General features: G+C 72.3%; 51 protein-coding genes (2 of these 51 only partly in view). 28 read left to right on the forward strand and 23 right to left on the reverse strand.

Annotated elements, in window-relative coordinates:
- Nucleotides 1–475 carry the end of a DUF2207 family protein gene (locus QLQ12_RS15860; protein ID WP_282760670.1) on the forward strand. 983 nt of this gene lie to the left of the window's left edge, so the window shows 475 of its 1,458 coding nt (coding positions 984–1,458); its start codon lies beyond the left edge, outside the window; its stop codon occupies nucleotides 473–475.
- Nucleotides 476–496: 21 nt separating this feature from the next.
- Here the strand turns inward: QLQ12_RS15860 and QLQ12_RS15865 are convergent, their stop codons facing one another.
- The 4 genes from QLQ12_RS15865 to QLQ12_RS15880 are packed head-to-tail and all read right to left on the reverse strand — an operon-like array spanning nucleotide 497 to nucleotide 4,415.
- Nucleotides 497–1,915 (reverse strand): HAMP domain-containing sensor histidine kinase, encoded by a 1,419-nt coding sequence (locus tag QLQ12_RS15865; RefSeq protein ID WP_282760672.1) that lies wholly within the window; start codon nucleotides 1,913–1,915, stop codon nucleotides 497–499.
- On the reverse strand, nucleotides 1,912–2,610 hold the full coding sequence (locus QLQ12_RS15870) for a response regulator transcription factor (RefSeq protein WP_282760673.1): 699 nt from the start codon (nucleotides 2,608–2,610) through the stop codon (nucleotides 1,912–1,914). The genes QLQ12_RS15865 and QLQ12_RS15870 overlap by 4 nt, the downstream gene beginning before the upstream one ends.
- An 8-nt stretch (nucleotides 2,611–2,618) precedes the next feature.
- The gene (locus QLQ12_RS15875; protein ID WP_282760675.1) at nucleotides 2,619–3,029 is read right to left on the reverse strand and encodes an FMN-binding protein; all 411 of its coding nucleotides are present in this window, start codon (nucleotides 3,027–3,029) and stop codon (nucleotides 2,619–2,621) included.
- A 9-nt stretch (nucleotides 3,030–3,038) separates the two neighbouring features.
- Entirely contained in the window at nucleotides 3,039–4,415 is a 1,377-nt protein-coding gene (locus tag QLQ12_RS15880; RefSeq protein WP_282760677.1) for a ferredoxin reductase family protein, read from the reverse strand.
- Nucleotides 4,416–4,637: 222 nt separating this feature from the next.
- Here QLQ12_RS15880 and QLQ12_RS15885 point away from each other — a divergent pair, with 222 nt between their 5' ends.
- The 10 genes from QLQ12_RS15885 (at nucleotide 4,638) to QLQ12_RS15930 (ending at nucleotide 17,849) form a co-directional block, all read left to right on the forward strand.
- A complete protein-coding gene (locus tag QLQ12_RS15885; RefSeq protein WP_282760678.1) occupies nucleotides 4,638–5,237 on the forward strand; it encodes a DUF4956 domain-containing protein in 600 nt (199 codons plus the stop codon).
- Nucleotides 5,234–6,016 (forward strand): polyphosphate polymerase domain-containing protein, encoded by a 783-nt coding sequence (locus tag QLQ12_RS15890; protein WP_282760679.1) that lies wholly within the window; start codon nucleotides 5,234–5,236, stop codon nucleotides 6,014–6,016. The genes QLQ12_RS15885 and QLQ12_RS15890 overlap by 4 nt, the downstream gene beginning before the upstream one ends.
- The gene (locus QLQ12_RS15895) at nucleotides 6,016–7,809 is read left to right on the forward strand and encodes a carbohydrate-binding domain-containing protein (RefSeq protein WP_282760680.1); all 1,794 of its coding nucleotides are present in this window, start codon (nucleotides 6,016–6,018) and stop codon (nucleotides 7,807–7,809) included. The genes QLQ12_RS15890 and QLQ12_RS15895 overlap by 1 nt, the downstream gene beginning before the upstream one ends.
- Before the next feature lie 239 nt (nucleotides 7,810–8,048).
- Nucleotides 8,049–8,945, forward strand: a complete 897-nt coding sequence (locus QLQ12_RS15900; protein ID WP_282760682.1) for a helix-turn-helix domain-containing protein — start codon at nucleotides 8,049–8,051, stop codon at nucleotides 8,943–8,945.
- Between the two features lie 56 nt (nucleotides 8,946–9,001).
- Nucleotides 9,002–9,955 carry a phosphodiester glycosidase family protein gene (locus tag QLQ12_RS15905; protein ID WP_282760683.1) on the forward strand — a complete coding sequence of 318 codons (954 nt, stop codon included), beginning with the start codon at nucleotides 9,002–9,004 and terminating at the stop codon, nucleotides 9,953–9,955.
- A gap of 11 nt (nucleotides 9,956–9,966) precedes the next feature.
- On the forward strand, nucleotides 9,967–11,019 hold the full coding sequence (locus tag QLQ12_RS15910; protein WP_282760685.1) for a bifunctional glycosyltransferase family 2/GtrA family protein: 1,053 nt from the start codon (nucleotides 9,967–9,969) through the stop codon (nucleotides 11,017–11,019).
- A 102-nt stretch (nucleotides 11,020–11,121) separates the two neighbouring features.
- Nucleotides 11,122–14,424, forward strand: coding sequence for an ATP-binding protein (locus QLQ12_RS15915; RefSeq protein ID WP_282760686.1), 3,303 nt, complete (start codon nucleotides 11,122–11,124; stop codon nucleotides 14,422–14,424).
- A 463-nt stretch (nucleotides 14,425–14,887) separates the two neighbouring features.
- Nucleotides 14,888–16,009 (forward strand): ATP-binding cassette domain-containing protein, encoded by a 1,122-nt coding sequence (locus QLQ12_RS15920; RefSeq protein ID WP_282760688.1) that lies wholly within the window; start codon nucleotides 14,888–14,890, stop codon nucleotides 16,007–16,009.
- Nucleotides 16,006–16,791, forward strand: coding sequence for an ABC transporter permease (locus QLQ12_RS15925; RefSeq protein ID WP_282760689.1), 786 nt, complete (start codon nucleotides 16,006–16,008; stop codon nucleotides 16,789–16,791). The genes QLQ12_RS15920 and QLQ12_RS15925 overlap by 4 nt, the downstream gene beginning before the upstream one ends.
- Before the next feature lie 605 nt (nucleotides 16,792–17,396).
- Nucleotides 17,397–17,849 (forward strand): peptidase associated/transthyretin-like domain-containing protein, encoded by a 453-nt coding sequence (locus QLQ12_RS15930; protein ID WP_282760690.1) that lies wholly within the window; start codon nucleotides 17,397–17,399, stop codon nucleotides 17,847–17,849.
- Between the two features lie 67 nt (nucleotides 17,850–17,916).
- Here the strand turns inward: QLQ12_RS15930 and QLQ12_RS15935 are convergent, their stop codons facing one another.
- Together QLQ12_RS15935 and QLQ12_RS15940 are read right to left on the reverse strand one after the other, a co-directional pair.
- Nucleotides 17,917–18,567: a response regulator transcription factor gene (locus QLQ12_RS15935; RefSeq protein ID WP_282760691.1), complete on the reverse strand. Its 651-nt coding sequence runs from the start codon at nucleotides 18,565–18,567 to the stop codon at nucleotides 17,917–17,919.
- Nucleotides 18,564–19,793 (reverse strand): sensor histidine kinase, encoded by a 1,230-nt coding sequence (locus QLQ12_RS15940; protein ID WP_282760692.1) that lies wholly within the window; start codon nucleotides 19,791–19,793, stop codon nucleotides 18,564–18,566. Before QLQ12_RS15940 ends, QLQ12_RS15935 begins: the two co-directional genes overlap by 4 nt.
- 110 nt (nucleotides 19,794–19,903) lie before the next feature.
- Between QLQ12_RS15940 and QLQ12_RS15945 the strand changes: the two genes are divergently transcribed.
- Together QLQ12_RS15945 and QLQ12_RS15950 are read left to right on the forward strand one after the other, a co-directional pair.
- Nucleotides 19,904–20,653, forward strand: coding sequence for an ABC transporter ATP-binding protein (locus QLQ12_RS15945; RefSeq protein ID WP_282760693.1), 750 nt, complete (start codon nucleotides 19,904–19,906; stop codon nucleotides 20,651–20,653).
- Complete coding sequence (locus QLQ12_RS15950; protein ID WP_282760695.1) at nucleotides 20,650–23,202, forward strand: ABC transporter permease; 2,553 nt, start codon at nucleotides 20,650–20,652, stop codon at nucleotides 23,200–23,202. The genes QLQ12_RS15945 and QLQ12_RS15950 overlap by 4 nt, the downstream gene beginning before the upstream one ends.
- A 403-nt stretch (nucleotides 23,203–23,605) precedes the next feature.
- Here the strand turns inward: QLQ12_RS15950 and QLQ12_RS15955 are convergent, their stop codons facing one another.
- Nucleotides 23,606–24,838: an EAL and HDOD domain-containing protein gene (locus tag QLQ12_RS15955; protein ID WP_282760697.1), complete on the reverse strand. Its 1,233-nt coding sequence runs from the start codon at nucleotides 24,836–24,838 to the stop codon at nucleotides 23,606–23,608.
- A gap of 168 nt (nucleotides 24,839–25,006) precedes the next feature.
- Here QLQ12_RS15955 and QLQ12_RS15960 point away from each other — a divergent pair, with 168 nt between their 5' ends.
- The 8 genes from QLQ12_RS15960 to QLQ12_RS15995 all read left to right on the forward strand — a co-directional run bounded on the left by QLQ12_RS15960 (nucleotide 25,007) and on the right by QLQ12_RS15995 (nucleotide 35,555).
- Entirely contained in the window at nucleotides 25,007–26,554 is a 1,548-nt protein-coding gene (locus QLQ12_RS15960; protein WP_282760698.1) for a long-chain-fatty-acid--CoA ligase, read from the forward strand.
- A gap of 145 nt (nucleotides 26,555–26,699) precedes the next feature.
- Nucleotides 26,700–27,977 (forward strand): hypothetical protein, encoded by a 1,278-nt coding sequence (locus tag QLQ12_RS15965; RefSeq protein WP_282760700.1) that lies wholly within the window; start codon nucleotides 26,700–26,702, stop codon nucleotides 27,975–27,977.
- Complete coding sequence (locus QLQ12_RS15970) at nucleotides 27,977–28,921, forward strand: glutamate ABC transporter substrate-binding protein (RefSeq protein WP_282760701.1); 945 nt, start codon at nucleotides 27,977–27,979, stop codon at nucleotides 28,919–28,921. The genes QLQ12_RS15965 and QLQ12_RS15970 overlap by 1 nt, the downstream gene beginning before the upstream one ends.
- Complete coding sequence (locus QLQ12_RS15975) at nucleotides 28,918–30,126, forward strand: hypothetical protein (protein WP_282760702.1); 1,209 nt, start codon at nucleotides 28,918–28,920, stop codon at nucleotides 30,124–30,126. Before QLQ12_RS15970 ends, QLQ12_RS15975 begins: the two co-directional genes overlap by 4 nt.
- Nucleotides 30,123–32,483, forward strand: a complete 2,361-nt coding sequence (locus QLQ12_RS15980) for a serine/threonine-protein kinase (protein WP_282760703.1) — start codon at nucleotides 30,123–30,125, stop codon at nucleotides 32,481–32,483. The genes QLQ12_RS15975 and QLQ12_RS15980 overlap by 4 nt, the downstream gene beginning before the upstream one ends.
- A 187-nt stretch (nucleotides 32,484–32,670) precedes the next feature.
- Nucleotides 32,671–33,633 (forward strand): PP2C family protein-serine/threonine phosphatase, encoded by a 963-nt coding sequence (locus QLQ12_RS15985; protein WP_282760704.1) that lies wholly within the window; start codon nucleotides 32,671–32,673, stop codon nucleotides 33,631–33,633.
- Nucleotides 33,634–33,642: 9 nt separating this feature from the next.
- On the forward strand, nucleotides 33,643–34,908 hold the full coding sequence (locus tag QLQ12_RS15990; protein ID WP_282760705.1) for a vWA domain-containing protein: 1,266 nt from the start codon (nucleotides 33,643–33,645) through the stop codon (nucleotides 34,906–34,908).
- Nucleotides 34,905–35,555 carry an FHA domain-containing protein gene (locus tag QLQ12_RS15995; RefSeq protein WP_282760706.1) on the forward strand — a complete coding sequence of 217 codons (651 nt, stop codon included), beginning with the start codon at nucleotides 34,905–34,907 and terminating at the stop codon, nucleotides 35,553–35,555. The genes QLQ12_RS15990 and QLQ12_RS15995 overlap by 4 nt, the downstream gene beginning before the upstream one ends.
- 49 nt (nucleotides 35,556–35,604) lie before the next feature.
- Here QLQ12_RS15995 and QLQ12_RS16000 read toward each other — a convergent pair whose 3' ends face one another.
- Nucleotides 35,605–36,402, reverse strand: a complete 798-nt coding sequence (locus tag QLQ12_RS16000; protein WP_282760707.1) for an inositol monophosphatase family protein — start codon at nucleotides 36,400–36,402, stop codon at nucleotides 35,605–35,607.
- Nucleotides 36,403–36,475: 73 nt separating this feature from the next.
- On the opposite strand from QLQ12_RS16000, the gene QLQ12_RS16005 reads away from it, so the two are divergent.
- Genes QLQ12_RS16005 through QLQ12_RS16025 form a run of 5 tightly spaced genes read left to right on the forward strand, consistent with a single transcriptional unit; the run spans nucleotide 36,476 to nucleotide 40,825 of the window.
- A complete protein-coding gene (locus tag QLQ12_RS16005; RefSeq protein WP_282760708.1) occupies nucleotides 36,476–37,162 on the forward strand; it encodes a TetR/AcrR family transcriptional regulator in 687 nt (228 codons plus the stop codon).
- Nucleotides 37,159–38,880 (forward strand): AMP-dependent synthetase/ligase, encoded by a 1,722-nt coding sequence (locus QLQ12_RS16010; RefSeq protein WP_328518281.1) that lies wholly within the window; start codon nucleotides 37,159–37,161, stop codon nucleotides 38,878–38,880. Before QLQ12_RS16005 ends, QLQ12_RS16010 begins: the two co-directional genes overlap by 4 nt.
- 10 nt (nucleotides 38,881–38,890) lie before the next feature.
- Nucleotides 38,891–39,274 carry a VOC family protein gene (locus QLQ12_RS16015; RefSeq protein ID WP_282760710.1) on the forward strand — a complete coding sequence of 128 codons (384 nt, stop codon included), beginning with the start codon at nucleotides 38,891–38,893 and terminating at the stop codon, nucleotides 39,272–39,274.
- 31 nt (nucleotides 39,275–39,305) lie between these two features.
- The gene (locus QLQ12_RS16020; protein WP_282760712.1) at nucleotides 39,306–40,130 is read left to right on the forward strand and encodes a hypothetical protein; all 825 of its coding nucleotides are present in this window, start codon (nucleotides 39,306–39,308) and stop codon (nucleotides 40,128–40,130) included.
- Nucleotides 40,127–40,825, forward strand: a complete 699-nt coding sequence (locus QLQ12_RS16025; RefSeq protein WP_282760713.1) for a hypothetical protein — start codon at nucleotides 40,127–40,129, stop codon at nucleotides 40,823–40,825. Before QLQ12_RS16020 ends, QLQ12_RS16025 begins: the two co-directional genes overlap by 4 nt.
- On the opposite strand, the gene QLQ12_RS16030 is transcribed toward QLQ12_RS16025, so the two are convergent.
- From QLQ12_RS16030 to QLQ12_RS16045, 4 genes are all read right to left on the reverse strand, one after another.
- Nucleotides 40,812–42,758 (reverse strand): alpha amylase C-terminal domain-containing protein, encoded by a 1,947-nt coding sequence (locus QLQ12_RS16030; protein ID WP_282760714.1) that lies wholly within the window; start codon nucleotides 42,756–42,758, stop codon nucleotides 40,812–40,814. The genes QLQ12_RS16025 and QLQ12_RS16030 overlap by 14 nt on opposite strands.
- A gap of 47 nt (nucleotides 42,759–42,805) precedes the next feature.
- Entirely contained in the window at nucleotides 42,806–43,150 is a 345-nt protein-coding gene (locus QLQ12_RS16035) for an STAS domain-containing protein (protein ID WP_282760715.1), read from the reverse strand.
- A gap of 17 nt (nucleotides 43,151–43,167) precedes the next feature.
- A complete protein-coding gene (locus QLQ12_RS16040) occupies nucleotides 43,168–43,998 on the reverse strand; it encodes an ATP-binding protein (protein WP_282760716.1) in 831 nt (276 codons plus the stop codon).
- Between the two features lie 377 nt (nucleotides 43,999–44,375).
- Nucleotides 44,376–47,132 carry a DEAD/DEAH box helicase gene (locus tag QLQ12_RS16045; protein WP_282760718.1) on the reverse strand — a complete coding sequence of 919 codons (2,757 nt, stop codon included), beginning with the start codon at nucleotides 47,130–47,132 and terminating at the stop codon, nucleotides 44,376–44,378.
- A gap of 99 nt (nucleotides 47,133–47,231) precedes the next feature.
- Between QLQ12_RS16045 and QLQ12_RS16050 the strand changes: the two genes are divergently transcribed.
- On the forward strand, nucleotides 47,232–47,963 hold the full coding sequence (locus tag QLQ12_RS16050; protein WP_282760818.1) for an HAD family hydrolase: 732 nt from the start codon (nucleotides 47,232–47,234) through the stop codon (nucleotides 47,961–47,963).
- 9 nt (nucleotides 47,964–47,972) lie between these two features.
- On the opposite strand, the gene QLQ12_RS16055 is transcribed toward QLQ12_RS16050, so the two are convergent.
- From QLQ12_RS16055 to QLQ12_RS16085, 7 genes are all read right to left on the reverse strand, one after another.
- Nucleotides 47,973–48,176, reverse strand: coding sequence for a hypothetical protein (locus QLQ12_RS16055; protein WP_282760719.1), 204 nt, complete (start codon nucleotides 48,174–48,176; stop codon nucleotides 47,973–47,975).
- Nucleotides 48,177–48,218: 42 nt separating this feature from the next.
- On the reverse strand, nucleotides 48,219–48,347 hold the full coding sequence (locus QLQ12_RS16060) for a hypothetical protein (RefSeq protein ID WP_282760721.1): 129 nt from the start codon (nucleotides 48,345–48,347) through the stop codon (nucleotides 48,219–48,221).
- Between the two features lie 179 nt (nucleotides 48,348–48,526).
- Entirely contained in the window at nucleotides 48,527–49,492 is a 966-nt protein-coding gene (tatC, locus tag QLQ12_RS16065; protein ID WP_282760722.1) for a twin-arginine translocase subunit TatC, read from the reverse strand.
- A gap of 9 nt (nucleotides 49,493–49,501) precedes the next feature.
- Nucleotides 49,502–49,861: a Sec-independent protein translocase subunit TatA gene (gene tatA / locus QLQ12_RS16070; protein ID WP_282760724.1), complete on the reverse strand. Its 360-nt coding sequence runs from the start codon at nucleotides 49,859–49,861 to the stop codon at nucleotides 49,502–49,504.
- Nucleotides 49,862–49,994: 133 nt separating this feature from the next.
- A complete protein-coding gene (locus QLQ12_RS16075) occupies nucleotides 49,995–50,237 on the reverse strand; it encodes a hypothetical protein (RefSeq protein WP_282760820.1) in 243 nt (80 codons plus the stop codon).
- Nucleotides 50,238–50,326: 89 nt separating this feature from the next.
- The gene (locus tag QLQ12_RS16080; protein ID WP_282760726.1) at nucleotides 50,327–51,292 is read right to left on the reverse strand and encodes a helix-turn-helix transcriptional regulator; all 966 of its coding nucleotides are present in this window, start codon (nucleotides 51,290–51,292) and stop codon (nucleotides 50,327–50,329) included.
- Between the two features lie 55 nt (nucleotides 51,293–51,347).
- Nucleotides 51,348–52,337, reverse strand: a complete 990-nt coding sequence (locus QLQ12_RS16085; protein ID WP_282760727.1) for a helix-turn-helix transcriptional regulator — start codon at nucleotides 52,335–52,337, stop codon at nucleotides 51,348–51,350.
- Between the two features lie 169 nt (nucleotides 52,338–52,506).
- Between QLQ12_RS16085 and QLQ12_RS16090 the strand changes: the two genes are divergently transcribed.
- Complete coding sequence (locus QLQ12_RS16090) at nucleotides 52,507–53,589, forward strand: DUF3866 family protein (RefSeq protein WP_282760729.1); 1,083 nt, start codon at nucleotides 52,507–52,509, stop codon at nucleotides 53,587–53,589.
- Between the two features lie 51 nt (nucleotides 53,590–53,640).
- On the opposite strand, the gene QLQ12_RS16095 is transcribed toward QLQ12_RS16090, so the two are convergent.
- The 4 genes from QLQ12_RS16095 to pafA form a co-directional block, all read right to left on the reverse strand.
- Nucleotides 53,641–54,288, reverse strand: a complete 648-nt coding sequence (locus QLQ12_RS16095) for an O-methyltransferase (RefSeq protein WP_282760731.1) — start codon at nucleotides 54,286–54,288, stop codon at nucleotides 53,641–53,643.
- Between the two features lie 64 nt (nucleotides 54,289–54,352).
- Nucleotides 54,353–54,562 carry a hypothetical protein gene (locus tag QLQ12_RS16100; RefSeq protein ID WP_282760733.1) on the reverse strand — a complete coding sequence of 70 codons (210 nt, stop codon included), beginning with the start codon at nucleotides 54,560–54,562 and terminating at the stop codon, nucleotides 54,353–54,355.
- A 54-nt stretch (nucleotides 54,563–54,616) separates the two neighbouring features.
- Nucleotides 54,617–56,092 (reverse strand): GGDEF domain-containing protein, encoded by a 1,476-nt coding sequence (locus QLQ12_RS16105; RefSeq protein WP_282760735.1) that lies wholly within the window; start codon nucleotides 56,090–56,092, stop codon nucleotides 54,617–54,619.
- A gap of 78 nt (nucleotides 56,093–56,170) precedes the next feature.
- On the reverse strand, nucleotides 56,171–56,996 hold the 3' portion of the coding sequence (gene pafA, locus QLQ12_RS16110) for a Pup--protein ligase (RefSeq protein WP_282760737.1). 533 nt of this gene lie beyond the right edge of the window; the window shows 826 of its 1,359 coding nt (coding positions 534–1,359); the start codon falls outside the window, past its right edge; it ends in the stop codon at nucleotides 56,171–56,173.

Below are 56,996 nucleotides of genomic sequence, written 5' to 3' on the forward strand. Positions count from 1 at the left end.
CGCTCTGATCGGGATCGCCCTGGCCGCCGCCGTCGCCCTGGCCGCCGCCACGCGGGAACCACCCGGCTGGGCGGCCACGTCAGCCGTCGCGGTCGCCGTGCTCCTGTCGCTGCGCTGGGTGTACCGGATCGTGCGGGGCCTCACCGATCTGCTGCGCCCGGCCTCGGTCAGCGGCCGGGTCCTGCGGATCGTGCCGTTCGGCACCTTCGGCGACGCCGAGACCACCCCCCTGCTCACCAGCCTCTACCAGAGCCCACTTCTGTCGTGGCTGACGCGGCGAGTCGGCGCGCCCACCGTGACCTCTGACGGAACCGGGCTGTCACCCGGATTCTTCGTCGTCCTGGACGACGGAACGTCAGCGGTGGCACAGGCGTGGCTGGCGACTCCCCGCCGCGCGGGCCGCCTCCGGCTCGGCGACGACGTCACCGCCCGGGTCCAGCCGTGGACGAGACACCTGATCAGCTCGTCGCCGTGAACCTGGAGCGTGCGCCGGAGTTCAGCTCAGGCCTCCGCAGGGCAGCGTGATCGTCACGACCGTGCCGTGCGGATGGTTCGGGCCGGCGGTCACCGTACCGCCGTGCTGCGCGGCGGTCTGCGCGACGATCGCCAGACCCAGCCCGGAACCCGGCATGGCCCGGGCGGCGGGCGCGCGGTAGAAGCGGTCGAAGACGTGCGGCAGGTCCTCGGGCGCGATGCCCGGCCCGTTGTCGACGACGGTCAGCACCCGGGCCGGGGTCAGCCGGGTGCTGACCGTCCCGCCGGGCGGGCTCCACTTGGCGGCGTTGTCGAGCACGTTGACCACCATCCGCTCCAGCTCGCCGGGCCGGCCCAGCACGGTCACCGGGGCCAGTTCGGTGTCGAAGGTCAGGTCCGGCGCCCGGATCCGGACCCGGTTGATCGCGGCGGTCACCACCTCGGCGTACTCCATCTGCTCGATCGTCTCGCGGCTGCCCTCCTCCCGGGACAGCTCGACGAGCTCGGTGGTGAGCGTGGCCAGTTCGCGCACCTGGGCGTCCAGGTCGTCGAGCAGCTTGACGCGTTCCTCCGGCGGCAGCCGGTGCGCCAGCTCCGGCCGGCGCTCGACCGCGATCAACAGCTCCACATTGGTCCGGATGCTGGTCAGCGGGGTACGCAGCTCGTGGCCGGCGTCCTCGACGAGGGCCCGCTGGGAGCGGCGGGAGGCGTCGATGGCGGCCAGCATGGCGTTGACCGACCGGCCCAGCCGGGCGATCTCGTCGTCGCCGGAGACGTCGACCGGCCGGGTCAGGTCCATGGTCACCGCGACGTCCTCGACGGCCTCGGTCAGGCGGTCCACCGGGGCCAGCCCGGCCCGGGCGACGGCACGCCCGAGCAGCGCCGCGCCGGCGATCCCGGCCGCGCAGCCCACCGCGAGCAGGAGCGCGAACAGGGCCAGGACCCGCTCGTCGGGGTGCGGGTCGACGCCCACCTGGACCGCTCCCCCGCCGTCGATCGGCACGGTGAGCATCAGGTACTCCCCGGGGCCGATGATGATCTTCTCCTGTCGCTCCGGGTGCCCCACGGTGGCGATCTTCACGGCCGTCTCGGTGACCGGCAGCCGGGTGGCGCTGCCGCCGACCACCGCGCCGGTCGCGTCGAGGACCTGCCAGCAGGGCCCGATCTCCTTGCTGTCCGGCCCGGGGCGGGCGCCCTGCGCGTCCAGCCACTGCCACGGGCGCTCGGCGATGGTCCGGGCGTCGGACACCAGCCCGGCGGAGATCTTGTCCTTCTGGATCTCGCTCACCGCGAGCCAGGCGCCGGCCGACACGGCCAGCACGGCGGCCGCCACCGCACCGGCGACCAGCAGCGAGAGCCGGTCGTGCAGGGTGCGGTTGCTCCACCAGCGGGCCGGGCCGCCGGCGACCGTGCCGGGCGTCCGCTCCCCCAGGGCGGTCACAGCGGGTCCTCGCGCAGCACGAACCCGACACCGCGGACGGTGTGCAGCAGCCGCGTCCCGCCCTCGGCCTCCAGCTTGCGCCGCAGGTAGCCGAGGTAGACGTGCAGGCTGTTCGAGGCCTCGCCGAAGTCGTAGCCCCAGACCTGTTCGAAGAGCGCCGCCCGGGACAGCACCTGGCGCGGGTGGCGCAGGAACGCCTCCAGGATGCCGAACTCGGTGCGGGTCAGCCGCAGGGCGTGGTCGCCGCGCCACACCTCGCGGGTGGCCGGGCTCATCCGCACGTCGGCGAAGGTGAGCAGGTCCTCGCCGTGCGCCCCGGGCGGGAAGGCGCCCAGCGCGGACCGGCGCAGCAGGGCCCGGATCCGGGCCAGCAGCTCCTGCAGGGCGAACGGTTTGACCAGGTAGTCGTCGGCGCCGGCGTCGAGCCCGGCGACCCGGTCGCCGACGCTGTCGCGGGCGGTGAGCATCAGCACCGGCACCACCACCCCGTCGGCGCGCAGCCGCCGGCACGCCTCCAGGCCGTCGAGCCGGGGCATGCTGACGTCGAGGATCAGGGCGTCCGGCTCGACGGCCCGCACCGCGTCGAGGGCGGCCAGGCCGTCACCGGCGACGTCGACCTGATAACCCTCGAAACGCAGGGTGCGGGCCAGCGAGTCCCGGACCGCCGCGTCGTCCTCCACCACCAGGATGTGCATGGTGCCCATTAAAGCCGGGCCGCGTCGATCGCCGACTGGAGTGACTCCCGGTAACCGCCGCTGGTGTAGGTGGCGCCGGAGACCGCGTCGATGTCCGCGCTCTGCTCCGCCAGGGTCGCCTCGACGAGCTCGGGCAGGGCCCGGGCGCTGATCTGGTCGTGCTTCTGGCTGCCGGTCGGGTACACCGGCACGCTGACCTGGGTGATCCTCCCCGCCACGACGGTGATCACCACCTGGACGTCGCCCTCCTGGGTCCGCACGGTGTCACCGGTGTAGGCCTGCCCTCCGGCGGCCGTGCCGGACGGCGTCACCGCCACCGTCCCGGCGGCCGTCGCGCTCTGCCCGGTGCTGGTCCGGTAGCCGAACAGCAGCACCAGTGCCGCCACGGTGGAGAGCATCCACAGACTGATCCGTCGCATCGTGATCTCCTACCAGGCGAAGAGTTCGGTGTGGACACGGTCCGGGCGGACGCCCGCCGCGATCGCCGCGGCCCGGGCCGCGCGGGCCCACTCCTCGGGGCCGCAGATGTAGACCCTGGAGGCGGCGATCCGCGGCGCCGCCTGCCGCAGCGCCTCGGCATCGCCGGTCGCGGCGAGGCCGCCCGGCAACCAGGAGGCGGCGCGGGCACGCGGGCCGGTCAGATGCACGACGCGGACCCCGCGCCGTGCCGCGAACCACTCCAGTTCGCCGCGAAACACGCCCTCGGCGTCGGTGCGGGCGCGGTGGACCAGGGTCGCCTCGCCGTCTCGGTAGGGCAGCTCGCCGAGCAGCGACAGCAGCGGGGTGATGCCGACGCCGCAGGCCAGCATCACGACCGGCTCCCCCGCATAGCTCTCGCCGGTCAGCTTGCCGTAGGGGCCCTCGATCAGGACGCGGGTGCCGGGCTTCAGCGCGGCCATCCGGGAGCTGCCGTCGCCCTGGTTCTTCACGGTGATCCGCAGCGCGTCGCCCCGCGGGGTCGCGGACAGGGAGAACGGGTTCGCCCGGGTCCAGCCGGGCCCGTCCAGGAACCGCCACTGGAAGAACTGCCCGGCCCGCACCGGCAGCTCGGCGAGCCGCTCACCGGTCAGGTACACCGAGGTCAGACCGGGCCCTTCGGCGACCACGCGGCTCACCGTCAGCCGGTGCTTGCGGTTGCGCCAGACCGGCAGACCGATGCGGTACGCGAGAACCGCCCCGGCCGCGGCCAGATACAACGTCCACCAGTACGCGCGGGCCCAGGCCGTGCCGGTGAAGTCCGAACCGGTCCAGATCTGGTGCGGCAGCGCCAGGCCGGCGCCGAGGTAGGCGTAGAGGTGCAGCAGGTGCCACGACTCGTAGCGCAGTTTCCGGCGGGCCGCCCGCATCGACGTCGCCACGACCGTCAGCAGCGCGAGCGTGCCGGCCGCCGCGAGCAGCATGCCGGGGTACGTCCAGACCAGCTCCCACAGTTCGGTGACGACGTTCGCGCCGGCCGCGTACCCCGCCGTGATCGTGACGATGTGCAGCGCCATCAGCCAGAACGAGGTGAAGCCGGTCCACCGGTGCCAGCGGGCCAGCCGGTCCTGCCCGAAGGCCCGCTCGACGAGGGGGATCCGGGCCATCAGCAGCACCTGGAGCAGCAGCAGGTCGGAGGCGTAGAGGCCGGCGAGCCGGCCGGTCGCGGTCAGCGGGTCGCCGGTGAGGTCGCCGAAGCCACCGTTCCCGGCCCAGAGCGCGGTGACGACGAGCAGGCTCGATGCCGCCGCGGCGGCGCCGGCGCCGGGCCACCAGGCGGGCGTCGCGCGTAGCCGTTCTCGGACTTCAGGCGCAGCGGTAGCGGTCATGATCCCCACCCTGACGAGCCGGTCTAAGACCGCCGTCGCCCCTTCCTAAGGGTTGGCTAAGAACCGTCTCCTGCCCACGGCCACCGCCGAGTCACTGACCTGGCACGACGCGTCCCGGCCGGAGAACCTCAGGCCTGCGGCATAGAGAGCTCACAGGATGCGGACAGCAACGTCCGGCGGAATGGAAACACCTGATGAACGACACCTGAAGGAAGTTCCCTAGTGACCACGTTGCTCGCCGTCGCCGCGGATCTCGTCGCGATCACCGTCCTGACGTTCGGTGTCTACTTCCCCCGCCACCGGCGGCGTGACCTGCTCACCGCCTTCCTGGGGGTGAACATCGGCGTCCTCGCGGTCGCGACCGTCCTCGGCTCCTCGACGGTCGGCGCCGGCCTCGGGCTCGGGCTCTTCGGCGTCCTGTCGATCATCCGGCTCCGCTCGGACGAGATCAGCCAGCACGAGATCGCGTACTACTTCGCGGCTCTCGCGCTGGGCCTGATCGCCGGCCTCGGCGACGTCATGGACATCCCGCACATCGGCCTGATGGCGCTGGTCGTGGCCGCGCTCTTCGTCGGTGACCACCCGAGCCTGTTCCGCCGGCACCGCAACCAGCTGATCCGCCTCGACGTGGCGTACACCGACGAGAAGGCGCTGCGCACCCACCTGGAGACGATGCTCGGCGGACGGGTGACGAACCTGGTGGTCAAGCAGATCGACATGGTCAACGACAGCACCCTGGCCGAGGTCCGCTACGTCGCCGCGGCCCCGTCCGCGAACCGCGCCGGGCTCGGCCCGCGGGTGGAGCGGGTGAGCGCCCGATGACGATCACCACCGAGGTTCCGCTCGTCGAACGGTTCGACCCGATCTCGCTGGACGAACTGGTCGGCGAGGCCGCCCTGCTCACCCGCCTGGACCGCAAGTACCTGATTCCGGCCACCGCCCTGCCGGCTCTGCTGGACCGGATGCCGGCCGGGGTGCGGGCGCTCCAGATCGGCCACCGGCGCACCTTCGGGTACCGGTCGGTCTACTTCGACACCGCCGGGCTCGACGCCTACCTCGCCGCCGCCTATCAGCGCCGGCGGCGCTTCAAGGTCCGGGTGCGGACCTATCTGGACACTGGGCTCGACTTCGTCGAGGTCAAGACCCGCGGTTCGCGGGGGGTCACGGTCAAGGAGCGGATTCCGTACGCCGGGGACGGCGCCGACCTGGGCCCGGAGGGACGCGAGTACGCGACATCGGTGCTCGCCTGCGCCGGCCTCCACCCCGAGGGGTACGAGTTCCGCCCGGTGATGGCCACCTTCTACCGCCGCAACACGCTCTACGTCCCGTCCACCGGCAGCCGGGTCACCATCGACACCGCGCCGGCCTGGCAGCTGCCGGACGGCTCGGCGGTCCGGATGCCGCGCTCGGTGATCGTCGAGACCAAGTCGGGACGGGCCGCCTCAGAGGTCGACCGGCTGCTCTGGTCACTCGGGCACCGCCCCTGCTCGATCTCCAAATACGCCACCGGGCTGGCCGCCCTGCGCCCCGAACTCCCCGCCAACCGCTGGCGCCCGGTTCTGCGCCGGCACTTCACGACCACCTCCTCGAAAGGGTTCTGATGAGACTCCGCAAGAAGGTCCTCGCCGCCGTCAGCTCCCTGGTCCTGGCCACGGCCGTCCTGGCCGGCTGCTCCGCCGACAGCGGCGGGACCACCGCGGCCACCAACGTCGCCGCCACCAACGCCTCGGCCGACGGCACCCAGACCGCCCAGGCCGTCCTCGCCGCGAACAAGCCGGCACACACGGCCGGCGCCACCCGCGCCGGAAACACCGGCGCCATCGAGCTGACCGGCGGCTCGGCCACCTCGTCCGCGGACGGTGTGAAGGTCGACGGCGCGACGGTCACCATCACCGCGGCCGGGACGTACACCATCAGCGGTGAGCTGACCGGCCAGATCGTGGTGACCGCGCCGGACGCCACCGTCACACTGATCCTCGACGGCGCCTCGATCACCAGCACGGCCGGCGCCGCGATCGCCGCCACCGCGGTGAAGGAACTGGTCGTCCAGCTCGCCGACGGCAGCACCAACACGCTGTCCGACGCCTCCTCCTACGCCGACGACGCCGACGTGAACGCGGCCCTGTTCAGCGCCGGCGACCTGACCCTCACCGGAGCCGGGAAGCTCGCCGTCACCGGCAACGGCAACGACGGCGTCGCGAGCAAGGACGGGTTGCTCGTGCGGTCCGGCACGATCACCGTGACGGCGAAGGACGACGGCCTGCGCGGCAAGGACTACGTGGTGGTGAACGGCGGCACGGTCACCGTCACCGCGAGCGGCGACGGGATCAAGGCCGACAACACCGAGGACGCCGACTCCGGGTACGTGGCGGTGGCCGGCGGCACGGTCGCGGTGACCAGCGCCGGCGACGGCGTGGACGCGGCCACCGACATCGTGGTCACCGGCGGGACGCTGACGGTCGCGGCCGGTGGCGGGCACACCGTCAAGCCCGCCGGCGACTCGTCGGCGAAGGGCCTCAAGTCCGGTGTCATCACGGTCCTCGAGGGCGGCACGGCCCGCGTGGACTCCTCCGACGACGCGGTGCACAGCGACGGCGCGGTGCACCTCAACGGCGCGACGGTGACCGTGGCCAGCGGCGACGACGGCGTGCACGCCGAGGGTCAGCAGATCATCGACGGCGGGTCCCTCGACGTGACGGCGGCGGTCGAAGGCCTGGAGGCGGCCGCGTTCGTGCTCAACGACGGCGCCGTGCACGTGGTCTCCAGCGACGACGGCATCAACGGCGCGGGCGGGACCGCCGGCGCCGACTCGGCCACCGGCCGGCAGGGTGGTGGCGCCCCGGGTGGCGGCGAGAACGTCGGCGCCTTCTCGGTCACCGTCAACGGCGGCACCCTGGTGATCGACTCCGAGGGCGACGGTCTCGACTCCAACGGCACCGCGACCATCACCGGCGGCACGGTCGTGGTCAACGGGCCACAGCGCAGCGGCAACGGCGCGCTGGACGTCAACGGCGCCTTCACCGTCGACGGCGGCACCCTGCTGGCCTCCGGCAGCGCGGGCATGGTCGTCACCCCGGGCGCCGGCTCGAAACAGGGCTGGATCTCCGCCACGCTGACCGCCGCGATCGGGGCCGGCACGACCATTCAGATCACCGACGGCGACGGCACGGTGGTCGCCAGTTATGTGACCGGCAAGACCGTGCAGAACATCACCTACTCGTCATCCGCGATCAGCAGCGGCGAGAAGTACACAGTGCACAACGGCGGCACCGCGACCGGCGCGACCACCGGCGGGCTGGCGGCGTCCGGCACGCTCGGCTCCGCCGCCGAGGTCGCCACGGTGACCGCGGGGCAGGCCCCGGCCGGCGGTGGCCGCAACCGCGGCGGGCGCTGACCTCATCCCTCTCCCCGGCTGACCTCACTCCCCCAGGTGACGCCCGGATCCGGCTTCTCGCCGGTTCCGGGCGCCGCTGTCTCCGGTTTCGCCCGGATTCATGTTCCGGCTGATCATTCGCGGCTGTGACGAAACCGTCGCTCTTCGAGTTGACCTCGAGGGTTCGGCGCCGGAAGCCGTGAGTATGCTGATCGCGACCGGGATCACCGGATCCACACAGGACTGTCTAAGAGGTCCACGTGTCCGACGAAGAGGCCGAAGCCGAAACCAACGGGAGCAGCGGGGCCACCGTGCGCCGGCTCCAGCTCGGCGCTCATCTGCGTGCCCTGCGCCGGGCCAAGGGCCTCACCCGCGACCAGGCCGGTTACACCATCCGGGCGTCCGAGTCGAAGATCAGCCGGATGGAGCTGGGCCGGGTCAGTTTCAAGGAACGTGACGTCACCGACCTGCTGAAACTCTACGGCGTCGACGACCCCGGCGAGACCCGCCGGGTTCTCACCATGATGCGGGAGGCCAACGCCCCGAGCTGGTGGCAGGCCTTCGGCGACGTGCTCGACACGTGGTTCCAGAACTACCTCGACCTGGAGCAGGCGGCCGAGCTGATCCGCACCTACGAGGTCCAGTTCGTCCCCGGCCTGCTGCAGACCGACGCCTACGCGCGAGCGGTGATCAAACTCGGCCATGAGAGCGACGGTCCGGACGAGATCGACCGGCGGGCGAGACTGCGGATGGCACGCAAGCAGGTTTTGGAGCGGCCCGACGCGCCCCGCCTCTGGGCGGTCCTGGACGAGGCGGTGCTGCGCCGGCCGATCGGCGGCTGGGACGTGCTCCGTGAGCAGATCCGCTACCTCCTGAAAGTCTCCGAGTCGCCGCAGGTGCGGTTGCAGGTGGTGCCGTTCGAGTCGGGCGGGCACGCGGCGGCCGGCGGGGCGTTCAGCATCCTGCGGTTCCCGCACGAGAAGCTGCCCGACGTCGTCTACATCGAACACCTCACCAACGGGCTCTACCTCGAGCGCCGCGAAGAGGTCGACAAGTACGCGGCGGCGATCGGCCGGCTGTTCATCGAGGCCGAGCGGCCCAACCGCACCCCGGAGATCCTGCGGGCCATCCTCGCCGAGCTGGAGTCCCGCTCGTAACGAGCCCACTGGCGGGGCACAGGAGGCCCACAAGATCCGCCGGTTGACTGCGTTGCGTGACGACGAACCCCGTACCGAACCAGCCTCGCCGGATCAACCGCCGGGGCCTTCTCGCCGGCGGACTCGGCCTGCTGGCGGCCGCCGGCGGTGGCGGCGCCTGGGCCCTCGACCGCTACGTCCTCGACCACGTCGAGGTGACCGGCGCCTCCACTCTGGCCGCACAGAACGTGGTCGTGGCCGAGCCGGACAGCACCGGCAGCGCGACCGCGACGAGCTACCGCAGTGACACCGCGACGATCGCCATCGAGACGGTGTCGGCCGGGTCGGGCGACGACACGGTCACCTACTTCGTGGCGGACGTGCGGGTCACCGACGCGACGATCGTCCGGTCGGCGTTCGCCGGCGACCAGTTCGGCGCGAACATCATCGCCGACCCGTCGGAGATCGCCGCCGGGGTGGGCGCGGTGCTCGCGATCAACGGCGACTACTACGGCTTCCGCGACACCGGCATCGTCATCCGCAACGGGGTGACGTTCCGCGACGCGGGCGCCCGGCAGGGGCTGGCGCTCTACGCGGACGGGTCGATGAAGCTCTACGACGAGACCGCCACCAGCGCCGGCAAGCTGATCAGCGACGGGGTGTGGAACACGCTGTCCTTCGGGCCGGGGCTGGTCGACGACGGCGCGGTGATCTCCGGGATCGACCGGATGGAGGTCGACACCAACTTCGGCAACCACTCGATCCAGGGCCGGCAGCCACGCACCGGCATCGGCGTCGTGGACAACAACCACCTGCTGTTCGTCGTGGTGGACGGGCGCAGCAGCGGATACAGCCGGGGCGTCACCATGCCGGAGTTCGCGCAGATCTTCGCCGACCGGGGGGCGCGCACGGCGTACAACCTGGACGGTGGCGGCTCGTCGGCGATGGTCTTCGGCGGCGCACTGGTCAACAACCCGCTCGGCAAAGGCCGGGAGCGCGGCACCAGCGACATCCTCTACGTCGCGGGCTGATCGCCGTGATCGTGCTGATTCCCGCGTACCAGCCGGACCACCGGCTCGCGGAACTGGTCGGACGACTGGACCGGCACCGTGTCCTCGTGGTCGACGACGGGAGCGGTCCCTCGTACGCCGCAGCGTTTGAGGCCGCCCGCCGGGCCGGCGCCGAAGTGATCACCCTGAGCCGGAACCGGGGTAAGGGTTTCGCGCTGAAAGCGGGGTTCGCCCACATCCGGAACCGCTGTCCGGGCGAGGATGTGGTCTGTGCGGACAGCGACGGCCAGCACCGGGTCGAGGACATCGAGGCGGTCGCCGCGCGGGTGGAGCTCTCGGATGCGGCGATGGTGCTCGGCGTGCGCCGGTTCACCGGGCCGGTGCCGGCGCGCAGCCGGTTCGGCAACACCGCGACCAGGATGATCTTCAAGCTGGTCACCGGGTGCGCGGTGACCGACACCCAGACCGGCCTGCGCGGCTACCCGGCCCGCATGCTGCCCTGGCTGGGCCGGGTGCCGGGCGACCGCTTCGAGTACGAACTGCGGCTTCTGCTGCGCGCGGCCCGCGAGCGCAAGCCGATCGACGAGGTTCCGATCGCCACCGTCTACCTGGACGGCAACAGCTCGTCGCACTTCCGGCCGGTGATCGACTCGGCGCGGATCTACGGGCCGCTGCTCGCCTTCGCCGGCTCGTCGCTGCTGGCATTCGCTGTCGACGCCGCCCTGCTGGCCGGGCTCGTCACCTGGACCGGCCACCTCGCCCTCTCGGCGATCGCCGCCCGGCTGGTCAGCGCGACCCTCAACTACTCGGTCAACCGCGGCGCCGTGTTCGGCGGGTGCGCGCGGATTCCACACCGGCGGGCCGCGCCCCGGTACGCCGCCCTCGCTCTCGCCTCGCTCACCGCCAACGTGGCGCTGCTGCACGCGCTGAACGCGGCGACCGGTTCGCTGGTGCTGAGCAAGGTGGCCGCCGAAGTGCTGCTCTTCCTGGCCGGGTACGCGATCCAGCGGGCCTTCGTCTTCCGCCGCGGGCCTGCCCGCACCCGGATCACCACCGGACGGCAGGCCGCCGGCATCCGGGGGTGAACCTCGAATCCGCACCGTCACCGTCGCCGACCGGGCCCTCTGGAGAACCGGCGGTCGCGGCCTGATGACACGTCGATGCCCGCACGCGGCAGAATCGTCGCCATGCGGTTCGGCATCCTCGGCCCTCTGCGGGCGCACCGACCGGACGGGACCCCGATCCCGCCCGGCGGGCCCCGGCAACGGGCGCTGCTCGCGATGCTGCTGCTCGACGCCGGCCGCCCCGCCGGGATCGACCGGCTCATCGACGGCCTCTACGGCGACGAGCCACCGGCCGGGGCCGGCAACGCCCTCCAGTCGCAGGTGTCCCGGCTCCGGCAGGAACTGCCCGTCGAACTCGATCCGGCCGGGTACCGGCTGGCCGTGCCCCGCGACGAGGTCGACGCGCACCGCTTCGCCGACCTCGCCGCCGCCGGCCGCCGGGCCCTCGCCGCCGCCGATCCGGCCGGCGCGATCCCGCCACTGCGCGAGGCGGTCGCCCTCTGGCGCGGCGAGCCACTCGCCGACGTCCGCGACGCGCCGTTCGCGCACGCGCACGTCAGCCGCCTCACCGAACTGCACCTCGGCGCCGTCGAAGATCTGTACGAGGCGGAGGCCGCGACCGGTGCTCCCGTGCCGCACGCCGTGGCCGGGCTGCGCGACTTGATCGCCGCGCATCCGCTGCGGGAACGCCTGCGCGCGCTGCTGATGCGCACCCTCGCGGCGGCGGGCCGTCCGGCCGAGGCACTGGCGGCGTACGAGGACGCGCGCCGCACCCTCGCCGAGGAACTGGGCGCCGATCCTTCGCCGGAGCTGGCAGCCCTGCACACCACCCTGCTCCGGCGGCCCGCAGCCATCCCCGCGCAGTTCGTGCCCGGCCCCGCGCAGTCCATGCCCGACCCCGTGCAGTCCGGAGCGGGCCCGGTCAGGGCGGCCCGCGGACCGGTACGGCACGGGGTGCCGAGCCAGCTGACCAGCTTCGTCGGGCGCGACGACGAACTGCCGCGGGTCGCGGCCGCGTTGCGTACCAGAAGGCTGGTGACCCTGCACGGACCGGGTGGCGCGGGCAAGACGCGGCTCGCCGCCGAGATCGCGGCCCGGCACTCCGGCGACGTGCATTTCGTGGAACTCGCCGCCGCCGGCCCCGACGACGTGCCCCGCGCGGTCCTGGTCGCCCTCGGTCTGCGCGACGTGGTGCTGAACAGCCCGGCCGCCCCGGCCACCGCGTTCGCGCCTCCCGGCGTCCTGGACCGGCTGGTGACGGCGCTCGCCGAACGGCGGCTCCTGCTCGTCCTGGACAACTGCGAGCACGTCGTCGCCGCGGCCGCCGACCTGGCCGCCCGGCTGCTGGCCGGCGCGCCCGGACTGCGGATCCTCGCCACCAGCCGGGAACCGCTCGCCATCACCGGGGAGGCGCTCTGCCCGGTCGGTGGCCTGCCGGAGGCGCCGGCCGTCCAGCTCTTCGCCGACCGGGCCGCCGACGTCGTGCGCGGATTCGCCGTCACCACGGAGAACGCCGCCGTCGTCCATCGGCTGTGCCGCACCCTCGACGGCCTTCCGCTCGCTGTCGAGCTCGCCGCGGCCCGCATGCACGCGCTGCCCGTCACCGAGATCGCCGCCCGGCTCGACGACCGTTTCCGGCTGCTCTCCCACGGCAGCCGCACCGCGGAGAGCCGGCACCGGACGCTGCGGGCCGTCGTCGCCTGGAGCTGGGATCTGCTCACCGAACCGGAACGGGTGCTGGCCCGCCGTTTCACCGTCTTCGCGGGCGGAGCCACGCTGGACGCCGTCGAACGGATCTGCGCCTTCGACACCGACGAAGAGGTGCGCGGGTTCGGGGCCTTCCACACCGGCGAAACCGTTCCCCGGGCCGGCGCCTCTGACACCGCTGATCGCGGGGGCAGCGTCTCTGACACCGCCAGTCGCGGGGGCGGCTCTCGGTCGGTGACCGTGGAGGTTCTCGCCGGGCTCGTCGGCAAGTCTCTGATCGAGCGGGACGGCGACCGCTACCGCATGCTGGAGACGATCCGGGCGTACTCCGCGGAGCGACTCGCCGAGTCTGGCGAACGTGACCGGCTGTGGCGGGCGCACGCCGAACACTTCCTGGAGTTCGCGGCCCGCGCCGACGCCCGCCTGCGCACCGCGGACCAGCTCACCTGGCTGGACCGGCTCGACGCCGAACGCGACAACCTGCACGCCGCCCTGCGGCGGACCGCGGAACACACGCCTTCGACGGCGTTGCGCCTGGTCTCCGCCCTGTCCTTCTACTGGTGGCTGCGCGGGCTGCGGGTCGAGGCCGCCGCCCTGGCCGATCTGGCGCTGCGCGCGGTCGGGCCGGAACCCCCTCCCGGCCACACCGAGGAGTACGTGCTGAGCGTCTTCAACGCCGCCCTCGGCACCGGTGCGGCCGGCGGGGCGGCGGCCCGCTGGGCCGGCTACATGCGGACGCTGACGTCGGCGCCGGCCCAGCCGTTCCTGCTCTACCTGTCGGCGATGGCGGTCGGCCCACCCGACGACGACCCGGCCGGTGTCGTCGAACTCAACCGCAAACTACGCGAGCAGATCGCCGACGACTCGTGGAGCCGGGCACTGGGCGGCATCGGCAGCGGCTGGATGCTGCTGTTCGCGGGCGCCGACCCGGCCCAGGCCGAACCCGAGTTCCGGTCCGCGCTGGCCGGCTTCCGGGCCATCGGCGACCGCTGGGGCGCCATCCTGGCCCTCTCCGGCCTCGCCGAACTGGCCGCCTGGCGGGGCGACCCGGCCGCTTCCATCCCGCCGACCGACGAGGCGCTGCGCCTGGCCGGAGAGCTCGGCGCCGCCGTCGACGTCGCCGACCTGCTGCGCGGCCGTGGCCAGGCCCGGATGGACACCGGCGACCCCGACGGCGCGGCCGCCGACTTCACCCGCGCCGCCGAAGTCGCCCGCGAAGCGGGCGCCCCGGAACTGGCGGCCGCCGGGCTGCTCGGCCTGGGGTCGCTCGCTCTGGCGCGCGGAGACCTGCCGGAGTCGTTCCGGTACTGCTCGGCGGCGTTGGCCGCCTGCCCGGCGGGCTGGTACAGCGCCGACGGCACCCGGATGGCGATCCTGATCGTGCTGGGCCGGATCGCCGAACTGTCCGGTGACCCGGCGACCGCTGTGACCCGCTACCGCGAGGTCTTCACGATCCGCGGCGGCATGATCGGCTTCCCCGGGATGGCGGAGGCCTTCGACCGGCTCGCCGGCCTGGCCGCCGCCACCGGTGATCCGGTGCGGGCCGCCCGGCTGCTCGGCGCGGTCCGTGCCCTCGGTCTGCGCGCCGACCCGGAGGGTTCGGAGCCGGCTGCCCGGGCGGCCGCCGCTGCCCGTGCCACGCTCGGACCGCGGCGCTTCGCGGACGCCCTCGCCGCGGGCGCCGCCCTCAGCGCTGACGAGGCGCTCGCTCTACCCTGAACGACGAGGCGGTCACCCTCCTGAGCAGCGACGCCACCTGCCTTCCGCCTGCCCCCGCCCGCCCTCCGCCTGTCCTCCGGCTGTCTTCCGGTAAGCGACGACGCCACTCCTCTTCCCCGACCGACCAGACCGCTCGCCGTCCCCTAGCCGACAAAGGCACCCACCCTCCCCAGACCTACCAGACCGCTTGCGCTCCGCTGGCCGACAAGGCCGCCGAACCGCCCCTGACCGACCAGACCGCTCGCCCCGCCCTGAAGCCATGCGTGGTCCGCGTGGTCCGCGTGGTCCGCGTGGTCCGTGCCGGAGGCTGAGGAGGATCCGAGGGTGTGCGCGACGTCGTACCAACGCGTCCGCCTCAGTTAGCCGCTCTCCTGTCGCTCTCGCCGCCCGCTCGGAGGCGGCGGTGCGCGGACCGTCAGCGAACGGTGCGCGAGCCGTCAGCGCGGGACGCGAGCCTGACCGCATGACATCCACGATCGTGGCCGAAGGGCTGCGCAAACGGTATCGCGGTGGGCAGGGCGCCACCGCGCTGGACGGTTTCGATCTGCGGGTGCCGCCGGGCATCATCTACGGGCTGCTGGGGCCGAACGGGGCCGGCAAGACCACCGCCGTACGAGCGCTCTCCACCCTGCTCCGTTTCGACGCCGGCCGGGCGGAGGTGGCCGGCGCGGACGTGACACGGCAACCCGCCCTGGTACGCGAGCGGATCGCGCTGACCGGCCAGTACGCTGCCGTCGACGATGCGCTCAGCGGCAGGCAGAACCTGGTGCTCTTCGGCCGGCTGCACCACCTGGCGCGGCGAGACGCTCAGCGCCGCGCGGACGAACTGCTGGAACGGTTCGGGTTGACCGCGGCCGCCGGACGGTCGGCGAAGGACTATTCGGGCGGGATGCGACGGCGTCTCGACTTGGCGGCCAGCCTGATCCGGCGGCCACGGGTTCTGTTTCTCGACGAACCGACCACGGGACTGGACCCGCGCAGCCGCACCCAGGTGTGGGCGGCGGTCCGCGGCCTGGTCGCCGACGGGACGACGGTGCTGCTCACCACCCAGTACCTGGAGGAGGCCGACCAACTGGCCGGGCGGATCGCGGTGGTGGACGCCGGCCGGGTGGTGGCCGAGGGCAGCCCCGACGAACTGAAAGCGGCGCTCGGGGCGGACCGTCTCGAAGTGGTGGTCCGGGATCCGGACCGGCTCGGCGACGCGGCCGCCCTGGTGGAACGGATCACCGGCGCTCAGCCGGACGTGGACTCCGACCGGCGGCGACTGCGGGTGCCGGTCGCCGACCGGGTGGGTGCGCTGCTCGCGGTGGTGCCGGCGCTGCAGCAGGCGGGGATCACCGTCGCCGACGTCGGCGTGCACCGCCCCACCTTGGACGAGGCGTTCCTGCACCTGACCGGCGACCGCGCCGACCGCGCGCCTTCGACGCCGCCAGCCCATTCCGGTCCGCCCGGTCCGCCGGGCGCTCCCGGCGCTCCCGGCGCTCCCGGCGCTCCCGACGCTCCCGACGCTCCCGACGCTCCCGACGCTCCCGACGCTCCCGACGAGCGTCCTCTCTCCGGCGAGCGATCGGGGGCGGCGGCATGAGGACCGCGGTGGCTGACGGCTGGGTGATGACCGGGCGCTACCTGCGGCACGTGATACGGGCGCCGGAGGAGATCGTCATCTATTTCTCCCTGCCGATCATGTTCGTGCTGGTGTTCGGTTACGTGTTCGGCAGCGGAATGGCGGTTCCGGGCGGCGGCAACTATCGCGAGTTCCTGATCCCGGGCGTCTTCGCGATGACGATGCTCTACGGGATCGGCGCGACCGCCACCGCGATCTCGGTCGACGTGGGCCGGGGCGTGGTCGACCGGTTCCGGTCCATGCCGACCGCCCGGTCCGCGCTGATCAGCGGCCGGGTGACCGCCGACCTGGCGCGGGCGATGCTGGAGACGGCGGTGCTGGTGGTGTGTGGCCTGCTCGTCGGGTGGCGCTGGCACCACGGCATCGGCAACCTGCTGGCGGCACTCGGGCTGCTCCTGCTGCTGCGACTGGCACTGAGCTGCGTAGGCGTGGTTCTAGGCCTGGCCACACCGAACCCGGACACGGTGGCGATGATCGTGTTCCCGCTGGCCTTCCCGCTGAGCGCGGTCTCCAACGCCTTCGTGGCGCCGGAGCTGATGCCGGGCTGGCTGGGCACCGTCTCGGAGTGGAATCCGGTGTCGGCGACGACGAACGCGATCCGTGAGCTGTTCGGCAACCCCGGCCTCGGCTCGGACTCCTGGCCGGCCGAGCACGCGCTGTCGCTGGCGATGGCCTGGCCGGTCGCGCTGATCGCGGTGTTCGGGCCGTTGGCGGTGCGCCTGTACCGCCGGCTCGGCCGCTAGTTCCAGAACCCGGCTGGTCGTCCATGTCGTCACCGATTCTCAGTGCGGTTTCAGCGGGCGTGACCGCACGATCGTCTCGGCAGGCGTGACCGCACGATCGTCTCATCGGGCGTGACCGCACGATCGTCTCATCGGGCGTGACAGCACGGGGAACCAGCGGATTGCTGACCGACAGGTGCCACGGGCGGGCGGTCGCGGCAACGAGCCCGCTCGCCCGCGGCACCCGCGCCGGGCGCCTCCAGGGGAGGCGACCCGGGGACCGCTCTCCGGCTGGTGCGGTCCTGGCGGCCGCACCCCGGGCGCGTGGGGTACCGGCCTCGCAGGCTCAGACGTTCCAGGAAGTATGCCCGCCCGTTGTTACAGAAGGCGTCACGAAGACATTGGACAGCGGACAAAAGAGTCAAAAACGCACGAGAATGCCGTTTCTCCTGGAAGATCAACTCCGTTGACGTGATCTACAACGGGGGTGGGCAGTGCGCAATGAGGAGAGTGGCAGCACACCGGTCATCAACAGGCCGGTGCCGCGGCCGGTGAACCGGGGGCCGCAGCCGGCTCGGCTACCCCTCGCAGAACCGGGTCAGACCGGGCAGCTGCCGCTCGAACTCGTGCGCCGGAACATCGCCGGCGACCGTCCCGGGGTGCCACTGATGCTGCGGATCCGGGTCCTGGACGCCCTCCACGGTTCGCCGGTAGGCGCGGCCGTCGTCGACCTACGGCACCGAGACGCGACCGGCGACGACGAGGTGCGCGGCGCACAGGTGACCGACCCCGAGGGGTACGCCGAATTCCGTACCGTCCATCCCGGCCGCGAGCCGGGACAGCCGGTACAGATCACCGCGTACGTGCACGTCGGTGGCTACCTCGCCGGCGGGCGGACGGTGACGTACTGCGGCCCGTTGCTCGTCCCCGAGCAGATCGCCGGGCAGATCGCCACGGGACTCGCCCCCGCCGAGGAACAGCAGCCGGCGACCGGGGGAACCCTGAACGTGGTGCCACGCGACCGATTCGACCCGACCATCGGCCTACTCGCGACGATCACCGTCGCGATCGGCGACTAACCGCCGCCACGTCAACGACCGATGCACCATCACCACCCCCAACCGCCGCCTCCGCCCACCGCCAGGGTCAGCCGCGTAAGTAGGCCAGAACGGCGCGGACGCGGCGGTGGTCGTCGGAGTCCGGTGGCAGGTCCAGCTTGGCGAGCAGGCTGCCGATGTGCTTGGCGACCATCGCCTCGGTGACCACGAGCTGCCGGGCGATCGCCGTGTTCGAACGGCCCTCGGCCATCAGCGCGAGAACCTCCCGCTCGCGGGCGGTCAGCCGGTGCAGCGGGTCACGGCGCCGGCCGAGCAGTTGACGGACCACCTCCGGGTCCACCACGGTGCGGCCGGCTGCCACCGCCACCAGCGCGTCCACGAACTCGGTGACCTCACCGATCCGGTCCTTGAGCAGGTAGCCCACCCCACTCTGATGGTCGGAGTCGAGGAGTTCGGCGGCGTAGGTCTGCTCGACGTACTGGCTGAGTACCAGCACCGGCAGGGTGGGGTCTTCGGCTCGCATCGCGATCGCCGCCTGCAGACCCTCGTCACTGAAACGGGGCGGCATCCGCACGTCGGTGACCACCACGTCCGGTTTTTCTCGCGCCACCGCATCTCGCAACGCGACGGCGTCACCGACCGCGGCGACCACCTCGTGTCCGAAATGGCGCAGCATTCCGGCCACGCCCTCCCGGACGATCAGTCCGTCCTCGGCGATCACCACACGCAACCCGCTCATGCCGGCACCGGAATCTCCACGTGCAGCAGCGTAGGACCACCGGCCGGACTGGAGAGAGTCACGGCGCCGTCCAGGACCGCGACCCGGTCGGCGAGCCCCACCAGGCCCGACCCTGCCGCCGGGTCGGCCCCGCCACGTCCGTCGTCGCGCACCCGCACCACGAGCCGCCCGCCGTCGACGTAGGCGGTGATGTGAGCGCGCTCGGCGAGGGCGTGCTTGGCGACGTTCGTGAGCGCCTCGGACACCACGAAGTACGCCGTCACCTCGACCGGACCCGGCAACCGCCCCGGCAGGCGCAGGTCGAGATCGACCGGCAGCGGCGCGACGGAGGCGGCCTCCCCCACGGCCGCCGCCAGACCACGATCGGTCAGAACCTTCGGGTGTACGCCGCGGATCAGCTCCCGCAGATCGGTGAGCGCTTGCTTGGCCAGCTCGTGCGCGGCGGCGACCGGCCCGGCGCCGGGTGACCCGGGTGGCAGTTCCAGGCGGGCGAGCCCGAGCTGCATGCTGAGCGCGACGAGCCGCTGCTGCGCGCCGTCGTGCAGGTCGCGCTCGATGCGCCGGCGCTCCACCTCGAAGGCGTCGACGAGCCGGGCCCGGGAGCGGGTCACCTCGATCAGGAGGGCGTCGTCGCGTGGCGCGAGCATGGCCCGTGCCATGGCGGCGCGGGCGCCCGCCCAGGCGATCACCGGATAGACCAGGATCGGCCCCAGCAGCAGGCCGGCGAACGTGGCAGGCAGAGTGGTGGCGAGTCCTTCGTCATCGATGACCAACGGCGCGCCGACCGAGATCATCAGCGTGTATGCCACGCCGCCGAGCACCAGCAGGTCCATCCAGCAGAGCATCGCCGCCGACAGCGCCGCGTAGAACAGCTCGCGCCACGTCGCCTCCTCCCGCAGCCGGAGGGCGACCCAGGCGCGCAGCCCGGCCCGCGGTGGCGGCTGATGCGGGTCGTGCAGCTCTTCCTCGTCGACCAGGCGCAAACGCCGCCGCTCGATCCGGGCCACCACGATGCCGGCGAGCAGGCACGCCACATAGCCCGCGACACCGACGAGCACCACGGCCAGGACGGTGCCGACAGCCAGCAGGGCCACCACCGCGGCGATGATGGCGACACCGAGGAGCGCTCCACTCGCCAGATAGGCGAGCGAGCGCCACGGCCACGACGATCGCAACAGCACGGTCGGCCGCAGGGTGAGCGCTTCGAGCGCGGTGCGGGGCGGCATGGCAGGCACGCTACCGGCCGGCTGTGACGCCGTCGGTAGTGCTGGATATACCATCAGGTGTCGATCCCGCACGACTGTGCCGGGCGCCTCCGGCCGGTTGGCTGAGCGGCATGACGAATCACGAGACACCAGCGGTCGAGCTGAGGGCGGCGGCCAGGACCTTCGGTTCAGGTGAGCGCTCGGTCACGGCATTGGACAGGGTCGACGCCCGGTTCGAGCCGGGCACCTTCACCGCGGTCATGGGTCCGTCCGGTTCCGGCAAGTCGACGCTGCTGCACTGCGCGGCCGGTCTCGACCGGGTCACCAGCGGCGAGGTGATCATCGACGGCGTGCCGTTGGGCGGGCTGAGCGAGCGTGCCCTGACCCGTCTGCGCCGCTCCCGGGTGGGTTTCGTCTTCCAGTCGTTCAACCTGGTCCCGGCGCTGACCGCGGCACAGAACGTGGCGTTGCCACTGCGCCTGGCCGGGCGCCGACCACAGCGCGGTGAGGTGGCCACGATGCTGGCCGAGGTGGGCCTCGACGGGCGCGAGGGGCATCGGCCACCGGAGCTGTCCGGCGGCCAGCAGCAGCGGGTGGCCATCGCCCGCGCGCTGGTGTCGCGGCCGGCGGTCCTCTTCGCCGACGAGCCGACCGGGGCGCTGGACGCCGCGTCGGGGGCGGGGGTGCTGCGCCTGCTCCGCGCCGCGGTGGACCGGCATCGGCAGACGATCGTGATGGTCACCCACGATCCGGTGGCAGCGGCCACCGCCGACCGGGTGGTGTTCCTGGCCGACGGCCGGGTCGTCGGCGAGCTGCCCGGCATGGTCGGCGCCGAGCGGATCGCCCTGCACACGGCCCGCCTGGAAGCGGTCACCCGATGAGCGCGGCGTGGGCGATGGTCCGGCACCGGTTCGCGAGTTTCGCCGGCACGTTCGTAGCGGTGTTCCTGGGAGTGGCCGTCGTCGCCGGGTCGGCCACCCTCTACCTGAGCTCGCGCCCGCAGGCGCCGGCCCGCTACGACCAGGCGCCGGTGCTGGTGACCCCGCCCGACCCGGGCACCGGCGACGACCGGGACCGGCGGGCGTGGACCGCGGAGGAGGCAGCCGGTCTGGCGGCCCGGCTGGGCGCGGTGCCGGGTGTGGCGGCCGCGGTCCCCGATCCCTGGTTCTACGTGCAGCGGGTCGAGGCGGGCCGGCCGGCCGGCGACCCTCAGGCCGCGCTGGTCGACGGACACGCCTGGTCGTCGGCGGTGCTCGGCGGCTACCGGCTGACCTCGGGACGCGCACCGGCCGCACCCGGCGAGGTGGCACTCGGCGGCACGGCCGCCGGCCCGGCGACACCCGGCGCGGCAGCCCCCGGCAAGACATCGCCCGACAAGACGACGCAGAGCATGACCACGACCGATGATCAGACAGCCGGCGGGACGACGCCCGGCAAGACGGCACCCGGCAAGACGACGCCCAGCAGGACGACGCCCAGCAGGACCACAGCCGATGATCGGGTCTCCAGCGGGGCCACGAGCGGCAAGGCAGCGCCCGGCGGGGCGACGGCAGGCGGGACAGCGACAGCCGGCAAGACAGGGGCGGGGACGACGATCGAGGTTCTGACGTCGGCTGGGCCGGAGACGTGGACGGTCACGGGCACGGTCGACGGTCCCGGGTTCTACCTCGCCGACGAGGAGGCTCGGAAGCGTGCTTCGGGCGTACACGTGATCGGAATGACCGTGACCGGCGACGTGCCGCGAGTGGCCGGTGATGCCCGGACCGTGATCGGCGCCGAGGGGGTGGTCCGCTCCGGAGCGGAGCGGGACGCGCTGGAGCCGGTGAGCGTGACCCGGATCCGCTGGCTTGGCGCGCAGCTGCTGATCGCGCTGGTCATGCTCGGCACGTTCGCCACCGTCTTCGTGGTCGCGTCGACGTGCGCGCTGAGCGCCGCACAGCGACGACGCGAGCTGGGCCTGCTGCGTGCGGTCGGCGCGACGCCCGGTCAGGTACGGCGCCTGATGTATGCCGAGACCACTCTGATCGCCGTGTTCGCCGGGCTGATCGGAGCGCCCGCCGGCGCGGCCGCGGCGCCGCTGCTGGCCGAACCGATGGTCCGTTTCGGTCTGGAGCCGGCCGGTTTCACCGTCACCCGGCAGCCTGTCGCGCTGGCCGGTGCGGTGCTGCTCGGTCTGGTCGTGGCGCTCTTCGGCGTCACCGCGGCGGCACGCCGGGCCAGCCGGATCCCGCCGCTGGACGCGTTGCGCGAGGCCGCCGTCGACCCGCGGCCGATGACTCCGGTGCGCTGGGTGGCCGGGGTGCTCGGCGCGGCCGCGGGTGGCGCGCTGCTCGCCGGGATGTCGTCGTTCCCGCTGGAGTCGCAGGTCACCGTCGGTCTCGGCGCGGCGATGCTGCTGCTCACGGCCGCCGCGTTGCTGTCACCGGTGCTGATCGGGCCGCTGGTTCGGGCGGTGGCCGGGCCGTGGCGGGGCACCGCGACCGGCATGCTGGTGCGCGAGGGCACCCTGACCGGGGTGCGGCGGGTGGCGTCCACCGCCGCTCCGGTGCTGGCGACCGTAGGACTGACGATGCTGCTCGCGGGCATGGTGGCGACCATCGAGGTGGCGGCCGGGTTCGATGAGACCGCGAAGTACCCGGAGGCGAACGTGCTGGTCCCGGACGGCACGCCCGGCCTGTCCACGGCAGCGGTGACGGCTCAGGGCGCCGAACCGGCGCTCACCACCCGGCTGCTGCTCACCCACGGTGATGTGACGACCGGCGGATCCGCGACGGGCGGCGGTGACGGTCTCGTCCTCGACCGGCTCACCGCCGCCCAACTCCAGGCCGAGGCGGGAGACACCGTGACGGTCCGGTTCGTCGACGGGGCGGTGACGGCGCTTCCGGTCAGCCGGATCGGGGACGAGGTCGGCCTGCCCCGGGAACTGGTCCGCCAGCACGATCCGGACGCTCTGACCAGCATTGTCGTGCTGGAAGACCCGGCCGTGCCCGTCATCGGCGCCCGTGCCCTGCCGGTGCACGACTTCGTGATGGAGGAGGTCGAGGAGGAGGGCCGGCTGGTCGACCTGTTCCTGCTCGCGCTGATCGGACTGACCGCCGGCTACACCGCCATCGCCGTCGGCAACACTCTGCTGATGGCCACGGCCGCGCGCCGCACCGAGTTCCGTGCGCTCCGCCTGGCCGGTGCCGGCACCGGCCAGGTGCTGCGGGTCGTCTCCGCCGAGGCTCTGCTCGCGGTGGCCACCGGAGCCGTCCTCGGTGGGCTGGTGGCGGTCGTCTCGCTCGCCGGGGTCCGCGCCGCCGTGGAGAACGAGATCGGCCGGGACATCGCCCTGGTCGTCCCGTGGGGGACGGCGGCCGTGGTGACCGGGGTCTGTGTGGTTCTGGCGGTCCTGTCGACGGCGGTCCCGGTGCTACGCCGGGCGGGCTGAGTCCGGCCGCGAGGACCCCGAGCCAGGCGGAGGTCCAGGGACCGGCCGGAAGCCCAGGACTAGAGGGGAGCCCAGAACCAGCCGAAAGCCCCGACATGCCCGAATATTGGTCGCGATCCAGACCGTTGTGCGTACCTCGCTGGCCCGCCTCTGGCTCGGGCCGGCCGGCGAGGCGGCTGCCGCCGGCCCGGGGCCTGGCCGGGGCACCGGCCACGACAGCACCGGCCGGGCGAGGTGACCTCGCCGACTCACGACACCGCTCGGCGAGGTCACCTCCGCGCGCACCGGAGACTCAGCAGACCCAACGGACCAGCAGTGATCAAACGGACTCAGCCAACGAGCAGAAACCCCACAGGCCCTGCCGCCCGGCCAAGACCCAACAGGGCGGACGGCCGGCGGAGATCTAGCCGGCGCGGCCGACCGGGCCACGGCGCCGGGCGGCGCCCGGGGAGAACCGGTGCGCCGCGGTGAGCGTCCGGGTCGACCACCGCATCGCGTCGAGGGAGAGCCCGGCCAGTTCGCCGCTGCCCCACTCACCGGCCTCGTAGGCGCGGACCGCTGTCAGCAGCGCTCCGAGCCGTCCGGTCCCGGCGGTGAGCGCGTCGGAGACCTCGATGGTGAGCGGTAGTTGCTCGGCCATCGCGGCCGGGGTGGACGCCATCAGTCCGGCCATTCCGGTGACCAGGCCCGCGACGAAGGCGGCCCCCGGGTCAGCGCCGAACCGTGGCGCCAGGTTCTCGCAGAGGCGTGCCTGGGTGAGGGCGGTGAGCAGCTGCTCCTCGGGCGCCTCGGCCACGTCGTCGACGACCATGAGGGTGGCCCAGCGGCGGATCCGGGTGAGGCCGACCAGCATGACCGCCTGCCGGACCGAGGAGATCCGGCTGACGACGCCGGCCGCCACCGAGTTGCTGACCCGCAGCACGCGCAGGGCCAGTGCCGGGTCGCTGACGATGATCGAGGTGACCTTGTCGAGCGGGACGTCGGGTGACATCAGGGCGGCGACGAGTTCGAGGCGGCGCAGCCGGGACGGGGAGAGGCTGGGGGTGCTGAGGACCTGGGGGCGGCTCAGCGCGTACCCCTGGCGCAGTTCCATGCCGAAGTGGTCGGCGATCGCCACCTGATCGGCGGTCTCCAGGCGTTCGGCGACGAGCTCGATGCGCGGATGTTCGCGGCAGGCGGCGACGATCTCGCCGAGCCGGCTCAGGTCGCCGTCGAGCAGGTCGAGCTTGACGTACGAGGCCAGCCCCAGCAGCCGCTCGTGGCCGGAGCCCCAGACGAAGTCGTCGAGGGCGATCTTGTAACCGGCCTCGGCGAGGGCGGTCAGCCCGGCGATCACCTCGTCGTCGACGTCGACCGTCTCCAGCACCTCCAGCACCACCTGTTCGGGCCCGAACGGCAGCGGGAGCTGCCCGGTCACGAACTCGCGGGTGAGGTTGATGAAGCACGGCCGGTTGCCGGCCACCTCGGCGATTCCGAATTCGGTGAACGCGTTCACCATGACGGCGCTGGTGGCGTAGGTGTCCTGCCGCCCCGACGCGATGTCGTCCATACGACCGCGGAACAGCAGTTCGTAAGCCACGACGACGCCGTCAGCGTCGAAGATCGGCTGACGGCCCACGTGTACCGCATCCAACACCGGGATTCCCACGTCGAGGCCATCGGCACGAAATGGCCGGACTTAACCAATTGGCCGGACGAAACAAAGGTGAAACGAAGGGTTTCGGCGTACGGGGTGCCCGTGTTGGGATGAGACGGCAGTCACCACTCACGAGTAGGTACTCACGGGTAAGAAGGGTTCCACCACATGCTCAACCTCTCCGTTCTCCTGGAGGACAGTGCCCGCCACTACCCGGAGCGCGCCGCTGTGGTGCTCGGCTCGCAGCGCCTGACCTACGCGCAGGTGAACGCCGCGGCCAACCAGGTGGCCGGGCTGCTGCGGTCGCGTGGCGTCCAGCCCGGTGACAAGGTCGCGCTCACCTGCCCGAACCTGCCCTACTTCCCGATCGTCTACTACGGCATCCTCAAGGCCGGCGCGGTCGTGGTCCCGCTGAACGTGCTGCTCAAGGGCCGCGAGATCGCGTACCACCTGAAGGATTCGGACGCCAAGGCGTACCTCTGTTTCCAGGGCACTCCCGAGCTGCCCATGGGCACCGAGGGCTTCGCCGGTTTCCAGGAGGTGGACGGCGCCGAGCACTTCTTCCTGATCACCGCCGACCCGGCCGCCGCGTCGCCGATCGAGGGCGCCGAGACGCTGGGTTCGGCGCTGGCCGGGCAGTCGCCGCTGTTCGAGACCGTGCAGCGCGCCGAGACCGACCCGGCCGTGATCCTCTACACCAGCGGCACCACCGGCCAGGCGAAGGGCGCCGAGCTGTCGCACTCGAACCTGGTGCTCAACGCGCTGACCTGCAACCGGCTCTTCGGCAGCCAGCCGGCCACCGACACCCACCTGCTGGTGCTGCCGCTGTTCCACTCGTTCGGCTCGACGGTCAACATGAACGCCGGGTTCGCCACCGCGTCCACGCTGGTGCTGCTCCCCCGCTTCGACGCGGCGGCCGCGGTGCAGCTGCTCCAGTCGGAGAACGTGACGTTCTTCGCGGGCGTGCCGACGATGTACTGGGGCCTGCTCAACGCCTTGGGCGAGGGCGTCGACGTGGACCGGATCGCCCGCAACATGCGGGTCGCGGTCTCTGGCGGTTCCAGCCTTCCGGTGGAGATCATCAAGGCGGTCAAGGAGCGCTTCGGGGTCACCATCCTGGAGGGGTACGGCCTGTCCGAGACGTCTCCGGTGGCGACTTTCAGCGACCCGGACAGCGACCCGCGGCCGGGCTCGATCGGCATCCCGATCTGGGGCGTCGAGGTCAAACTGATCGACGCGGAGTGGAACAGCATCGACAACCCCGACGAGATCGGCGAGATCGCGATCCGTGGGCACAACATCATGCGCGGCTACTACGGGCGCCCGGAGGCGACGGCCGAGGTGATCCGGGACGGCTGGTTCCGCACCGGTGACCTGGCCCGCCGCGACAAGGACGGCTTCTACTACATCGTCGACCGGGCCAAGGACATGATCATCCGGGGTGGCTTCAACGTCTACCCACGGGAGATCGAGGAGGTCCTGCTCACCCACGAGGCGGTGTCCCTGGCCGCGGTGATCGGCGTGCCGCACCCGAGCCACGGCGAGGAGGTCAAGGCGTTCGTGATCCTCAAGCCGGGCGCCTCGGCCACCGAGGACGAGATCGTCGCCTGGAGCAAGGAGCAGATGGCCTCCTACAAGTACCCGCGGATCGTGAGGATCGTCGAGTCGCTGCCCATGACGGCGACCGGCAAGCTGCTCAAACGCGAATTGAGCTGACCTGTGCCGAGACGGGGCGCCCGGCGGATTCCGCCGGGCGCCCCGCGGTTCGGAGACTCGCCTCCATCCCGGTCCCCCCGAGCGATGATCACTTGCGCTCATGACGCACAGTGGACGTGCGATCCCTCAGCGAGAGGCCACCAGAGTGACAGCAGTTCAGGCGCCACCCCGCGCGGCGTTGGCACGCCTCGCCGGGCTGCGGCACACCTCGCCCGGCCGCCTTCAACTGCTGCTCGTCACGGTCCTCGCGCTCGCCGCCCTCACCGGGCTGGTCACCGGGCTGGCCGCGCGGTCCGCCGCCACCGGCACCGCCGATCTGGGCGACCGCGCCCAGCCGCTGCTGGCCGAGGCGGAGACCGTCCACGCCGCCCTCGCCGACGCCGACACCACCGCCGCGCAGGCCTTCATCACCGGCGGTCTGGAGCCGCCCGAGCTGACCCGGCGCTATGACGAGAAGATGGCCGCCGCGGCCACCGCCCTCACCGGGGCCGCCCGCCGCACGCGAGACGACGGCCGGGCCGCCGACGCGATCCGTGCGATCTCCACCGGTCTCGGCGACTACACCGCGCTGATCGCCACCGCCCGCGCCCTCAACCGGCAGGGCAAGCCGGTCGGCGCCGCCTACCTGTCCACCGCCTCGCAGCTCAACCGGGAGACCCTGCAGCCGCAGGCGCAGGCCCTGTTCCGGGAGGCGCGACGCGACGCGGGCGCCGGTTACGACAGCGCCCGCAGCACCTGGTGGCTGATGCTGCTGCTGGTGCTGACGGTGGCGCTGTCCGTCGTGCTGGTCTGGACGCAGATCCACCTGAGCCGCAGCACCCGCCGCACCTTCAACGTGCCGCTGCTGGCCGCCTCCGCCCTCACCGTGCTGCTGATGCTCGGCTGCGCGGTGGTGTTCGCGCACCAGCAGACCCGCCTGGACAGCGCCGACCGGGACGGCTCCGGGCCGGTGGAGACGCTCGCCGACAAGCGGATCACGGTGTTGCGGGAGCGGGCCGACGAGGCGCTCACGCTGGCCGCCCGGACCGGGCACGGCGAGCTCGAGGTGGAGTTCACGAAGCTCGCGGGGCAGATCACCTTCGACGATGCGGAGCTCGGCGACGTCCGCTCGCTGATGGACGAGGCGAAGACCCGGCACGAGGCGTACGTGGCCGCCCACCAGCGGATCCGCGCCCTCGACGACGGCGGCGACTACGAGGGCGCGGTCCGTCTGGCGGTCAGCGACGAGACGACGAAGGCGTTCGAGGCGCTCACCGCCACCCTGGACGCCGCTCTGAACGACCGGCGGGCCGTCTTCGACGCCGAGATCGGGGCGGCCGGCCGCGGCCTGGGCACGCTCACCGTGCTGGGCCCGCTGCTCGCCCTGGCGATCTGCGTGTTCGCGACGATCGGCCTGCGGGCCCGGCTGGAGGAGTACCGCTGATGCGTGCCGTCCTCACCGCCGCCACGGCCGCCCTGCTGCTGGCCGGGCTGACCGCGTGCACCGGCGACCCGGTCCCCGAGCCGGCCGCCACGCCGTCGGTCGCCGCGCCCGCGGCCACCACGGCGGCTCCGGCCTCCCCACCGGCCTGCGACGCGCGTACCAGCTGGCGCCCGTCGAGAGGCCTGGAGATTCCCGCCACGGGCCGGTTGCGAGAGATCAGCGACCGCGGCCGGCTGATCCTCGGCACCAGCCAGGACACCCTGCTGTTCGCCTCCCGCGATCCGTTCACCGGCCGGATCGAGGGCTTCGACGTCGACATGGGCCGCCAGATCGCGAAGGCGATCTTCGGTGACGAGAACCGGCTGGAGGTGCGGGTCGTCCCCCGGGCGAAGCGCATCGAGGCGGTCACCAGCGGGCAGGTCGACCTGGTCATCAACACCATGACGACCAACTGCACCCGCTGGGAGCAGGTCGACTTCTCCACCGTCTACTTCGAGGCCGGGCAGCGGGTGCTGGTCGGCAAGGACTCGGCCGTCGAGAGGATCGAGGACCTGGGCGGCCGGACGGTGTGCGCCGCCGAGGGGTCCACCTCGCTGGGGAACATCGGCAAGGTCGCCGTCGACCCCAAGCCGGTCGCGGTGGGCCGGGCCGACTTCGGCGCGTGCCTGGTCGCGTTCCAGCGGGGCGAGGTGGAGGCGATCTCCACCGACGACACCATCCTCGCCGGGCTGGCCGCGCAGGACCCGTACGCCAAGGTGGTCGGCGTCCCCTTCACCGAGGAGCCGTACGCCATCGCGATCGACAAGAAAAACCGCGACCTCACCGAGTTCGTCAACGCCGTCCTGGAGAGGATGCGCGCCGACGGCACCTGGAAGGCCGTGCACGACCGCTGGCTGGGCGCCTCCGGCCCGGCCCCGCAGCCTCCCGCGGCACGGTACCGATGACGGCCACGCTGCTCGCCGCCGACACCGAGCTGGCCCGGCTGGAGAAGGCGGTCGCCGCCGTCTCCGCCAACCTGGTCGAACTCGACCAGAACCCGGACCGGCAGGAGCTGGGCCAGGCCCGGCTCAGCGGGCGGACAGCGGCGGCCTGGGCCGAGGCGAGCGAGGCCCTGACCCGTCTCTGGCAGGGGCACCGCCTGCTCGGCGACGTGATCGCCCGGGCCCGGGCGCTGCGCGGCCAGCGGCGGATGAGCGACACCGACCGGGCCGCCTACACGCACGAGGTGCTGGGCCCCTCGATCACCCTGTCGACCGCCACCGTGCCGCTCGCCCAGCGCGGGCTGCTCGGCTCCGGCCAGGTCAGCACCACCTGCACACCGGCCGAGTTGCTCGCCGCGATGGAGGCGTCGTTCAACACCGCGGTCGCCGTCGTGACCGGCGCGGCCGAGGCGTGGCGCCGGGGCATGCCGGCCGCCGCCGAGGTCGCCGACTCGCTGCTGAGGGTGCGTGATCTCACCCGGCACGCCGGGGCGGGTGGGCTGGCCGCGGAGGCGGACCGCCTGCTCGGTGAGGCCGATCGGCTGCTCGGCGACCTCACCGGCACCCTCGCGGCCGACCCGCTGGGCGCCGACCTGTCCGGCCTGGACCGGGCGCGGGCGCTGATCGCGCGGGCGGACGCGGAGCGCACCTCCGCGGCGGAGCTGCAGGCCTCGCTGGCGTCTCGGCTGCGGGCCGCGCGCACCGTCGCCGCCGAGCTGGACACCGCGCAGCGCGCCGCCGACGCCTCCCGCGACGCCGTGGCCGGGCGGTTCCCCGACCACCAGATCATCACGGTACGAGGAAGCGATCCGCGCCCGGAGCTCGCGGCGATCGACGCGCTCGCCGCCGCGGGCCACTGGGCGTTGATCAGCCCGCGCCTGTCGGCCTGGAACCGGCAGGCCCGGGAGCGGCTGGCCACGCTGCGGGCGGCGCAGTCGCGCAACGCCGGGCTGCTGGCCGAGCGCAACGAGCTGCGTGGCCGGCTCGACGCCTTCCGGGCCAAGGCGCTCAGTCGTGGGCTCGGCGAGGATCCCCGGCTCGGCCCGCTCGCCGAGACCGCCCGGGACGCCCTCTTCCAGGCGCCCTGTGACCTGGCGGCGGCACGTGCCGCCGTCGACGCGTACCAGGACGCGCTCTCCGCCACCATCGCCGCCCGGGAGGCCCGATGACCAGCTGCCAGCGCACCAACTGCCCCGGCGCGATCGAGGACGGGTACTGCGACACGTGCGGGCTCGCGCCCGTCGCCGCCCCCGTCGCGGTCGCCGCCCCCGCTCCGGTTCCGGTCGCGGTCGCGGCGTCCGGCATGTGCGTCCGCCCGGGGTGCGGGGGCACGATCGAGGACGGGTACTGCGACGAGTGCGGGCTCGCCCCGGCCGCCACCGGCACACCGGCCGTCGCGGCGCCGCGGTCGGGCACCGCCGCCTCCACCGGCACACCGGCTGTCGCGGCGCAGCGTTCGGGCACCGCCGCCTCCACCCGAGGCAGCAGCGCGTTCTCCAGCCGTACCCGGGGAAGTGGCCGCACCGCGGGCAGCTCGCGAACCGGATCGGTCCGCCGCTTCGGCGGTGGCCTGGTGGACATCGCGCCGATCCGCACCGCGGACCCGGCGACCGCGGTGATGGCCGTGGCCGAGGTGCCCGAGTCCAAGCGGTACTGCGCGAAGTGCGGCAAGGCCGTCGGCCGGGCCCGTGGTGACCGGCCGGCGCGCTCGTCCGGCTTCTGCCCGCACTGTGGCGAGGAATTCAACTTCACCCCCAAGCTGAGCAAGGGCGACCTGGTCGCCGGCCAGTACGAGGTGGTCGGCGCGCTCGCCCACGGCGGCCTGGGCTGGGTCTATCTGGCCGTCGACAAGAACGTCTCGGACCGCTGGGTGGTGCTCAAGGGCCTGCTGAACTCCGGCGATGAGGACGCGCTGGCGGCCGCGGTGGCGGAGCGGCGGTTCCTGGCCGAGGTCGAGCACCCGAACATCGTCAAGATCTACAACTTCGTGGAGCTCGACGGCGCCGGCTACATCGTCATGGAATATGTCGGCGGCAAGTCGCTGAAGGACATCCTGAAGGACCGCCGCGCCAACGGGACGGCCGAGCCGCTGCCGGTGGAGCAGGCCCTCGCCTACGTGCTGGAGATCATGCCGGCCTTCGGCTATCTGCACGACCGTGGCCTGATCTTCTGCGACTTCAAGCCGGACAACGTGATCCAGTCCGGTGACCAGATGCGGCTGATCGACCTGGGCGGCGTCGTGCACGTCGACGACCAGGAGGCGGCGATCTACGGCACCGTCGGTTACCAGGCCCCGGAGATGGCGACCCACGGGCCGTCACCGCAGTCCGACCTCTACACGATCGGCCGCACGCTGGCGGTGCTCACCACCGACTTCCGGGGCTACCAGTCCACGTTCGCCGACAGCCTGCCGGACCGCGACGAGTTCGAGGTGTACCGGCGGCACGAGTCGTTCTACCGGCTGCTGGTGCGGGCCACCCGTACCGACCGGGACGAGCGGTTCGCCGACGCGGCCGAGATGGCCGAGCAGATGCTGGGCGTGCTGCGACAGGTGCTCGCCACCGACGGGACGCCTCGGCCGGCGGTCTCCCGCTGGTTCACCGGTGAGCTGCGCACCGACCTGCGCGACGACCGGGCCCGCTGGCAGGACCTGCCGACCCCGCTGGTGGACCTGACCGACCCGGCGGCCGGTGTCATCGCCTCGATCACCGCCGCCGACCCCAGGACGGTGCTGGCCCAGCTGGCGTCGGCGCCGCCGGACTCCGCCGAGGTCGGGCTCCGGCAGATGCGGGCCCACATCGACCTGGGTGACGCCGACGCCGCGGCCGAGGTCCGCGACTCGCTGGAGGACGACTGGCGGGTCGACTGGTACGACGGCCTGCTCGCGCTCTCCACCGGCGACCACGCGCGGGCCCGGCAGCGGTTCGACGCCGTCTGGTCGGCGCTGCCCGGTGAACTCGCGCCCCAGCTCGCTCTCGGGATCACCGCCGAGCTGGCCGGCGATCCGGCGAAGGCGTGCGGCTACTACGACGTGGTCAGCCGCACCGACCCGGCCTACACGACGGCCGCGGCCGGGCTGGCCCGGTGCCGCCTGGAGTCCGGCGACCGGGCCGGCGCGGTCGAGGCCTACAGCCGGGTGCCGGGCACGTCGTCGGCCTATCCCAGTTCGCAGATCGGCGCGATCCGGGCGCTGGTCCGGTCGCACCGGGCGGCGACGGTGGACGTGGACTCGCTGGCCACCGCGGCCGGCCTGATCGCCCGCCTCGAGGTGGAGGCGGCTCAGCTCGCCACCCTCCGCGCCGAGCTGCTGGAACAGGTGCTGCGGACCCTCGGCGGGGGTGTTGCGATCACCGGCGACGTGCTGTCCACGGTGATCGGCGGGCCGCCGGCCGGGTCGCAGCCGGAACGAGACGTGCGGTTCGCGCTGGAGTCGGCGTACCGGGAGATGGCCCGGGCGACGCAGGGCGCGGAGAAGATCCGCCTGGTTGATCTGGCGAACGCGGTACGCCCGCGGACGCGTACGTGAGAAGGGCGGAATCCCCCCGATGACCCTGACGACCGACTGCGTCTCGTGCGCGGACGAACTCGCCGCCGGCGCTACCTTCTGCGAGTCGTGCGGGCGTAGGCTCGCCGAACCGCCGCCGGAGGAGAAAACGGTCGAACCCGCGGACCCGAAGCGGAAGAACTGCTCACGGTGCGGAGCCGAGAGCTCCGTGGGCGATGACGGATACTGCGAGGAGTGCGGCATGCTGGCCGGCCGGTCCCGCGATCATCTGGAGGCCGACGGTGGCGCGGCCGGAGCGGCGGTGAGCGACCGCGGCCGCCGGCACCGCCGTAACGAGGACGCCATGTGGCTGGCGGTCGGCACGAACGCCGCCGACGTGGTGGTCTCCGACGGCGTCTCCGCGTCGTTCGACCCGGACGCCGCCTCGGACATCGCGGTCCGGGCCGCCGGTGAGCTGCTGGCCTGCGCCCGCCATCCCGACGCCCCGCCGCCGGTCGCCGGCGACCCGGACGAGACCGTCCCGCTGGAGGACCTGGAACGCCCGCCGGGCGCCGTGGGTCTCGCCGCGGCGGCCGCGCACGCGATCACCGGCGCCGCCGCCGCGGTCGCCTCGCTGGCGCACACCGGTGATCCGCGCCGCGCGGCCGCGAACCCGGCCTGCACGATCGTGGCCGCCGCGGTGCGCGGGCCGCACGTCGGGTACGGCTGGGTGGGTGACAGCCGGATCTACTGGCTCGGCCCGGACGGCCCCGCCGAGCAGCTCACCGAGGATGACTCGTGGGCCACTCACGTGATCGCGATGGGTGCCGACCCGGTGGCCGCGATGAACGACCCGAAGGCGCACGCCATCACCGCCTGGCTCGGCGCCGACGCCGGACCGGTCCGGCCGCGGGTGCGGTCGTTCACCGCGTCCGAGGCCGGGCATCTGGTGCTGTGCAGCGACGGCCTGTGGAACTACCTGCCCGATCCGGCCGAGTTCGGCGCCGTCGTGCGGGAGTCGTTGCGCGCCACGAACAGCCTGCTGGGGGCGGCCCGGGCCCTGGTCGCCTACGCGAACGCGGCAGGCGGCGGGGACAACATCACGGTCGCGCTGATCCCGGTTCCGGCCGCGGAGGCGAAACCGGCCACCGACTTCGACAAGACCATCCCACTGGACACCACCGACGCTTAAGGAGTCCGCGTGTCGTACACCGCCGAGGCATTCCAGAACGAGTACCTCGCCCTGGGTGCGAGCGAAGTCAACGCGATCGTGACGGTCACGTCGAGCGGCGGCGAGGGCGGCCGCCGCTCCGGCGGCGCGACCGAGATCATCATTGTCGACGCGTCCGGGTCGATGCAGGCCGAGGGACGCATCGGCGCGGCCCGTCAGGCCGCCAAGGCCGCCGTGGAGTGCATCGACGACGGGGTCCGGTTCGCCATCATCGCCGGTGTCAGCACAGCGCAGCAGCTCTTCCCGGCGCCGGGCGAGCTGGCGGTGGCGTCGCCGCAGACCCGGGCGGCCGCCGCGCAGGCGATCGACCGGCTGCAGGCCAACGGCGGCACCGCGATGGGCGCGTGGCTGCTGCTCGCGGCCCAGCTGTTCGCGTCCCGGCCGGGCGACATCAAGCACGCCATCCTGCTCACCGACGGCGACAACGGGGAGCGGCACGGCTATCTGGACAGCGTGCTGGACCAGATCAAGGAGCAGTTCGTCTGCGACTGCCGGGGGGTCGGCGCGAGCTGGAAGGTCGCCGAGCTGCGCAAGATCGCCGACCGGATGCTGGGCACGGTGGACATCGTCGCCAAGCCGATGGAGCTGACCACCTCCTTCCAGCAGATGATCACCGCGGCGATGGGCAAGACCGCCGCGGACGTGCAGCTCAAGGTGTGGACGCCGGTGAACAGCACGGTCCGGTTCGTCAAGCAGGTGGAGCCGCAGGTCGTCGACCTGACCGGCAAGCGGGTGGAGGACGGCCCACGGGCCGGGCGCTATCCGCTCGGCTCCTGGGGCCAGGAGAGCCGCGACTATCACCTGTGCATCGACGTGCCGGCCGGCTCGGCCGGTGACGAGATGCTGGCCGCCCGGGTGCACATCATGGAGGGCGACACCGAGCACGCCCGCTGCCTGGTCCGGGCCGTCTGGACCGACGACTCGGCGCTCTCCACCCGCATCAACCGGCAGGTCGCGCACTACACCGGGCAGGCCGAGCTGGCCGACGCGATCCAGGCCGGCCTCGCCGCCCGCGAGGCCGGCGACGACCGCACCGCCACGATCAAGTTCGGCCGGGCCGCGCAGCTCGCCCACGCCAGCGGCAACAAGGCGACCGAGGATCTGCTGGCCAAGGTGGTGGAGATCGAGGACGCGGTGACCGGCACGGTGCGGCTCAAGCGCAAGGTCGCCGCCGAGGACGAGATGGCTCTGGACACCCGCTCGACCAAGACCGTCCGGGTGGGGCGCGGCCAGTGACCACCTACACCTGCCCGAAGGGCCACACGTCGTCGGAGGGCGACTTCTGCGACACGTGCGGGACCCGGATCGAGGGGGCAGCGCCCGCCGGGGCCCCGGCGGTGGTCACCGAGTCCCCGGCTCCAGCCTCGACCGGCGGTGCCTGCCCGAACTGCGGCGCGCCGCGCGCCGGGGCGGTCCGGTTCTGCGAGGACTGCGGGTACGACCACAACACCGGCCGGGTCCCGCGGATCGACCCGCCGCCGGTCAGCGCGCCGGCCGGGCAGTGGACCGCGACCGTGGTCGCCGACCCCGGCTATTTCGCGCTCAACGACATCGAGGGCGTGGTGTTCCCCGCGGACGCGGCGCCGAAGACCGTGCCGCTGGCGCCGCCGCAGGTGCGGATCGGGCGGAGCAGCGCGTCCAAGGGCACCGCACCGGAACTCGACCTGGCCGCCGAGACCGGGGACCCCGGCGTCTCGCACAGCCACGCGCTGCTCACCCTGAGCATCGACGGCACGTGGCTGCTCTCGGACGTGGGCTCGTCCAACGGCACCTGGGTCAACGACGAGGAGCAGCCGCTCGGCGCCGGCCAGTCCCGGACGCTGAAGGACGGCGACCAGGTGCACGTCGGCGCCTGGACGACGATCACGCTGCACGCCCCGTAAACCGGCGTGGCACCCCCGCCCGGCCGCCGAGCCGGGCGGCGGCCACCCGTCAGGGGTTCGTCACGGCCTTCAGGGCGACGCCGGCCAGTTCGGCGTTCCTGCTGTACAGAGACGCGCCCGGGCCGGGCCGGGTCCGCCCGTCCAGGCCGCGGTAACTTCCGCCGGCCTCGGTGACGATCAGCGAGGTGGCGGCGAAGTCCCAGATCTGGCCGCCGGTCTGCAGTGCCAGGTCGAGGTCGCCGCGCGCCACCATCAGCGACGGCTGCACCGGCCAGGGCCGCTCGTCGGTGGCGTCGATCAGGGCGGCGAAGGGTTCCCTGCCCCAGTGCGGCACCACCCCGAGGCGGGTCTCGGCGAGCGCGGGCGTGGGACCGGGCGCGACGTGGATCCGCTGTTCGTCGAGGATGCGGCCGTCGAGCATCTGAGCCTCCCAGGCGCCGCCGCCGCGGATGGCCCACCAGATCCGGCCCTGGGCCGGCACGGCCGCGACGCCGACGGTGATCTCGCCCCGGTCCTCCAGCGCGATCAGCACCAGCCACCGGTTGTCGCCCTCGACGAACAGGTGGGTGCCGTCGATCGGGTCGATGATCCACCGGCGGCCCGCCTCTCCCGAGGTCTCGCCGTGTTCCTCGCCGAGGATCGCGTCGCCGGGGCGCGCCCCGGTCAGGACCTCACGGATCCGGTCCTCGACGGCGCGGTCGGCGGCGGTCACCACCGTGCCGTCCTTCTTCAGCTCGCGCGGCAGCCCGGCGAGCGCCGCGAAGTGTCGCAGGCCCTCGGCCGCGCCGGCGAGGGCGGCTTCCTGGGCGAGCTTGAGGTCATCGGGACGGTCGAAGTCGTCAGCCACGGTTCCATCCTGCCCGGGGCGGTCCAGGGGTTGACCTGTGACGGCGGAAGTTCATGAGAATATCCAAGTAACAATGCGTACTCAGATAGCCAGCGGGGTCGTCTTCACGACGCCGCCCAGCCTGCCCCGCGGCCGGCACGAACTGGCCCGCGAGCAGGTCCTCGCCGCCCAGCGGGAGCGCATGCTGATCGCCGCCACCGAGTTGCTGGCCGGCAGCGGCTACCGCGGTTTCGGGGTGCGCGAGATCTGCTCCCGCGCGGCGGTGTCCCGGGCCGCGTTCTACGAGTGCTTCGCCGACAAGGACGCCTGCGTCTACGCCGCCTACGACCGGTTCATCGCGGTCCTCGTGGAGCGCCTCGCGGCCGACGACGCGCGGTTCGCGGCCGGCGACGGCCCCGACTGGGCCGGGTGCGTGCGGGGCTTCGTCGCGACGTACCTCGCCATCCTGGAGAGCGACCCGGTCGCGGCCCGCGCCTTCGGGGTGGAGATGGAGGCTCTCGGCCGCACGGCGCGCGAGCGGCGCCGCACGGCGCTCACCCGTCTGGCCGGGTTCATCCGCGAGCTACGCGAGAAACGATTTCCGGGTACGGCCACAGCGGTCCCGCTCAGCGCCTACCTGGGCGCGATCCACGCGCTGCGGCAGATCGCCTCGGACGCCCTCGACGCCGAACCCGAACCGGACCTGACCGCCCTCGTTCCCGAACTGTCCGCCTGGCTGTGCCGCATGGTGGACGAGCCCGCGCAAGAGGAGACACGTTGACCGACTGCACCGCACCCGCGGCCGAGGAAGCCCTGCTCACCGAGTTGCGGAGGGACACCCCGGCGTCGTTCGGCGCGATGTTCCTGGCGCGCGCCGCCCGTACCCCCGAGGGGGTCGCCTATCGGCGGCCGCGAGCCGGCGGCGGCGAGTGGGCCGCGCAGACCTGGGCGGAGACCGCGCGGGCGGTCCGTGAGATCGCCGCCGGGCTGATCGCGCTGGGCCTGCGGCCGGAGGACCGGGTCGCGATCGCGTCCGGCACCCGGGTCGAGTGGATCGAGGCGGATTTCGGGGTGATGTGCGCCGGCGGCGCGACCACGACGGTCTACCCGTCGTCGTCACCGGAGGAGGTCCGGCACGTCCTCACCGACTCGGGCAGCCGGTTCGCGTTCGCCGAGGACGCCGCCCAGCGGGAGAAGGTGGCCCCGCACGTAGAGCGGGTGTTCCTGCTCGACGACCTCGGCGAGCTGCGCGCCCGGGGCCGCGAGGCTCTGCGGGCCGACCCGGAGTTGGTGGAACGGACGACGGCCGCGGTCGGGCCGGACGACCTGGCCACACTGATCTACACCTCCGGCACCACCGGGAAACCGAAGGGCGTGCGCATCGCCCACGGCGCATGGGTCTACCAGGGCCTGGCGATCCAGGCGATGGGTATCGTGCGGCCGGACGACGTCGGCTACCTGTGGCTGCCGCTGTCGCACGCGTTCGGCAAGGCGTTGCTCTCCTGCCAGCTGTCGGTCGGTTTCGAGTTCGCGGTGGACGGCGACGTGAGCCGGATCGTGCAGCGGCTGGCCGAGGTCCGGCCGACCATCATGCCGGCCGTGCCGCGGATCTTCGAGAAGGTGTACGCAGCGGTCAACGCCGGAGTCGGCGGCGGCCTCAAGGGCCGGCTGTTCGCGTGGGCCGTCAAGGCCGGTCACCGCAACGTGCTGGCCGACAAGCTGATCCTGTCGAAGGTGCGGGCCCGCTTCGGCGGCCGGATGCGCTACTTCATCTCCGGCGCCAGCGCCCTGTCCCCCGACATCACGGCCTGGTTCGGCGCCGTCGGCCTGCCGATCGCCGAGGGGTACGGCCTGACCGAGTCCTGCGCCACCACGATCTTCAACCGGCCGGACGACCCGGAGTACGGCACCGTCGGCCGCCCGTTGCCCGGCACCGCGGTCCGGATCGCCCCCGACGGTGAGGTGTTGCTCCGCGGTCCCGGCGTGATGAGCGGATACCACGGCCTGTCCGCGGACGAGGTGCTCGTGGACGGCTGGCTGCACACCGGCGACATCGGCGAGATCACCGCGCGTGGCTCGCTGCGGATCACCGACCGCAAGAAGGATCTGATCAAGACCTCGAACGGCAAGTACGTGGCCCCGCAGGCGGTCGAGGCCCGGTTCAAGGCGCTGTGCCCGCTGGCCGGCCAGATCCTCGTCCACGGCGAGAACCGCAAGTACGTCACCGCCCTGATCGACCTGGACCCGGACGCGGTCGCCAAGCTGGGCCTCACCGGCTCGTACGCCGAGATCACCCGCTCGCCGGAGGTGACCGCGGAGGTCGCCCGCTGTGTCGACAAGCTGAACGCCGATCTCAATCCCTGGGAGACGGTCAAGAGGTTCCTGATCCTCGACCATCACCTCGACATCGAGAGCGGCATCCTGACCCCGTCGCTGAAACTGCGCCGCCGGGTCGCCGAGGACCGTTATCGGTCGCAATTGGACAGTCTCTACACATAGGGTTCTCGTCATGCATCGCAGCCGCCTCTTCGGGCTCTTCATCGACACCCCGGCCACCGACACTCCCGCCGCCGCCGCGTTCTGGGCGGGCGTGTTCGGCACGACCGCCGAGCCGATCCCCGGCGAGGAGGAGTTCATCAAACTCCACGACGCCTTTCCGGGCCTGGCCGTGGACGTGCAGTCGGTCGACGACGCGCCCCGGTACCACCTGGACATCGAGACCGACGACGTGCCGGCCGAGACGGACCGGCTGCTCGCGCTCGGCGCCTCGGTGGTGGTCGACCACGGTGGACACAAGACGCTGCGGGCGCCCGGCGGCCACCTGCTGTGCGTGGTCCCGGTGCAGAGCGAGCAGAGCCTCTTCGACGCCACCGCCCGCACCTGGCCTGCGTAAACAACGGCTACGCGATCGACTATGGTCTTCGATGCATCGATACACGGGGGAGAAGACCATGAAGCCGTACCGCGCCGCGCTGCTCGTCGCCGCCACCAGTCTGCTGATCAGCGGCTGCACCACGCCGGCCAACGGCTCCGCCGGCGGTTCCGGCTCCTCCGCGCTGCGCGCCGCCTCCCGGCCGACGGCATCGGGGGCCCCGGCGTCCGCCCCGGCCGGGCCGGACGCCCGCGAGCAGCTGATGGCGGCTCTGGAGAAGTCGAAGAACACCACCTACAAGTTCGTGGTCAGCGGTGACGTGCCCGACAAGAAGAAGGTCGCGGGTTCCGGCGCCTTCGACCCGAAGGCCAAGCGGATCACCGTCGACTACAAGGTGAGCGGCGGCGGCGCGAAGACCGAGCAGACCCAGCAGATCGTGGTCGGCACCGACCTCTACTCGCGGCAGAAGAAAGGCGAGACCTGGGTCCACCTCAATCTCAAAAGGGTCAAGAAGGACTCCCTCTACTACTTCGACATGACCGACCCCACCGGCTTCGCACGGTTCGTCTCGACGGTGGCCACCGTCGAGAGCACCGGCGCGAACGCTTTCCGCGGCACCCTCGACATCAAGGGCGACAGCTTCAACGAGGGCTTCCTGCCGGTCGGCACCCCGGCCATCTCGGTGCTGTTCGGCGGCGCCGCCACCTTCACCGCGACCACCGACGCCGCCGGCTGGGTGACGACGATCGGCGTCGAGCTCAAGGACCGGCAGGAGACCCTGACGATGGTCACCAAGCTGAGTGAGCACGGCAAGCCGTCGGGCATCAAGAAGCCGTCCAACTTCGGCGAGGCCATGGACTTCTACTACGACAAGTGACCACCGTGAAGAGCTATCGTCTCGCCCTGCCGCTCGCTGCGGCCCTGCTCAGCACCGGCTGCATCAGCCTGCCCCTGCCCGAGGCGCCGGAGCCCAGCCCGCGTCCCACGTATCCGATCGTCGTCGACGAATTCACCCCGATACTGGAACGGACCCGGGCCTCGTCGTACGCGTACTCCGTCGACGGCACCCTGCCAGGCGGCAAGAAGCTGGCCGCCTCCGGCGCCTTCGACGCGAAAGCGAAGCGTCTGGTCTCGAAACTGGAGATCACCCCGGGCAGCCTGCAGAGCGGTTACCAAGAGGTGCGGGCCAACGGCAAGGAGACCTGGATCAAGATCGGCGCCATGGACTGGCAGTCCCGGCGCGGGTTCGACCTGACCGACCCGACCGGGCTGAACTCCTTCGCGGAGGCGATCCAAGACGTCCGGCTCGCCGGCCCCAACCTCTACTGGGTGTACGTGAAAACCGACTCCAACGTCGTGCAGGGCTACTCCTTCCTGCCCATCGGGGCGCCCGGCACGGTGTCGGCGTACTCGCCGCTCGGCGGCGCGATCCGGGTGAACGTGACTACCGACGGCGCCGGCCTGATCACCTCGTTCGTGATCGAGGCCGACTCCGATGGCCAGAAGCACCGGCTGACCACGACGCTCAGCGGCCACGGGCAGCCGGTAATCGTTCCCGTCACGAAGCGCTGAGGACCAGCAGGCCGTTCGCGGGGACGGTCAGGACCGCGGACTGGTCCAGGCCGTGCATGGCCGGACCGGCCGCGACCACCGCTCCCGCGTTGCCGGCGACCCGCGGGTTCGGGAAGTGGTCGTAGTAGTCGCTGTTGAACACCTCCCGCCAACGGCCCGGGCGTGGCAGGCCGAGCCGGTACCCGTGCAGGGTCCGCTCGCTCAGCGTCAGCACCACCACGACGTCGCGGCCCTCGCCCGGCACCCAGCGGTGGAAGGCGAGCAGCCGGTTGTCCTCGTCGGCGGAGAAGACGTTCAGGCCCTCCGACCGCAGGGCCGGCAGGCTCCGGCGCAGGCCGATCACGTCCCGGCTGAACCGCAGGAAGTCGGCCATGTGCCGGTCGTCGGAGAAGGCGCCGTCCCACCAGATCAGGCGGTCGGAGCGGCCCGGGCTGTCGCTCCACAACTTGTCCTCCAGGAACTCCTGGCCCATGAAGATCATCGGTACGCCGGGGGCGGTCATCAGCAGCCCGGTGGCGATCCGGGAGCGGCTTCGCGCGTACCAGGACCGGGGATCGGAGGAGTCGGCCAGGCGCGCGATGCGCGGCGCCCGATGGTCGTCGGCGTCCAGCGCCAGATCATGGTTCTCCACGCAGTGGTACGCCCGCCACGCCTCGCCCACGTGCGCGGTCCGGTGCAGCCCGCCGGTGAGCCGGCCGATGCCCACCGGCCCGTGACCCCCGGCCGCCGCGGTCGCGATCACACCCCGCACCGCCTCCCGCAGCCGGTCGCTGTACCCCAGGGCGAAGCCCATCCCGTGCGGCCGCGGCTGCACCGCCAGCCAGCGGTGCTCACCCCAGTACTCGGCGATCAGCGCCGCCGACGGCGCCCGCTCGCCCAGCACCGCGGTCAACTCCTGACAGAACCCCCAGCCGCCTTTGGCGTCGATCACCGACACCTCGTCGAAGCGCAGCCCGTCCGCGTGATAATCCTCCAGGAACATCAGCGCGTTGGCGATCAGGAACTCGCGGACCTCCGGCTTCTGAAAGGCGAACACCCGGCCGCCGGCCCAGCCCTCCGCCGAGAAGTAGGCGTTGTTGAACGGGCCCGGATGCTCCGGCAGGTCGATGTAGTCGATGCTCTGCGGGTCCAGGCCGCCGCCCGCGTGGTTGTACACGACGTCGAAGATCACCGCGATGCCGTACAGGTGGCAGATGTCGACGAACGCCTTCAACTGGTTCACCTGGCCGGCCAGCTCCTCGTGCTTGAGCGGGCCGGCGCCCTTCGCCGCCAGCAGGTCGTTCACCGCGTCCAGGTACGGCGCGAGCGCGTGCGGGTCGACGCAGTAGTCCATCTCGGGGCTGAACAGGTCGGTGCCGTTGTAGCCGAGGCTCCACTCCCCCTGGAACTCCACCACCGGCAGCGGCTGGATCGCCGTCACACCGAGATTCCGCAGGTAGGGCACCTTCTGCACGGCGTCGAGCAGCTTGGCCGTGCGGTGCGCCCGCCGATCCCGTCCGCGCGGGTCGGTGGCCGAGAAGACGCCGATGTGCAACTGGTAGACGATCAGGTCGGCGAACGCCGGTGAGGACCAGTCCTCGTCATGCCAGGGATAGGTCGAGTCGTCGACGACGAGGGCGTCACAATCGGGATAGCCGTGGAGCTCCAGCTCACGGGCACGCGGGTCGCGCTTGAAACCCTCCCCGCCCGCGCCGACGACGTAGAAGCGGTATTTCGTCCCGGCGCCGACCCCGGCGAAGAAGCCGGTCCAGTCGCCGGTCTCCGGGTCGCGGACCAACTCGTCGGCCGGGTCCGGGTCGTAGGTGAAGACGCCGTGGAACGAGACGTACACCCGCTGGGCGGCCGGCGCCCAGAAACGGAAAGTGACGCCACCGTCCACCATGGTCACACCGCGCGGCGTACCGGCGGTGATGTGTTCCTGTGAGGCCGCCATGGCTCCCAGGGTCCTCCCCTTCAGGCTCCGGGCGGCTGTCCACCTTCTTACACAGCGCCCTCCGGCCCCGGCTGGAGGCCGTCGAACAGGTCCGCGGCGCGGGTGGCTCGCAGCAGCCACCGCAGGTGCGGTTGCGGGTCGTGCAGGTGACAGGTGGCGTGCCGGGCCTCGGCCACCCGCCGGGCGGCGACCAGCATGCGCAGGCCGGCCGCGTCGCAGAAGTCCACCCCGGCCACGTTGATGTGGATCTGCCGGACTGGGGCGTCGACGCCGATCAGGTCGTACACCCGGGTCAGGTCGTAGAGCTGGCTCTGCAACGCGTCCACCGACATCGCGTCCAGGCTTCCGTACAGACTGATCAGCAGACGGTCGCCGTCACGCGAGCCGTCCATCCTCGTCCCGTTCCCTCTCACCAGGAGACCTCCGGCCGTGTTCGGATGATGGCCCACACCAGCTTGCCGCCACGTGCTGGAAGCGCCCCCCAGGACGACGCCGCCGCACCCACGATCCGCAGCCCGAGGCCCCGTTCGGAGAGGGACGGCCCGAACCGTCCCGCGACCGGATCACGCACCCGCGGCAACACCGGGTCCCCGTCGTAGACGGCCAGGTGCAGCGCCACCCCGGAAGCCGGCCCGCGCGACGACACGACCACCTCGATATCGGTACCCGCGTGCTCGGCCGCGTTCACCACCAGCTCGGAGATGACCAGCCGGGATCGCTCGGCCAGGTGATCCAGGCCCCAGTCCGCACAGGCGTCCGTCACCAGCGACCGGGCCTGCACGGCCGCCGCCTGGTCCGGCGGCAGAGCCAGATGCATCCGGTCCGCAAGCGGATGCCGGCCGGCCAGCACCTCCCTGGCCTGAGGCACCGTCGGATAGAAGACCAGCCAGTCCCGTGCGCCGAGCCGCCGCAGCCGGCGCGCGAGCGGCATTCCGGCGGGAACACAGACCGCGATCGCCACCGGCGGCGTCATCGCCGCCGCCTGCGCGCACGCGGTCAGCCACAGCGGGGCGCTCACCGCGTGCGGGTCCCGCAGATGGTGCAGGTCGACGATCAACCCGGCCGGATGCTCGGCCAGGCACTTGTCGACCACCAGCCGGGCCTGCGCGGACAGCGTGCGGTCCCAGCCACCCCAGACCGTGAGCTCGATGACCGCCGTGTCCGCGTCGATGACGGCCAGCACCGAGTCGGCCACCGCGTCATCGGACCACCCGATCAGATGCGGTGAGCCCGGACCCATCTCCCCTACTTCCGGCCTCCCGGCCTCTAGGTCTCTTCTCGCGGATCGCATGGGGCGAGGCGAGGTGCGGGTGGTGGCGGCACTGGCTGCGGAAGAACACACCGGTGTGGGGTGCGGCCTTCCGTGGACGCCGTTCGCCGCCTGAGCCACGCCGCGACTCCACGTGCCCCGCGACGAACCAGCTAGGTTCCCGGCGGTCGCGGGTGACGGTGAGCCCCACGGCAACCAATCAGCAGCGTCGATGCCGCCGCCGCAATTCTTGATTCACCCCAATGACACCGTCAACGGAGATTCACCATCCGCGACGATCGCCGCCGGCAACGCGGAAGTCCGGTCGCACGCGGGCGACAGGAGGGCGGCAACGAGCGATCAGTCGATCACAGAGCGCTCTGCAGAGCCAGGACCCCCCGATTGACGGCGGTGATGGCCTTGCGGGCCGTCTCCTTGACGCTCGGCGACGCGGCCGACGCCTCCCGGACCTGGCTCAGCAGATCGAGGACCTGCCGCGCCCACCGGACGAAGTCACCGGCCGGCATGTCCGCGTCGTGCTGCTGCCCGCTGGCCAGCACCCGGGCCAGCGGCTCACCGCGGGCCCACCGGTACATCGGCCAGACGAAACCCGGGTCCGGCTCGCGGGTCAGCGACAGACCGTGCTCGCTCTCGTCGGCGGCGATCTCACCCCACAGCTTGGCGCAGGCGTCGACCGCGGCGCTGACCGGGCCTTTCGGCACCGACGCACGGTCTTCCCCCTCGCGGCGCGACTCGTAGAGAACCATCGAGACGGCGGCGGCCAACTCGTCCGGGGCCAGGCCGTCCCACACGCCCTGGCGCAGGCACTCGGCGACCAGCAGGTCGGCCTCGGACCAGATGCGCCCCAGCATACGGCCGGCCTCGGTGACCTCGCCGTCGGCGGACAGGTAGCCGCGGGCGGTCAGCACCGCGCACACCTGATCGAAGGTGCGGGCCAGCGAACCCGTCCGCCCGGCGACCTTGTCGCGCAGCGCGTCGGTGTCGCGCGACAGCCGGTGCCGGCGCTCGGCCCAGCGGGCGTGGTCCTCACGCTCCGGGCAGGCGTGACAAGGGTGCTGCCGCAACTCGACCTTGAGCAGGGCGACCTGGGCGTCCTCGCCGGGGTTGGCGCGGCTGCGGCCACCGCGGCGGCGGTCCGGGTGGCGGTCCAGGCCGGTGGCGCTGATCTGGGCGGCGAGGTCGCGGCGGGCGCCCGGCGCGCGGTGGTTGAAGTTGCGCGGCACGCGGACCCGGGCCAGCACCTCGACCTCACCGCCAAAGTCGGCGGGACTGACCCGCCCGGCCCACCTGTCCTGAGTGAGCACCAGCGGCCGCGGCTCCCCGAACCCGCTGGTCGCCGGCTCCAGGACGACGGCCAGGCCGGCCCGCCGGCCCTGCGGAACCCGGATCACGTCGCCGAGACGCAGCTTCTCCAGGGAGTCGACGGCGGCCGAGCGGCGCTGCTGCACACCCTGCCGGGACAGCGATTTCTCCCGGTCGGCGATGGCCACCCGGATCGCGAAATACTCGGCGAAGTCGCCGTGGTGGCAGGTGGCGTCCTCGCCGTAGGCCTGCATCGTCTCGACGTTGCGCTGGACCTGGCGGGCCAGGCCGACCACCGAACGGTCCGCCTGGAACTGGGCGAACGACGACTCCAGCAGCTCGCGGGACTTCTCCGCGCCGACCGAGCCGACCAGGTTGACCGCCATGTTGTAGGACGGCCGGAACGACGAGCGCAGCGGATAGGTGCGGGTGGAGGCGAGGCCGGCCACGTGCCGCGGGTCGACATCGGGACTCCAGAGCACCACGGCATGGCCCTCCACGTCGATGCCGCGGCGGCCGGCCCGACCGGTCAACTGGGTGTACTCCCCCGGGGTGAGGTCGACGTGGGCCTCACCGTTGAACTTGACCAGCCGCTCCAGCACGACGCAGCGAGCCGGCATGTTGATGCCCAGCGCCAGGGTCTCGGTGGCGAAGACCGCCTTGACCAAGCCCTTGACGAAGCACTCCTCGACCGCCTCCTTGAAGGCGGGAAGCATGCCGGCGTGGTGGGCGGCGACACCGCGCTCCAGGCCGTCGAGCCACTCCCAGTAACCCAGCACCGACAGGTCCTCGGCGGGGATGCTGGCGACCTTGGCCGTGGCGATGCGCCGGATCTCGGCCCGCTCGTCGGGGTCGGTCAGGCGCAGCCCCGCGTTGAGGCACTGCTGGACGGCGGCGTCACACCCGGCCCGGCTGAAGATGAACAGGATCGCCGGAAGCAGACCGGCGCGCTCGAGCCGGTCGACGACCTCGGCCCGTGGTGGCGGCTGCCAGCGTTTCCCGCGCCCGCCGCGCCAACCGGTGGCGGCCCGGTCGCCGAGTTCGAGCCGCCGGTCCATCTCGCGGGTGTAGCGCAGCAGCTCGGGATGCACGTCGTGTTTGCGGGCCGCGTCGGCGTCGTGGAACAGGTCGAACATGCGCCGGCCGACGAGCATGTGCTGCCAGAGCGGGACCGGCCGGTGCTCGCTGACCACCACCTCGGTCTGGCCGCGGACGGTCACGAGCCAGTCGGCGAACTCCTCGTAGTTACTGACCGTGGCGGACAGCGAGACCAGGTTGACCGAGGACGGAAGGTGAATGATCACCTCTTCCCAGACGGCGCCGCGGAACCGGTCGGCCAGGTAGTGAACCTCGTCCATCACGACGTAGGCCAGGCCGCGCAACTGGTCGGAGCCCGAGTAGAGCATGTTGCGCAGCACCTCGGTGGTCATCACCACCACCGGGGCGTCGCCGTTGATCGCGTTGTCACCGGTCAGCAGGCCGACCTTGTCGGCGCCGTAGCGAGCCACGAGATCGTGGTATTTCTGGTTGGACAGCGCCTTGATCGGGGTGGTGTAGAAGCACTTGCGCTCCCCCGCCCGCAGGGCCAGGTGCACCGCGAACTCACCGACCACGGTCTTGCCCGCCCCGGTGGGCGCGCAGACCAGAACACCGCTGCCCCGCTCCAGCACCTCGCAGGACGCCCGCTGGAAGTCGTCGAGATCGAAGCCCACATCGAGCATGAAATCCTCGAGGGCGGGATAGGTGGCGACCCGCGCCGCCCGCCGCTTCGATTCCGCATAACGTTCGGCGGGACTAGTCATGGACCCAGGCTAGTTCGTGCGTACGACAATCCGCACCACAGTATGGGCCCGTCGGGTGCGTCATATGCGGTCGGTAAGGTGCACGACGTGCCGCATGCCATGGAACCGACGGATCATCCGCCCCATCCCGTGCGCCCCGTCGAGGCCGTCCTGTTCGATTTCCACGGCACCCTCGCCCAGGTGGAGGACCCGCTGAACTGGGTGCTCGCCGCCGCGGCCGCGTGCGGCGCGGAACTCGACCGGGGAAAGGCCACCATCCTCGCCGACCGCCTGCTGACCGCGGGCCGGGCCGGCGGGCCGGTGCCACACCGGGTGCCGCCGCATCTCGCCGAGCACTGGGCCGACCGCGATCTCTACGCGCACAGTCATCGCGCCGCCTACACCGGACTGGCCGCCTCGGTGAACACCGACGTGGAGGGTCTCGCCGACGCCCTCTACGAGCGCCTGCTGATCCCGGACGGCTGGCTGCCCTATCCCGACACCGAGCCGACACTGCGCAAGCTGCACGAGGCCGGGGTGAAGGTCGCGGTGGTGAGCAACATCGCATTCGACGTGCGCCCGCTGTTCGCGGCCTGGGGGCTGGACGGATTCGTCGACGCGTACGCGCTCAGTTTCGAGATCGGCCGGATCAAGCCGGACCCGATGATCTTCTATCGTGCGTGCGGGCTGCTCGGCGTCGACCCGGAGCGGGCCCTCATGGTCGGTGACACGCCGGCCGACGCGGGCGCCGTCAAGGCGGGCTGCGCCGCCTTGGTGCTGCCGGCCGCCGATCCCGGCAAACCGAACGGCCTGTCCGCGGTGCTCACGCTCGCACTGGCGAATCAGGCCTGACCCGCCGGATCAAGCGTACTGGTCCAGGATGGTCCCGATGCGGCCCCTCGTGGCGGCGGCCTCCGCGATCGCGGCCGGCGACTCGGCCGGGGTGGCGGCATCCGCCATCGCCTTGAGCGCGTCCTTCGCGCCGTCGAACATCGAGGTGGCGTTCCCGAAGAGCGAGTTGGCGCGGGTGGCCAGCGAAGCGTTGCTGCCGATCGAGTTCGTCATGCCCTACCGTTCGCCCCCGCCCCGGGAAATCTGACACCCGGCTCAGCAGAGCAACCGGACCGCACCCGGGACACAGCTCACCTCGACCGGCAGAGGGCCGAGGCACTCGCCGTCGCCGTCCAGGGTCCGGGCCAGATAGAACCGGTGGGCGCGCTGGCCCCGCAGCGCCACGCTGATCCCCTCCGCGGCCTTCAACGTCAGCGGGCCCCGCCGCGAAGGGGCCCGCAAACGCCGCCGGTGACGAGGCCACCGGCTTCTCCACGCCCGCAGGATCGCGGGTAGCGGAGACCCCGTCGCATCGTCACCGGTCACCAGCCGTTTCGCCGCACAGCGAAGCGGCGCCGGCAGGCCTAAGTCATGTCGTCGTAGCGGCGCTCGATCGGCGCGCGCTGCGCGACCGGGGTCGGGCCGTCGATCGCGGTCGGAGCCTCGATCGGGTCGGACGCGCCGACCGGCACCCGCTCCTCCGGCAACTCGGAGATCTCGTCGTCGTCGAGCCCGGCGTAGATCTCCTTGCCGCGACCCTTGCGCTTGTCGTTGAGGAACGCGACACCGACGGCGATGAAGTACAGCAGCGACAGGCAGGCGGCCAGTAGCGTCATGCCGAACGGGCCGGGGTCGGGGGTGGCGATCGCGGCGAACGCGAACGACAGGAACACCACCGTCCGCCACCAGCTGAGCAACCGTGCCGCGCTGACCACGCCGGTGAAGTTGAGCATGAGCAGGGCCAGCGGGAACTCGAACGCCGCCCCGAAAATCATGATCATGCTGGTGACGAAACCGATGTACGCCGTGACTTCTAGTTGGGTGGTCGTGCCGATGATGCCGGCCGTCATGATGAATTCGAGGCTGTGCTTGACCACGAAGTAGGCCAGCGTCGCGCCACCCATGAACAGCGGGGCCGCGATCACGACGAAGACGTAGGCCCATTTGCGCTCGTGCCGGTGCAGGCCGGGGGCGATGAACGCCCAGAGCTGGTAGAGCCAGACCGGTGCGCCGAGGATCAGGCCGAGCCAGAGCGCGATCTTCAGTTTGAGGATCAGCTGGTCGGCCGGCGCCAAAATGAGCCAGTTGCACTTGCCCTGACCGACCGCGCCCAGGGTCCACGACGAGTCGAGGCCGCAGTAGGGCGCGGAGAGGAGGGTGAAGGCCCACTCGGAGAGGATGAATCCGAAGATCAGGCCGACCACGATGCCGACGGAGGCGAAGAAAAGCCGGTTCCGCAGCTCACGGACGTGCTCGATCAGCGTCATGGAGCCGTCAGCGGCCTGCTGGAACTTGGTGGGTCCCTTCTTGAAACGCAGGCTCAGTGCCATCGGCCGGGGTCAGCGGTCGTTGGTGCGGTGCTGCACCGGGTCGACGAACGGCTGAGCCTGCGGCTGCTGGTAACCCTGCGGCGCCGGCTGCTGGTAGCCGGCCGGGGGCTGCTGGTAACCAGCGGGCGGCGGCTGCTGCTGGTAACCGGGCTGCTGGACCTCGCCCTGCAGCGGGGTGCGGCTGTGCTGCGGCTCCGCTTTCTCAGCGACGTTGTTGTTGTCGTCGTCGACGAGACCCTTGGTCTCCGCTTTGATGATCCGCAGCGAACGTCCGAGCGAGCGAGCGGCGTCCGGCAGTCGCTTCGCGCCGAAGAGCAGCACGAGCACAACAACGAGAACGATGATGTGCCATGGCTTGAGCATGCCCATGGAATGACTCCAGTCGGTCGGATCAGGTTGCGGGGTCCATCGTACGTGTGGATCCGGGCGATGTTGCCCCGTGGATGCTTCAGGTTTCTTATGATCTTGGTAAGCCCTGGACAACGGGGCGGTAACTACCCGATCATCGGCCGCGGGCCGCCTGGATCTGGGCGACCTTGTCGTGCGCCCGCTCGGCCCGCTCCTGCAGACCCAGCATCGTCTCCTGCAACTGCTCCGCGCCGGCTTGGAGACCGAGGGCCTCCTCCTGCCGCCGCTGCAGCTTGAGCGCGGCCCGCCGCAGGCCGGGGAGCCGGCCCAGCAGCCTCGACGCGGCAAAGATCAGGACGATCAGCGCGATCACCACCACGGCGATCCAGACCCACATCAGCACGCGGTAACCCTAGCCGCCCGCGATCGGGTCCGCCGGAGAGGCCGTCCGGCGCGGCGCGGCATGGCCGCCGAGCGTGGCCGGCGTCACGGGGCGCCCGGTGCGGCGTACTGGTCAAGGGCGGTGGTGGCCTGTGCCCGGATCCGGTCGATCAGCTCCGGTGGACCGACCACGGTGACGTCGCGGCCCTGCCCGGCCAGGAAGCGCTGCGCCCAGCCGAGGTCCGTGACCCGCATCGTGACCAGCCACTCCAGGCTGTCCTTGACCACCTGCTCGACCGGGTAGTACTCGGTGATCCACCGGCCGCCCCGGCCCACCCGCAGGGTGACCAGCGGCAGTTCCGGCCCGGGCCGGAAGACACCGTCGCTGACGTCGTGCGGCACCGCCCCGACCGGCGGCGCGGAAGGGTCGTCCAATTCGGTGAACGCGTCGATCCGGTCGATGCGGAACAGCCGGGTCCCCTCGGCCCGCCGGCACCACGCCTCCAGATAGTTGAAACCGCCCACCATCAGCAGCCGCATCGGGTCGACCACCCGGTCGGTCGTCTCGTCCCGGGCCGGGGTGTAGTAGGTGAGCCGCAGCGCGTGCCCGGACTCCACGGCCGCCCGCACGGCGGAGAGCTTCTTCTGGTTGGCCGGCATCTTCACGGTGACCGGGGCGTCGGCCAGGTCACCGGCGGCGCTCTCGATCTTGGCGAGGGCGCGCTCGATGGCGTCCCTGGTTCCGATGCCGGGCGTCTCGGCGAGCATCCGCAACGCCACCACCAGGGCGAGCGCCTCGTCGGGGTTGAGGCGCAACGGCTTGTCCATGCCGGCGTCGTGGCTGATCGTCACGTGGTCGCCGTCGATGGCCATGTCGATCAGGTCGCCGGGGCCGTACCCGGGCAGGCCGCACACCCAGAGCAGTTCCAGGTCCTCGCGCAGCTGCTTGTCGGTGACACCGAGGTCCGCGGCGGCCTCGGAGATCAGAATGCCGGGGCGGGCGAGCAGATAGGGCACCAGGTTGAGCAGCCGCCCGAGCCGGTCGCCCGAGGGGGTCCGCTGGATGGTCATGCCGAATCTCCCGGGTCCGCTGCCGCTGCGAGGGGGCGCCGCCCGGCGCGGGCGGTCATGCCGTCACCGCCGGGCTCTCGTGCCGTGCCACCAGCTCCTTGAGGTGCTGGATCACGGCCTCCCGCAACTCCGGTGGGCCGTCGGCGCGGGCGTCCGGGCCGTAACCGGCGATCCGCGACGCCAGCCACTCCACGTCTCCGAAGCTGATCGTCAGCCGGTCGCCGTCGGGGCCGGGAACGACCTCGGCGGCCAGGCGCCGGAGCCCCGCCGCCCGGCCGGGACGGACCGTGACGGTGGCCCGGCCGGTGCGTGCGATCGGGCCGGACGAGCGCGCGACGTGACTGATCAGATCGGCGCCGGCGGGCGGCTCGAAGACGCCGCCCCGGCCGGTGGCCCGGACATCACCGACGATGCGGGACAGCCGGAAACAGCGGGTGGCGGCCCGGTCGCGGTCGTGGCCGACCACGTACCAGCGGCCGCGCCAGCAGACCACGCCCCACGGCTCGAGACGGCGGGTGCTGGGCTCGTCGACCTCGGGCACCCGGTACTTGAAGGTGACCGCGCGGCGCTCCCGGGCGGCGGACGTGAGCGGCCCGAACGACGGGTCGACAGTGACGACCGGCTCGACGCCGAGGGTGGCCTGCGGGTCGACCTCGACACCGGCGGCACGCAGCTTGGCCAGGCCGGACGAGGCGGCGGCGGCGAGCCCGGCATGCTGCCAGAGGCGGGCGGCGATGCCGACGGCGGCGGCCTCGTCGGGTTCGAGCAGGATGTCGGGCAGCGCGTACTCACGCTGGGCGATCCGGTAGCCGGGCTCCTGGTCGAAGATGCTGGCCGTGCCGGTCTCCAGGGGCACGCCGAGGTCGCGCAGCTCCGCCTTGTCGCGCTCGAACTTGCGCTGGAACGCCTCGTGGTCGCGTGGGTCGTCCGGGTCGTGCTCGTAACCGGGCACGGTCGCGGCGATCTGCGCGGCGGTGAGGAACCGTCGCGTGGACAGGAGGCAGATGACCAGGTTTACCAGGCGCTCGGTGCGAGTGCGCGACACGGCCGCAACGCTAGCAGGCGGCCTCGGCGCACGGTTATCCGTCACTGTGCCGGAGAAGGGCGCGTTCGTGACTGCTCCTCACGGTTTCCGGGCGGTGCCGCCGCAAGCCTGGCACGAACAAACACCCGTCCGGGGTACGCCGCGAAGGCGGCCCGATAGGGTCGCGGTCATGGTGCGATGGCGGTCCGGGACGGTGCGGTCGGTGCGGCGGAGCTGGCGCGGCGCCGTCGAGCTCGACGTGACGACCGGCGACGGCCCGCTGCGCGCCCTCGCCTACCCCGATCTCGTCGGCTCCCCGGAGCCCGGCGACCGGGTGCTGCTCAACGTCGGCGCCCTGGTCATGGGGCTCGGCACCGGCGGGTACGCCCTGGTGGTCGCCCTTCCCGACCGGCTGCCGCCGGACCCGGTGGACGACGGCACCACACGCGACGCCGGTCACCTGGTGAAGGCGCGCTACACGCCGCTGCAGCCGATCCGGCTCGGGGTCGACGAGGAGGCGTCCCCGCACCGCGCGGTCATGGCCGCCGCCGAGTCGATCGACGGCATGCCGGTGGTCACCGCCGACCTGCACTCCGCGCTGCCCGCGATCCTGGTCGGCGTGCACGCCGACCGCCCGGACGCCCGGGTCGCCTATCTGATGACCGACGGCGGCGCGCTGCCGGCCTGGTTCTCCCGCACTCTCGACGGCCTGCACGGCCACCTCGCCGGGACGGTCACCACCGGCCAGGCGTTCGGCGGCGACCTCGAGGCGAGCACCGTGCACACCGGGCTCCTCGCGGCCCGGCACGTGCTGCGCGCCGACGTGACGATCGTCGCCCAGGGGCCGGGCAACCTGGGGACGGGCACCACCTGGGGCTTCTCCGGAGTGGCGCTCGGCGAGGCGGTCAACGCGGTCGCGGTGCTCGGCGGGCGGCCGGTCGGCTCGCTGCGGATCTCCGGCGGCGATGGCCGGGAACGGCACCTCGGCGTGTCCCATCACAGCCTCACCGCGTACGGCAGAGTCGCTCTCGTCCCGGCCGACCTGCCGGTGCCGGACGGTTTGGAGCCCGGCCTGGCCGCGGCGGTCGACGCCGCGCTCGCGCCGCTGAGCGGGCGGCACCGCCTGGTCCGCGTCGCGACCGGCGGGCTGGACGCCGCGCTGCGAGCGTGCCCGGTCCCGCTCTCCACCATGGGCCGCAAGCTGGACCAGGACCACGGGTACTTCCTGGCCGCGGCCGCCGCCGGCCGTCACGCCGCCGCGCTGCTGGCCTGACCGGCGGCCGCGACCGGGCCCGGCCGGGAACGTCCGGCCGGGCGGGGCCGGTCAGCCGCGCTTGCGGACCAGCGTCACGCCGTCGCGGACCGGCAGCATCACCACGTCGACCCGTTCGTCGGTCACGATGTGGTCGTTGAGCCCCGCGATCGCCCGGTCGGACTCGTCGACCGGATCGAGGGCCCGCCCGCCGCGCAGCACGTTGTCGAGGACCAGCAGGCCGCCCGGCCGCAGCCGGGGGACCAGCTCGGCGTAGTAGGCGGGGTAGCCGGTCTTGTCGGCGTCCACGAACGCGAAGTCGATCACCGGTGCCGGGTCCAGCGCGCGCAGCGTCTCGATCGCCGGGGCGATCCGCAGATCGATCCGGTCGGTCAGGCCCGCCCGCTCCCAGTAGCCGCACGCCACCTGGGTCCACTCCTCGGAGACGTCGCAGGCCAGCAGCCGCCCACCCGGTCGCAATCCCCGCGCGATGCAGATCGACGAGTAGCCGGTGAAGGTCCCCACCTCGACGGCGAACTCGGCCCCGGTGAGCCGGACCAGCATGGTGAGCAGCGCGCCCTCGTCGTGGGAGATCTGCATGCCGGCGCTGCCCGGCAGTTTCGACCAGGTCTCCTGCGCGAGGTCGCGCAGCACCTCGTCAGCGGGCGTGCAATGGGTCAGCAGGTAGTCGCCGACTGCGGGATCGATGATGTCAACCATGACCGACAGCCTGCCCCAGAACCCCGGTGTGCTGCTGCCCGGCCCACCGATGACTCCGCTCCGGTCAGGTGCCGAGGATCAGGTAGAGCCAGCCGCCCAGGAAGAGGACCAGGATCAACGCCAGGACCCAGGTGGGAATCTTGTGGCCGCCGGCACGATCGCGCTCGATCTGGCGGTAGACCCGCTCACGGCGGCGCGCATAGCGCCCCATGCGGACCTCGGGCTCGGAGGTCTCGGGCTGCTGAGAAGGATCGGGCTGGCCGGGAATCGTCATAGCCCGGCCAGCCTAACGTGCCGCTGCCGCCGCCGGCCGGGCGCCGGTCCATGACTACCCCACGACGAGCGGGTGTACGGAACGCGCCGCCTCCACCCGGTCGCGGCCGTTCTCCTTGGCCCGGTAGAGGGCCTGGTCGGCGCGTTCCAGTGTCGCGTCGATCGACTCGCCCGGCGCACACTGGGCGACGCCCGCCGAGAAGGTGCACCCACCGGGGGTGAGTGCCCGCAGCCGGTCGGCCAGCGCCACCGCCTCAGCCGTCGCGGTGCCGGGCATCAGGACGACGAACTCCTCACCGCCATACCGGGCCAGGTGATCACCGGCGCGGACCCCGCCGGACCACGCCGCCCCGGCCTCCTTGAGCAGCAGGTCACCCGCCTGATGGCCACGGGTGTCGTTGTACCGCTTGAAATGGTCGAGGTCCAGGATGACGACGCTGACCGGGCTGCCGTCGCGTTCCGACCGGGACAGGACCGCCTCCGCCACGGCCGTCCAGGCCCGCCGGTTCGCCACCCCGGTCAGCGGGTCCCGGTAGGCCAGTTCGTTGAGCGCCCGCGCCTGATCGGCCAGTTGGGCGGACTGCGCCTGCACCTGCCGGACCAGCAGGCTCATCCGGAGCACCACCAGCAGGAACATCACCATGCAGCCGGCCGCGATGGCGAACGCGTGTTCCACCCGGCCGTGCTGCGACTCCCAGGCGAGCAGCCCCGGGGCGATCAGCGTGGCCACCGCCTGTGTCACGAGGCGACGGTGCCCGACCGGCCGGACATCCGGGGCGGGGCCGGTGACCCGTCCGGCCGAGGGGTGCAGCACGGCGGCGGTGAACAGCGCATAGGCGAACAGGTAGGTGACGGTCAGCACCACGATCAGCGCCGGGCTCGCGGTCAACGAGTAGTCACCGGCGAAGGCGAACAGGAAGTCCGTGGCGAGGAACGTCCCCAGACTGCCGGCCAGCAGCATGAAACTCGCGGTACGCACGCCGCTGGTCAGCAGCCAGACCAGCAATCCGAGCAACAGCAGGTCGAACGCCGGAATGCCGACGGCGGTCAACCGCCCGAGCAGGCTCAGGCCGGCGTCCTCGGCCAGCGGCCGGATCAGGAACACCCACACCGGCAGCACGAACGCCCCGACCACGATCAGGGCGTCGACCAGGCTTCCGAGGTCACGGCCGGGCGCACGCCGCCGGACCATCCGCAGCAGGGCGGTGAGCTCCATCAGGTATCCGACAAGGTAGAAGACGTCGGCCAGGGAACCCTCGGCATCGCGGCCCATGGCCTCCTGGACCGCGTGACCCAGGTCACCGGCGATCGAGGCGGCCAGTCCACCGGTCAGCAGCCACCATGCGGCCGGGTCCTCCGGCCGCCGGCGCCGAATCGCCACCGCGGCGACCACCACCGCGACGATCATCAACGCCATGTAGAGCAGCGGCATGACGCCGTCGGTGCCGAGCAGCAGGTAGACGGTCACTGCCAGCGCATTGAACAACAGAAACGCCAGCCAGGCAGGCGGTCGTGCCAGTCGCGGCGACATGGGGTCCCACCTTTCCTCGACACAGCGGTCCGGTCGCGCCCATCGGCACGAACCGGACCGGTGTGAGGAATCCGTGGATCACATGCTCGCGATCAGGCGCTCCACCCGCTCGTCGTAGGCGCGGAACGGGTCCTTGCACAGGACCGTGCGCTGCGCCTGGTCGTTGAGCTTGAGATGCACCCAGTCGACGGTGAAGTCGCGTCGCTTCTCCTGGGCGTGCTTGATGAACTCGCCGCGCAGCCGGGCCCGGGTGGTCTGCGGCGGCGTCTCCTTCGCCTCGAAGATCTGCAGGTCGTTGGCGATCCGGTCGACCGTCTTGCGTTTCTCCATCAGGGCGTAGAGGCCACGGCCCCGGCGCACGTCGTGATAGGCCAGGTCGAGCTGGGCGATCCGCGGGTGGCTCATCGGGATCTCGTGCTTGGCCTGGTAACGCTCGATCAGCTTGTATTTCGACACCCAGTCGATCTCACGGCTGACCGAGTCGAGGTTGCCGGTCTCGACCGCGTTGAGCACCCGGCCCCACAGCTCGACGACCCGTTTGGCGATGGGGTCGCCACCGCGGCGCTCGACGAACTCGGTGGCCTTCGACAGGTACTCCTGCTGGATCTCCAGCGCGGAGACCTCCTTGTTGTTCGCCAGGCGGATCTTGCGGCGGCCGGTGACGTCGTGGCTGACCTCGCGGATCGCCCGGATCGGGTTCTCCAGGGTCAGGTCACGCATCACCACGCCGGCCTCGATCATGCGGAGCACGATGTCGGCGCTGCCCACCTTGAGCAGCGTGGTGACCTCGTTCATGTTCGAGTCGCCGACGATCACGTGGAGACGCCGGTAACGCTCGGCGTCGGCATGCGGCTCGTCACGGGTGTTGATGATCGGCCGGGACCTGGTCGTCGCGCTGGAGACG

Source organism: Actinoplanes sandaracinus (assembly GCF_030009775.1).
GTDB lineage: Bacteria > Actinomycetota > Actinomycetes > Mycobacteriales > Micromonosporaceae > Actinoplanes > Actinoplanes sandaracinus.

Excerpts from the sequence above, each read along its gene's own strand:
- QLQ12_RS15870 (WP_282760673.1), bottom strand. The coding sequence starts at position 2,610 with ATGCACATCCTGGTGGTGGAGGACGACGCGGCGGTCCGGGACTCGCTG.
- QLQ12_RS15875 (WP_282760675.1), bottom strand. The coding sequence starts at position 3,029 with ATGCGACGGATCAGTCTGTGGATGCTCTCCACCGTGGCGGCACTGGTG.
- QLQ12_RS15880 (WP_282760677.1), bottom strand. The coding sequence starts at position 4,415 with ATGACCGCTACCGCTGCGCCTGAAGTCCGAGAACGGCTACGCGCGACG.
- QLQ12_RS15890 (WP_282760679.1), top strand. The coding sequence starts at position 5,234 with ATGACGATCACCACCGAGGTTCCGCTCGTCGAACGGTTCGACCCGATC.
- QLQ12_RS15895 (WP_282760680.1), top strand. The coding sequence starts at position 6,016 with ATGAGACTCCGCAAGAAGGTCCTCGCCGCCGTCAGCTCCCTGGTCCTG.
- QLQ12_RS15915 (WP_282760686.1), top strand. The coding sequence starts at position 11,122 with ATGCGGTTCGGCATCCTCGGCCCTCTGCGGGCGCACCGACCGGACGGG.
- QLQ12_RS15920 (WP_282760688.1), top strand. The coding sequence starts at position 14,888 with ATGACATCCACGATCGTGGCCGAAGGGCTGCGCAAACGGTATCGCGGT.
- QLQ12_RS15925 (WP_282760689.1), top strand. The coding sequence starts at position 16,006 with ATGAGGACCGCGGTGGCTGACGGCTGGGTGATGACCGGGCGCTACCTG.
- QLQ12_RS15935 (WP_282760691.1), bottom strand. The coding sequence starts at position 18,567 with ATGAGCGGGTTGCGTGTGGTGATCGCCGAGGACGGACTGATCGTCCGG.
- QLQ12_RS15940 (WP_282760692.1), bottom strand. The coding sequence starts at position 19,793 with ATGCCGCCCCGCACCGCGCTCGAAGCGCTCACCCTGCGGCCGACCGTG.
- QLQ12_RS15945 (WP_282760693.1), top strand. The coding sequence starts at position 19,904 with ATGACGAATCACGAGACACCAGCGGTCGAGCTGAGGGCGGCGGCCAGG.
- QLQ12_RS15950 (WP_282760695.1), top strand. The coding sequence starts at position 20,650 with ATGAGCGCGGCGTGGGCGATGGTCCGGCACCGGTTCGCGAGTTTCGCC.
- QLQ12_RS15960 (WP_282760698.1), top strand. The coding sequence starts at position 25,007 with ATGCTCAACCTCTCCGTTCTCCTGGAGGACAGTGCCCGCCACTACCCG.
- QLQ12_RS15970 (WP_282760701.1), top strand. The coding sequence starts at position 27,977 with ATGCGTGCCGTCCTCACCGCCGCCACGGCCGCCCTGCTGCTGGCCGGG.
- QLQ12_RS15975 (WP_282760702.1), top strand. The coding sequence starts at position 28,918 with ATGACGGCCACGCTGCTCGCCGCCGACACCGAGCTGGCCCGGCTGGAG.
- QLQ12_RS15980 (WP_282760703.1), top strand. The coding sequence starts at position 30,123 with ATGACCAGCTGCCAGCGCACCAACTGCCCCGGCGCGATCGAGGACGGG.
- QLQ12_RS16005 (WP_282760708.1), top strand. The coding sequence starts at position 36,476 with ATGCGTACTCAGATAGCCAGCGGGGTCGTCTTCACGACGCCGCCCAGC.
- QLQ12_RS16015 (WP_282760710.1), top strand. The coding sequence starts at position 38,891 with ATGCATCGCAGCCGCCTCTTCGGGCTCTTCATCGACACCCCGGCCACC.
- QLQ12_RS16020 (WP_282760712.1), top strand. The coding sequence starts at position 39,306 with ATGCATCGATACACGGGGGAGAAGACCATGAAGCCGTACCGCGCCGCG.
- QLQ12_RS16030 (WP_282760714.1), bottom strand. The coding sequence starts at position 42,758 with ATGGCGGCCTCACAGGAACACATCACCGCCGGTACGCCGCGCGGTGTG.
- QLQ12_RS16035 (WP_282760715.1), bottom strand. The coding sequence starts at position 43,150 with ATGGACGGCTCGCGTGACGGCGACCGTCTGCTGATCAGTCTGTACGGA.
- QLQ12_RS16040 (WP_282760716.1), bottom strand. The coding sequence starts at position 43,998 with ATGGGTCCGGGCTCACCGCATCTGATCGGGTGGTCCGATGACGCGGTG.
- QLQ12_RS16045 (WP_282760718.1), bottom strand. The coding sequence starts at position 47,132 with ATGACTAGTCCCGCCGAACGTTATGCGGAATCGAAGCGGCGGGCGGCG.
- QLQ12_RS16050 (WP_282760818.1), top strand. The coding sequence starts at position 47,232 with ATGGAACCGACGGATCATCCGCCCCATCCCGTGCGCCCCGTCGAGGCC.
- QLQ12_RS16055 (WP_282760719.1), bottom strand. The coding sequence starts at position 48,176 with ATGACGAACTCGATCGGCAGCAACGCTTCGCTGGCCACCCGCGCCAAC.
- tatC (WP_282760722.1), bottom strand. The coding sequence starts at position 49,492 with ATGGCACTGAGCCTGCGTTTCAAGAAGGGACCCACCAAGTTCCAGCAG.
- tatA (WP_282760724.1), bottom strand. The coding sequence starts at position 49,861 with ATGGGCATGCTCAAGCCATGGCACATCATCGTTCTCGTTGTTGTGCTC.
- QLQ12_RS16075 (WP_282760820.1), bottom strand. The coding sequence starts at position 50,237 with ATGTGGGTCTGGATCGCCGTGGTGGTGATCGCGCTGATCGTCCTGATC.
- QLQ12_RS16080 (WP_282760726.1), bottom strand. The coding sequence starts at position 51,292 with ATGACCATCCAGCGGACCCCCTCGGGCGACCGGCTCGGGCGGCTGCTC.
- QLQ12_RS16090 (WP_282760729.1), top strand. The coding sequence starts at position 52,507 with ATGGTGCGATGGCGGTCCGGGACGGTGCGGTCGGTGCGGCGGAGCTGG.
- QLQ12_RS16095 (WP_282760731.1), bottom strand. The coding sequence starts at position 54,288 with ATGGTTGACATCATCGATCCCGCAGTCGGCGACTACCTGCTGACCCAT.
- QLQ12_RS16100 (WP_282760733.1), bottom strand. The coding sequence starts at position 54,562 with ATGACGATTCCCGGCCAGCCCGATCCTTCTCAGCAGCCCGAGACCTCC.
- QLQ12_RS16105 (WP_282760735.1), bottom strand. The coding sequence starts at position 56,092 with ATGTCGCCGCGACTGGCACGACCGCCTGCCTGGCTGGCGTTTCTGTTG.